This window comes from Streptomyces sp. APSN-46.1 (assembly GCF_022815725.1).
Classification (GTDB): Bacteria; Actinomycetota; Actinomycetes; order Streptomycetales; family Streptomycetaceae; genus Streptomyces.
This window is the reverse complement of sequence record NZ_JALGRF010000007.1, coordinates 225,756-283,426: the sequence shown is the minus strand read 5'-3', so window position 1 is coordinate 283,426 and position 57,671 is coordinate 225,756. Positions and strand designations below refer to the sequence as shown.

Annotated in this window: 45 protein-coding genes (2 of these 45 cut by a window edge); 27 read left to right on the top strand and 18 right to left on the bottom strand. The window is 72.7% G+C overall.

Annotated features, from left to right (window positions below):
- A protein-coding gene (locus tag MTF65_RS20915; RefSeq protein WP_243630409.1) for a glycoside hydrolase family 15 protein crosses the window boundary here: on the bottom strand, positions 1–1,693 show its 5' portion. The gene continues 113 nt to the left of window position 1, outside the view; 1,693 of the gene's 1,806 nt are visible here — the first part of the coding sequence; the start codon lies at positions 1,691–1,693; its stop codon lies off the left edge, out of view.
- A gap of 472 nt (positions 1,694–2,165) precedes the next feature.
- Between MTF65_RS20915 and MTF65_RS20910 the strand changes: the two genes are divergently transcribed.
- The 13 genes from MTF65_RS20910 to MTF65_RS20850 all read left to right on the top strand — a co-directional run bounded on the left by MTF65_RS20910 (position 2,166) and on the right by MTF65_RS20850 (position 18,555).
- Positions 2,166–3,818 (top strand): CTP synthase, encoded by a 1,653-nt coding sequence (locus MTF65_RS20910; RefSeq protein WP_243630408.1) that lies wholly within the window; start codon positions 2,166–2,168, stop codon positions 3,816–3,818.
- A gap of 89 nt (positions 3,819–3,907) precedes the next feature.
- Positions 3,908–4,537 carry an NUDIX hydrolase gene (locus MTF65_RS20905; RefSeq protein WP_243630407.1) on the top strand — a complete coding sequence of 210 codons (630 nt, stop codon included), beginning with the start codon at positions 3,908–3,910 and terminating at the stop codon, positions 4,535–4,537.
- A gap of 379 nt (positions 4,538–4,916) precedes the next feature.
- The gene (locus tag MTF65_RS20900) at positions 4,917–6,878 is read left to right on the top strand and encodes a tetratricopeptide repeat protein (protein WP_243630406.1); all 1,962 of its coding nucleotides are present in this window, start codon (positions 4,917–4,919) and stop codon (positions 6,876–6,878) included.
- A 153-nt stretch (positions 6,879–7,031) separates the two neighbouring features.
- Positions 7,032–8,147 (top strand): alanine dehydrogenase, encoded by a 1,116-nt coding sequence (ald, locus tag MTF65_RS20895; protein WP_243630405.1) that lies wholly within the window; start codon positions 7,032–7,034, stop codon positions 8,145–8,147.
- A gap of 326 nt (positions 8,148–8,473) precedes the next feature.
- Positions 8,474–9,634: a ParA family protein gene (locus tag MTF65_RS20890; RefSeq protein WP_374207265.1), complete on the top strand. Its 1,161-nt coding sequence runs from the start codon at positions 8,474–8,476 to the stop codon at positions 9,632–9,634.
- Entirely contained in the window at positions 9,619–10,119 is a 501-nt protein-coding gene (locus MTF65_RS20885; protein WP_243630403.1) for a hypothetical protein, read from the top strand. Before MTF65_RS20890 ends, MTF65_RS20885 begins: the two co-directional genes overlap by 16 nt.
- A 1,443-nt stretch (positions 10,120–11,562) precedes the next feature.
- Positions 11,563–12,867 (top strand): ScpA family protein, encoded by a 1,305-nt coding sequence (locus MTF65_RS20880; protein ID WP_243630402.1) that lies wholly within the window; start codon positions 11,563–11,565, stop codon positions 12,865–12,867.
- A gap of 29 nt (positions 12,868–12,896) precedes the next feature.
- Entirely contained in the window at positions 12,897–13,517 is a 621-nt protein-coding gene (gene scpB / locus MTF65_RS20875) for an SMC-Scp complex subunit ScpB (protein WP_243630401.1), read from the top strand.
- A complete protein-coding gene (locus MTF65_RS20870; RefSeq protein ID WP_243630400.1) occupies positions 13,517–14,902 on the top strand; it encodes a pseudouridine synthase in 1,386 nt (461 codons plus the stop codon). Before scpB ends, MTF65_RS20870 begins: the two co-directional genes overlap by 1 nt.
- A gap of 152 nt (positions 14,903–15,054) precedes the next feature.
- On the top strand, positions 15,055–15,669 hold the full coding sequence (pnuC, locus tag MTF65_RS20865; RefSeq protein WP_243630399.1) for a nicotinamide riboside transporter PnuC: 615 nt from the start codon (positions 15,055–15,057) through the stop codon (positions 15,667–15,669).
- A complete protein-coding gene (locus MTF65_RS20860) occupies positions 15,666–16,763 on the top strand; it encodes an AAA family ATPase (RefSeq protein WP_243630398.1) in 1,098 nt (365 codons plus the stop codon). Before pnuC ends, MTF65_RS20860 begins: the two co-directional genes overlap by 4 nt.
- Positions 16,760–17,515, top strand: coding sequence for an NUDIX domain-containing protein (locus tag MTF65_RS20855; RefSeq protein ID WP_243630397.1), 756 nt, complete (start codon positions 16,760–16,762; stop codon positions 17,513–17,515). Before MTF65_RS20860 ends, MTF65_RS20855 begins: the two co-directional genes overlap by 4 nt.
- Positions 17,512–18,555 (top strand): ADP-ribosylglycohydrolase family protein, encoded by a 1,044-nt coding sequence (locus MTF65_RS20850; RefSeq protein ID WP_243630396.1) that lies wholly within the window; start codon positions 17,512–17,514, stop codon positions 18,553–18,555. The genes MTF65_RS20855 and MTF65_RS20850 overlap by 4 nt, the downstream gene beginning before the upstream one ends.
- A gap of 43 nt (positions 18,556–18,598) precedes the next feature.
- Here MTF65_RS20850 and MTF65_RS20845 read toward each other — a convergent pair whose 3' ends face one another.
- The 3 genes from MTF65_RS20845 to MTF65_RS20835 form a co-directional block, all read right to left on the bottom strand.
- Positions 18,599–19,294 carry a DNA polymerase beta superfamily protein gene (locus MTF65_RS20845; protein WP_243630395.1) on the bottom strand — a complete coding sequence of 232 codons (696 nt, stop codon included), beginning with the start codon at positions 19,292–19,294 and terminating at the stop codon, positions 18,599–18,601.
- A gap of 41 nt (positions 19,295–19,335) precedes the next feature.
- Positions 19,336–19,824 carry a Rieske (2Fe-2S) protein gene (locus MTF65_RS20840; protein ID WP_243630394.1) on the bottom strand — a complete coding sequence of 163 codons (489 nt, stop codon included), beginning with the start codon at positions 19,822–19,824 and terminating at the stop codon, positions 19,336–19,338.
- Between the two features lie 81 nt (positions 19,825–19,905).
- Positions 19,906–20,250 carry a DUF952 domain-containing protein gene (locus MTF65_RS20835; protein WP_243630393.1) on the bottom strand — a complete coding sequence of 115 codons (345 nt, stop codon included), beginning with the start codon at positions 20,248–20,250 and terminating at the stop codon, positions 19,906–19,908.
- 175 nt (positions 20,251–20,425) lie between these two features.
- Between MTF65_RS20835 and MTF65_RS20830 the strand changes: the two genes are divergently transcribed.
- The 4 genes from MTF65_RS20830 to der all read left to right on the top strand — a co-directional run bounded on the left by MTF65_RS20830 (position 20,426) and on the right by der (position 24,537).
- Entirely contained in the window at positions 20,426–21,523 is a 1,098-nt protein-coding gene (locus MTF65_RS20830; RefSeq protein WP_243630392.1) for a prephenate dehydrogenase, read from the top strand.
- A 120-nt stretch (positions 21,524–21,643) separates the two neighbouring features.
- Positions 21,644–22,354, top strand: a complete 711-nt coding sequence (gene cmk, locus MTF65_RS20825) for a (d)CMP kinase (RefSeq protein ID WP_243630391.1) — start codon at positions 21,644–21,646, stop codon at positions 22,352–22,354.
- Positions 22,355–22,410: 56 nt separating this feature from the next.
- Positions 22,411–22,998, top strand: coding sequence for a 1-acyl-sn-glycerol-3-phosphate acyltransferase (locus tag MTF65_RS20820; protein ID WP_243630440.1), 588 nt, complete (start codon positions 22,411–22,413; stop codon positions 22,996–22,998).
- 75 nt (positions 22,999–23,073) lie between these two features.
- Positions 23,074–24,537 carry a ribosome biogenesis GTPase Der gene (gene der / locus MTF65_RS20815; protein WP_243630390.1) on the top strand — a complete coding sequence of 488 codons (1,464 nt, stop codon included), beginning with the start codon at positions 23,074–23,076 and terminating at the stop codon, positions 24,535–24,537.
- A gap of 29 nt (positions 24,538–24,566) precedes the next feature.
- Here der and MTF65_RS20810 read toward each other — a convergent pair whose 3' ends face one another.
- Together MTF65_RS20810 and MTF65_RS20805 are read right to left on the bottom strand one after the other, a co-directional pair.
- Entirely contained in the window at positions 24,567–25,007 is a 441-nt protein-coding gene (locus MTF65_RS20810) for a hypothetical protein (RefSeq protein WP_243630389.1), read from the bottom strand.
- Positions 25,008–25,208: 201 nt separating this feature from the next.
- Positions 25,209–26,024: a hypothetical protein gene (locus tag MTF65_RS20805; RefSeq protein WP_243630388.1), complete on the bottom strand. Its 816-nt coding sequence runs from the start codon at positions 26,022–26,024 to the stop codon at positions 25,209–25,211.
- 299 nt (positions 26,025–26,323) lie between these two features.
- Between MTF65_RS20805 and MTF65_RS20800 the strand changes: the two genes are divergently transcribed.
- Positions 26,324–27,034 (top strand): transglycosylase family protein, encoded by a 711-nt coding sequence (locus MTF65_RS20800; protein WP_243630387.1) that lies wholly within the window; start codon positions 26,324–26,326, stop codon positions 27,032–27,034.
- A gap of 86 nt (positions 27,035–27,120) precedes the next feature.
- On the top strand, positions 27,121–28,092 hold the full coding sequence (locus MTF65_RS20795) for a YafY family protein (RefSeq protein WP_243630386.1): 972 nt from the start codon (positions 27,121–27,123) through the stop codon (positions 28,090–28,092).
- 366 nt (positions 28,093–28,458) lie between these two features.
- On the opposite strand, the gene MTF65_RS20790 is transcribed toward MTF65_RS20795, so the two are convergent.
- Complete coding sequence (locus MTF65_RS20790) at positions 28,459–29,529, bottom strand: phosphatase PAP2 family protein (RefSeq protein WP_243630385.1); 1,071 nt, start codon at positions 29,527–29,529, stop codon at positions 28,459–28,461.
- A 206-nt stretch (positions 29,530–29,735) separates the two neighbouring features.
- On the bottom strand, positions 29,736–30,851 hold the full coding sequence (locus MTF65_RS20785) for a hypothetical protein (protein ID WP_243630384.1): 1,116 nt from the start codon (positions 30,849–30,851) through the stop codon (positions 29,736–29,738).
- A gap of 305 nt (positions 30,852–31,156) precedes the next feature.
- On the opposite strand from MTF65_RS20785, the gene MTF65_RS20780 reads away from it, so the two are divergent.
- The gene (locus tag MTF65_RS20780) at positions 31,157–32,833 is read left to right on the top strand and encodes an MFS transporter (RefSeq protein WP_374207264.1); all 1,677 of its coding nucleotides are present in this window, start codon (positions 31,157–31,159) and stop codon (positions 32,831–32,833) included.
- 301 nt (positions 32,834–33,134) lie between these two features.
- Positions 33,135–34,307, top strand: coding sequence for an acyl-CoA dehydrogenase family protein (locus tag MTF65_RS20775; protein WP_243630383.1), 1,173 nt, complete (start codon positions 33,135–33,137; stop codon positions 34,305–34,307).
- Between the two features lie 9 nt (positions 34,308–34,316).
- On the opposite strand, the gene MTF65_RS20770 is transcribed toward MTF65_RS20775, so the two are convergent.
- Positions 34,317–34,775, bottom strand: coding sequence for a cell division protein SepF (locus tag MTF65_RS20770; RefSeq protein WP_243630382.1), 459 nt, complete (start codon positions 34,773–34,775; stop codon positions 34,317–34,319).
- Between the two features lie 283 nt (positions 34,776–35,058).
- On the opposite strand from MTF65_RS20770, the gene MTF65_RS20765 reads away from it, so the two are divergent.
- From MTF65_RS20765 to MTF65_RS20755, 3 genes are all read left to right on the top strand, one after another.
- Positions 35,059–36,519: a DUF5685 family protein gene (locus MTF65_RS20765; protein WP_243630381.1), complete on the top strand. Its 1,461-nt coding sequence runs from the start codon at positions 35,059–35,061 to the stop codon at positions 36,517–36,519.
- Positions 36,520–37,017: 498 nt separating this feature from the next.
- Complete coding sequence (locus MTF65_RS20760; protein ID WP_243630380.1) at positions 37,018–37,914, top strand: S1 family peptidase; 897 nt, start codon at positions 37,018–37,020, stop codon at positions 37,912–37,914.
- A 138-nt stretch (positions 37,915–38,052) separates the two neighbouring features.
- Positions 38,053–38,532 (top strand): hypothetical protein, encoded by a 480-nt coding sequence (locus MTF65_RS20755; protein WP_243630379.1) that lies wholly within the window; start codon positions 38,053–38,055, stop codon positions 38,530–38,532.
- A gap of 31 nt (positions 38,533–38,563) precedes the next feature.
- Here MTF65_RS20755 and MTF65_RS20750 read toward each other — a convergent pair whose 3' ends face one another.
- From MTF65_RS20750 to MTF65_RS20720, 7 genes are all read right to left on the bottom strand, one after another.
- Positions 38,564–39,460, bottom strand: a complete 897-nt coding sequence (locus tag MTF65_RS20750; RefSeq protein ID WP_243630378.1) for a DUF4231 domain-containing protein — start codon at positions 39,458–39,460, stop codon at positions 38,564–38,566.
- 81 nt (positions 39,461–39,541) lie between these two features.
- Complete coding sequence (gene fxsT, locus MTF65_RS20745; protein WP_243630377.1) at positions 39,542–43,534, bottom strand: FxSxx-COOH system tetratricopeptide repeat protein; 3,993 nt, start codon at positions 43,532–43,534, stop codon at positions 39,542–39,544.
- The gene (locus MTF65_RS20740) at positions 43,518–44,900 is read right to left on the bottom strand and encodes a TIR-like protein FxsC (protein ID WP_243630375.1); all 1,383 of its coding nucleotides are present in this window, start codon (positions 44,898–44,900) and stop codon (positions 43,518–43,520) included. Before MTF65_RS20740 ends, fxsT begins: the two co-directional genes overlap by 17 nt.
- An 80-nt stretch (positions 44,901–44,980) precedes the next feature.
- The gene (locus tag MTF65_RS20735) at positions 44,981–45,721 is read right to left on the bottom strand and encodes an aminoglycoside N(3)-acetyltransferase (protein ID WP_243630373.1); all 741 of its coding nucleotides are present in this window, start codon (positions 45,719–45,721) and stop codon (positions 44,981–44,983) included.
- Positions 45,722–45,837: 116 nt separating this feature from the next.
- Positions 45,838–48,144, bottom strand: a complete 2,307-nt coding sequence (gene fxsBH, locus MTF65_RS20730) for a radical SAM/SPASM protein FxsBH, inactivated beta-hydroxylase extension form (RefSeq protein WP_243630372.1) — start codon at positions 48,142–48,144, stop codon at positions 45,838–45,840.
- A gap of 28 nt (positions 48,145–48,172) precedes the next feature.
- On the bottom strand, positions 48,173–48,337 hold the full coding sequence (fxsA, locus tag MTF65_RS20725) for an FxSxx-COOH cyclophane-containing RiPP peptide (RefSeq protein WP_243630370.1): 165 nt from the start codon (positions 48,335–48,337) through the stop codon (positions 48,173–48,175).
- A 388-nt stretch (positions 48,338–48,725) separates the two neighbouring features.
- Positions 48,726–49,967 carry a transposase gene (locus MTF65_RS20720; protein WP_243630368.1) on the bottom strand — a complete coding sequence of 414 codons (1,242 nt, stop codon included), beginning with the start codon at positions 49,965–49,967 and terminating at the stop codon, positions 48,726–48,728.
- A gap of 26 nt (positions 49,968–49,993) precedes the next feature.
- Here MTF65_RS20720 and tnpA point away from each other — a divergent pair, with 26 nt between their 5' ends.
- Entirely contained in the window at positions 49,994–50,422 is a 429-nt protein-coding gene (tnpA, locus tag MTF65_RS20715) for an IS200/IS605 family transposase (RefSeq protein ID WP_243630367.1), read from the top strand.
- Between the two features lie 187 nt (positions 50,423–50,609).
- Here the strand turns inward: tnpA and MTF65_RS20710 are convergent, their stop codons facing one another.
- On the bottom strand, positions 50,610–51,512 hold the full coding sequence (locus MTF65_RS20710) for an alpha/beta fold hydrolase (RefSeq protein ID WP_243630366.1): 903 nt from the start codon (positions 51,510–51,512) through the stop codon (positions 50,610–50,612).
- A 315-nt stretch (positions 51,513–51,827) separates the two neighbouring features.
- Here MTF65_RS20710 and MTF65_RS20705 point away from each other — a divergent pair, with 315 nt between their 5' ends.
- The gene (locus tag MTF65_RS20705; protein ID WP_243630364.1) at positions 51,828–53,090 is read left to right on the top strand and encodes a vanadium-dependent haloperoxidase; all 1,263 of its coding nucleotides are present in this window, start codon (positions 51,828–51,830) and stop codon (positions 53,088–53,090) included.
- 25 nt (positions 53,091–53,115) lie between these two features.
- On the opposite strand, the gene MTF65_RS20700 is transcribed toward MTF65_RS20705, so the two are convergent.
- A complete protein-coding gene (locus MTF65_RS20700; protein WP_243630362.1) occupies positions 53,116–54,213 on the bottom strand; it encodes a DUF3533 domain-containing protein in 1,098 nt (365 codons plus the stop codon).
- 177 nt (positions 54,214–54,390) lie between these two features.
- Here MTF65_RS20700 and MTF65_RS20695 point away from each other — a divergent pair, with 177 nt between their 5' ends.
- Positions 54,391–57,671, top strand: partial view of a DNA polymerase III subunit alpha gene (locus MTF65_RS20695; RefSeq protein WP_243630361.1) — the 5' portion only. The gene runs 436 nt beyond the window's last position; only the first 3,281 of its 3,717 coding nucleotides appear in the window; it begins with the start codon at positions 54,391–54,393; its stop codon lies off the right edge, out of view.

The following is a 57,671-nucleotide window of genomic DNA, read 5'->3' as shown; positions in this document are numbered from 1 at the left end:
CCTCGGCCAGCAGCCCCAGGTCGTTGCGCAGCGACAGCAGCCTCTCGAAGAGCCGGCGGGCCTCGTCCACCCGGCCGATCATCGCGAGGTCGTCGGCCATCCAGAACGAGCAGGCGAGGAAGGCCCCCTCGTCCCCCTCCAGGCCGTCCACGCCGGCCTCCGCGCCGCTCGTCGGGTACCGCAGGATGAACCCGTCGGGCGTGGACAGCTCGCGCTGGATCGCCTCGATGGTGCCGATGACCCGCTTGTCGTCCGGCGGCAGGAAGCCCATCTGCGGAATCAGCAGCAGGGAGGCGTCCAGCTCCTTCGACCCGTACGACTGGGTGAAGGTGTTGCGCTCCTTGTCGTAGCCCTTCTCGCACACGTCCTGGTGGATCTCGTCGCGCAGTTCGCGCCAGCGGTCCAGCGGGCCGTCCGCGTCCCCGCTCTCGATCAGCTTGATCGTGCGGTCCACGGCCACCCAGGCCATCACCTTCGAGTGCACGAAGTGGCGGCGCGGGCCGCGCACCTCCCAAATGCCCTCGTCCGGCTGGTCCCAGTGGGTCTCCAGGTAGCGGATCAGCTTGAGCTGGAGCAGCGCGGCGTAGTCGCTGCGGGCCAGGCCCGTCATGTGACCCAGGTGCAGGGCCTCGGTGACCTCGCCGTACACGTCGAGCTGGAGCTGGCCCGCCGCGCCGTTGCCGACGCGGACCGGCCGCGAGTTCTCGTACCCGGGCAGCCAGTCGAGTTCGGTCTCGCCGAGCTCCCGCTCGCCCGCGATCCCGTACATGATCTGGAGGTTCTCCGGGTCGCCGGCCACCGCGCGCAGCAGCCACTCGCGCCAGGCCCGGGCCTCCTCGCGGTAGCCGGTGCGCAGCAGCGAGGAGAGGGTGATCGCCGCGTCCCGCAGCCAGGTGTAGCGGTAGTCCCAGTTCCGCACGCCGCCGATCTCCTCCGGGAGGGAGGTGGTCGGGGCGGCGACGATCCCGCCCGTGGGCGCGTACGTCAGCGCCTTGAGGGTGATCAGGGAGCGGATCACCGCCTCCCGGTAGGGCCCGTGGTACGTGCACTGCTCGACCCACTCGCGCCAGAACTCGGCGGTGGCCTCCAGCGCCGACTCGGCGTCGGGGGCTTCCGGAGCGCCCTTGTGCGAGGGCTGCCAGCTGATGCAGAAGGCCCGCCGGTCGCCCGGCCCGAGGGTGAAGTCGGAGTACGTCGTCAGGTCCTTGCCGTAGGTCTGCGCGTCGGCGTCCAGCCAGACGGAGTCGGGCCCCGCCACGGCGACCGTGCGCCCGTCCACCTTGTGCACCCAGGGCACGACCCGCCCGTAGCTGAACCGCATGCGCAGCGCGGAGTGCATCCGCACGCGCCCGCTCACGCCCTCGACGATGCGGATCAGCTGCGGGGCGTGGCCCTCGCGAGGCGGCATGAAATCGATGACCCGGACCGTGCCGCGCGGCGTGTCCCACTCGGACTCCAGCACCAGCGAGTCGCCGCGGTAGCTCCGGCGGCTCGCGCGCGGGGCCTCGGCCCCGGCCGGGAACGCGGGGCCGATCCGCCAGAACCCGTGGTCCTCGGTGCCGAGGATGCCCGCGAAGATGGCATGGGAGTCGAAACGGGGCAGACACAGCCAGTCCACCGATCCGTCCCGGCAGACGAGCGCGGCTGTCTGCATGTCACCGATCAGTGCGTAATCCTCGATGCGCCCGGACACGTTGCATCTCCAGTCGAACGGCCACGTCCGCCCCGAAGGGCGCTTGCAATGCGCGGTTGCGCGGTCTCCTGTGGGAGGGACCCCCGCATCGAGCCATGATTCCGTATGTCGGCGGGGTCGCGCCGTCTGCCGGACTGCTCGGCGGGCGATGTGAAGCGATATCCGAGCAGGATATGTCGGCACCCTAGTGATCTCCGTAAGCCCGCCGACAATGAGACTGGGCCGAATGGGTGACCCTGCTTGTGACCAGGCCGGACGGTCGCGCCGCGCCGTTCGCCTGCCGCCGCGGCCGTGTGGCCGGAGGCAGACCCGTCCGGGCGCTGATAGGCTGGTACCCCGTGGACCGGTGGTCTGCCTGTGCGAATCAGGAGCCCCGAAACCGCAGCTTCGGCGCCCCCTGAGACCTTCCGGTTCGACGGTGGCCGGCGCCGGACGCACCTCACTTCGCGACCACGGGAGCCCCCTCTTGGCGATGCCGCCCAAATCAATGACGACCAAGCACATCTTCGTCACCGGGGGTGTCGCTTCGTCCCTCGGCAAGGGGCTGACGGCCTCCAGCCTGGGTGCGCTGCTGAAGGCGCGCGGCCTGCGGGTCACCATGCAGAAGCTCGACCCGTACCTGAACGTCGACCCCGGCACGATGAACCCGTTCCAGCACGGCGAGGTGTTCGTCACCAACGACGGCGCCGAGACCGACCTGGACATCGGCCACTACGAGCGCTTCCTCGACGTCGACCTCGACGGCTCGGCCAACGTCACCACCGGCCAGGTCTACTCCACGGTCATCGCCAAGGAGCGGCGCGGCGAGTACCTCGGTGACACCGTGCAGGTCATCCCGCACATCACCAACGAGATCAAGCACCGCATCCGCCGCATGGCGACCGCGGACGTCGACGTCGTCATCACCGAGGTCGGCGGCACCGTCGGCGACATCGAGTCGCTGCCGTTCCTGGAGACCGTCCGCCAGGTGCGCCACGAGGTCGGCCGCGACAACGTGTTCGTCGTGCACATCTCGCTGCTGCCCTACATCGGTCCTTCCGGCGAGCTGAAGACCAAGCCGACCCAGCACTCGGTCGCGGCCCTGCGCAACATCGGCATCCAGCCCGACGCGATCGTGCTGCGCGCCGACCGCGAGGTCCCCACCTCCATCAAGCGCAAGATCTCGCTGATGTGCGACGTGGACGAGGCGGCCGTGGTCGCGGCCATCGACGCCAAGTCGATCTACGACATCCCCAAGGTCCTGCACACCGAGGGCCTGGACGCGTACGTCGTGCGCAAGCTCGACCTGCCCTTCCGCGACGTCAACTGGACCGTCTGGGAGGACCTGCTGGACCGGGTCCACAACCCCGACCACGAGGTCAAGGTCGCGCTCGTCGGCAAGTACATCGACCTGCCCGACGCCTACCTGTCGGTGACCGAGGCGCTGCGCGCCGGCGGCTTCGCCAACAAGGCCCGCGTCCAGATCAAGTGGGTCACCTCCGACGACTGCAAGACCCCGGCGGACGCCGCGGCGCAGCTGGCCGACGTGGACGCGATCTGCGTGCCCGGCGGTTTCGGCGACCGAGGCGTCACCGGCAAGGTCGGCGCGATCACCTACGCCCGCGAGAACAAGATCCCGCTGCTCGGCCTGTGCCTGGGTCTGCAGTGCGTGGTCATCGAGGCCGCGCGCAACCTCGCGGGCATCGAGGACGCGAACTCCACCGAGTTCGACGCCTCCACCCCGCACCCGGTCATCTCGACCATGGAGGAGCAGCTGGCCTTCGTCGAGGGCGCGGGCGACCTGGGCGGCACCATGCGCCTGGGCATGTACCCGGCGAAGCTCGCCGAGGGCTCGATCGTGCGCGAGGTCTACGGCGACCAGGCGTACGTGGACGAGCGCCACCGCCACCGCTACGAGGTGAACAACGCGTACCGCGGCGAGCTGGAGAAGAAGGCGGGCATCGTCTTCTCCGGCACCTCCCCGGACAACAAGCTGGTCGAGTACGTCGAGTACCCGCGCGAGGTGCACCCGTACCTGGTGGCCACCCAAGCCCACCCGGAGCTGCGCTCGCGGCCGACGCGCCCGCACCCGCTGTTCGCGGGTCTGGTCAAGGCCGCGGTGGAGCGCCAGCAGGCGGCCAGGTGATCTGACGGCGGCCGCGTCCGCATAACGTAGACAGCCGGGGTACGGAGATCCGTACCCCGGCTGTCGCGCGTTGTGGAGGGCTTCGGGGCATGAACATCAAGGACACGTCGGAATCCTGGGAGACGCTGTCGACCCAGAGGCCGTTCCAGGGCGCGAAGACGGCGGTGAACTCCGACGAGGTCCGGATGCCCGACGGGTCCGCGGCCCGTCGCGACTACCAGGTGCACCCCGGCTCGGTGTGCGTGCTGGTGCTGGACGAGGCGGGGCGGGTGCTGGTGCTGAGCCAGTACCGGCATCCCGTGCGACGGCGGCTGTGGGAGCTGCCGGCGGGGCTGCTGGACGTATCGGGGGAGAACCCGCTGGACGCGGCGCGGCGGGAGCTGTACGAGGAGGCGCACGTCAAGGCGGAGGACTGGCGGGTGCTGGCCGACTTCTACGCGTCGCCCGGCGGCTCGGACGAGGCGATCCGGGTCTTCCTCGCCCGGGGCGTCTCGGCGGCGGACGGGGAGCGGTACGCGGAGTCCGCGTCGGAGGAGGCGGACATGGAGCTGGCGTGGGTTCCGCTGGCCGACCTGGTCCGGGGCGTTCTGGCGGGCGAGCTGGGCAACCCGGGGCTGGTGACGGGGGTGCTGGCCGTTTCCGCTGCGCTGGCTGGTGACGGCCTGACCGCGCTGCGCCCGGCCGACGCACCCTGGCCGGCCCGTCCCTACGAGGCGTAGCCGCCGGGTGCGGCGCCGCTGTCGGGGGCTCCGCCCCCGAACCCCCGCGCCTCAAACGCCGGCGAGGCTGGATCTTTCAGCCTCGCCGGCGTTTGAGGCGCGGGTCCGGGCAGAGCCCTGGGGGCACCTCCCAGCGGTAGCTGGGGGAGAAACGGTGAAAGGGCGGGGCGGGGAGCAGCTCCGCGCAGCGGCGGGCCCGCAGACGGCGGCCATGCCCCAGGACCGGCTCGGGCCCTGCCCGCGCGAGCGGTGCGTGAAAAAGAGGACCATCCGCTGATCCGATCAGGGGATTTGCCCGCCGCGCCCGACACGGGTCGTCGCTCTGTGTGAACTACGCTCGGGATCCCCGAAGGGCAGGGGCAGGGAGAGGAGCGGATCCGTGACGGATTTCGTCGGGCGGCGGCGTGAGCTCAAGGAGCTCCGCGAGGACATCGTCCGGACCGGGCTCGACACCCTCTCCGGCCGGAAGGCCAAGGCGCCCCGCGCGCGGGTGCTGCTCGTCGCCGGGCGCCCCGGCTCAGGCCGCACCGCCCTCGCAGAGGCGTTCGTCCGCGAGATCGCCGGCGACTACCCCGACGGGGTGCTCAAGGTCCGCCTCACCACCCCCGGCGGGGAGACCGTCGCCACCGAGCGGGCCCTTCGCACCCTGCTCGAAGGGCTCCGGCAGCCCACCCCGCCCGGCGCCGCCGAGGACGAGCTCAGCTCCGCCCTGCGCGCCGCCCTCGCCGACCGCCGCGCGATCCTCCTGATCGACGACGCCGCCGACCCCTTCCAGGTGGACGCCCTGCTGCCCGACACCCCCGAGTGCCTCGTCGTCGTCACCGCCGAAGGACCCCTCACCGGGATTCCGGATGTGCGCCCCTGCACCCTCGGCGGGCTGGACACCCCCTCCGCCGTGCGGATGCTCGCCCATCACATCGGCGACATCCGCGTCACCGTGGACCCGCTCGCCGCCGAGGCCCTCGCCGAGGAGTGCGGCGGCCAGCCCGCGGCCCTCCGCCTGGCCGGGGGCTGGCTCGCCGCCCGCCCCAAGGCCTCCGTCGCCGACGTGGCCAAGCAGCTCCACGAGATGCCGCCCGGCGTCAACGGCCCGCTCGGCCGCGCCTTCCGGCTCGTCTACGAGTCCCTGCCGCAGCCCGCCCAGCGCGCCCTGCGCCTGCTTCCGCTCTCACCCGCCGGCGTCATCGACTCGCACACCGTCTCCGCCCTCGCCGGCTGCTCCGTGGCCGCCGCCCAGTCGATGCTGGAGGAGTTCGCCGGGCTGGGACTCGTCCGGCACAGCCAGGACGGCCTGTTCCTGCTGCCCGGCTGCCTCACCCCGCTCCTCCAGGCCCTGCTGGAGGCCAGGGAGCGCCCCGCCGAGGTCCAGCTCGCCCGGGCGCGGATGCTGGAGCGCACCGTACGGCTGCTGCACTCCTGCCGGGCCATGGCGGCCGAGGAGGAGGGCGTACGGGAGAAGCTGGACGGGCTGCCTCGCGCGCTGCGGTTCCCCGACCGGCGGGCGGCCGCGACCTGGCTGGACACCCGGCTGCCCGCGCTGTCGGCGGCCGCCTCCCTCGCGGTGGCGGACGGTGAGCTGGACACCCTGGCCCGCCGGCTGGTGGCCGCCCTCGTACGGGCCCTCGCCGAGCACCGCGGGACCGCCGCGGCCGCCCCCGAGCTGTACGGGCTGCACCGCCTGGTCCTGGACGTCGCCGAGCGCCGGCACCTGTACCGGGAGCAGGCCGCCGCGCTGCTGAACCTGGCCGACCTCGACGCCGAGACCGGGCGGACCCAGGAGGCGCTGGAGCGCTACCGGGCCGCGCTGGACGCGGGAAAGGCGGCGAACGACCCGTACGCGACCGGCCGCGCGATGGAATCCGTAGGCGGCGCGTACCAGGAGCTGGAGGACTGGCACCGGGCCTCCGACTGGTTCGGCCGGGCCCTGTCCCAGGCCCTCGCCCGCGGGGAGCGCGCGGACGAGGCCAGGCTGTACGGACGGCTGGGCAATGTGCACACCTACGCGGGCCGGTACGGGGACGCGCTGCGCAGTTGGCGGGCGGCCGCCGCGGGCTACCGGAAACTGGCCGATGTCCCGGGCCAGGCAAAGGCGTTGAGCGAGATGGCGCGCGTCCAGGAGTACGCCGGGCGGCCCGGGGAATCCCTGCACACCTGCCGGGAGGCGGTCGAGCTCGCGCGCCGTGCCGCAGACCTGCGCCTTCAGGCCGCGCTCCAGGTGCGGCTCGCCGACACGCTCGACCGGCTGGGTGATCCCGCGGCGGCCCGGGTGCACCGCTCGATGGCTGACAGATTGCTGGGAGACGACCCCGCAGCCTGCGAAATCCGCAGTGATTCCGACTGAGATTATTTGTTTGCAAGGCTAGACAGCGCGTCGTCCTTCATTAGACTGGCTTCACCGCGGCGTCCCGTGGTGCATCCCGTTGCGCGTTCTTGTGGGCGGGTATGTATGGAAGTGCCCCGTTAAATCCCCCTGAGTCAAGGACCGTGATCGACGATGAAGGTCGGCATCCCCCGCGAGGTCAAGAACAACGAGTTCCGGGTCGCCATCACGCCCGCCGGCGTGCATGAGCTGGTCCGCAACGGCCACCAGGTCTTCATCGAGCAGAACGCCGGTGTGGGCTCCTCGATCACGGACGCCGAGTACGTCTCGGCCGGCGCCGAGATCCTCGGCACCGCCGACGAGGTGTGGGCGACCGCTGACCTGCTGCTGAAGGTCAAGGAGCCCATCGCGGAGGAGTACCACCGCCTCCGCAAGGACCAGACCCTGTTCACCTACCTGCACCTGGCGGCCTCCCGCGAGTGCACGGACGCCCTGCTGGAGTCCGGCACCACCGCCATCGCGTACGAGACGGTGGAGCTCGCCAACCGCGCGCTCCCGCTGCTCGCCCCGATGTCCGAGGTCGCGGGCCGGCTGGCCCCGCAGGTCGGCGCCTACCACCTGATGCGCTCGGCCGGCGGCCGCGGCGTGCTCCCGGGCGGTGTCCCCGGCACCCACGCCGGCGAGTGCGTGGTCATCGGCGGCGGCGTCTCCGGCTGGAACGCCGCGCAGATCGCCATCGGCATGGGCTTCCACGTGACCCTGCTCGACCGCGACATCAACAAGCTCCGCGAGGCCGACAAGATCTTCGGCACGAAGATCAAGACGATCGTCTCCAACGCCTTCGAGCTGGAGAAGGCCGTCGTCGAGGCCGACCTCGTCATCGGCGCGGTGCTGATCCCGGGTGCGAAGGCCCCGAAGCTGGTCACCAACGAGCTCGTCGCCAAGATGAAGCCCGGAAGTGTCCTTGTCGACATTGCGATCGACCAGGGCGGCTGCTTCGAGGACTCCCGTCCGACCACCCACGCCGAGCCGACCTTCCAGGTCCACAACTCGGTCTTCTACTGCGTCGCCAACATGCCGGGCGCGGTGCCGAACACCTCCACCTACGCCCTGACCAACGCGACCCTGCCGTACATCGTGCAGCTCGCGAACCTCGGCTGGGTCGAGGCGCTGCGTCGTGACCCGGCGCTCGCGCTGGGCCTCAACACCCATGACGGCCAGGTCGTTTACGGCCCGGTCGCCGAGGCCCACGGCCTCCAGACCCTTGAGCTGAGCACGCTGCTCGGCTGAAGCGTCAACGACTGACGTCAATCTCACGTCTCCGGCCGGACCTTGCCCGCAAGGTCCGGCCGGAGACGTTTGCGGGGAGCCCGGCAGCACTGCTCAACTCGCCTCGAACGTAACCCTTTAACCCTTTCGCGTACCCGCGAAACCTCGCGGCGGCGCCCCGGACGCCCTTGACAGAGTGGTGTTCGGTTGCCGACACAACGCGGCGGGTCCGGTGGATTGTGTTGCCGCTGAGCGGTGACACGCCATAGAGTCGCCAACCGTCGGCATGGTGCCACGCTGACCTATCGATAAGTGTCCTGGTCACGTCCGAGGAGGTAAGACGACTTGTGAATGAGTCGACATTTGCTCCTGGAGGTGGTCGAGCAGGGACGCCTGAGCGGGGCCAGGGCCCTGCCGGGCTCGAAGCTGTCGGCTCCGTCGCAGTACGCACCTTCGCAAACCACCAGCACATGACGACGCCCCGAAAGAGCATGGACGGCCTAGACGTGAACTCCAGGGCCGGCGACCTGAGCGGCGAAAAGCCCGTGGGTTTCGCCGACTACGACCAGGTGCCCGAGGGGCACTTCTACGACCCCGACGCGGAGTACGAGCCCGACCCCGAGTACGCGGCCACTCTCGCCCCCGACGCTGCCCGTCAGCGCCGTGAGCGGATCGGCCCGACCGGACGGCCGCTGCCGTACTTCCCGATCCCGGGTCCGCTGACCGACCACGGTCCGGCGAAGATCATCGCGATGTGCAACCAGAAGGGCGGCGTGGGCAAGACCACGTCGACCATCAACCTGGGCGCCGCACTCGCCGAGTACGGGCGCCGGGTGCTGCTCGTCGACTTCGACCCGCAGGGCGCGCTGTCCGTGGGTCTCGGCGTGAACCCGATGGAACTCGACCTGACGGTCTACAACCTGCTCATGGAGCGGGGCATGTCGGCCGACGAGGTGCTGCTCAAGACGGCGGTTCCGAACATGGACCTGCTGCCGAGCAACATCGACCTGTCCGCCGCCGAAGTGCAGTTGGTCAGTGAGGTCGCGCGCGAGTCGACGCTGCAGCGGGCGCTGAAGCCCCTGCTGCCCGACTACGACTACATCGTGATCGACTGTCAGCCCTCGCTCGGCCTGCTGACCGTGAACGCCCTGACGGCGGCTCACAAGGTCATCGTGCCGCTGGAGTGCGAGTTCTTCGCGCTGCGTGGTGTCGCGCTGCTGACCGAGACGATCGAGAAGGTGCAGGAGCGGCTCAACCCGGAGCTGGAGCTCGACGGCATCCTCGCCACGATGTACGACTCCCGTACGGTGCACAGCCGTGAGGTGCTGGCGCGCGTCGTCGAGGCCTTCGACGACCACGTCTACCACACCGTCATCGGCCGTACGGTGCGCTTCCCGGAGACCACGGTCGCCGGCGAGCCGATCACCACGTACGCCTCCAACTCCGTCGGCGCCGCCGCCTATCGCCAGCTGGCCAGGGAGGTGCTCGCCCGGTGTCCCGCCGAGTGAGTCTGCCCGGAGCCGACGAACTGTTCCGTACGACCGGGGGGATGGCGCTCCAGTCGTCCTCGCCCAGGCGGGACCAACCGCCTGCCGGGGAGCAGCACGCGGCGACGGCAGAGGGCACGGCGGGGGAGGGCCGCAGCCGGGAGGCTGAGGCCGGCGGTGCGGTGGTGGCCCCGCGGCGGTCGCAGGAAGGTTCTGCCGCCGCCTCGGACGCCGGTGGCGGCGGCGGCGGGCGTGGCGGCAAGGGGCAGGGCCGGGGCGCGAACCGGCGGCCGAGCGGGCGTGAGCGGCACGACGAGAAGATCACGGTCTATGTCTCCGCGGAGGAGCTCATGGACCTGGAGCACGCGCGGCTGGTGCTGCGCGGGGAGCACGGGCTGGCGGTGGACCGGGGCCGCATCGTCCGCGAGGCGGTGGCGGTGGTCCTGGCCGACCTGGAATCCCGCGGCGACGCCAGCATCCTCGTCCGCCGCCTCCGCGGCCGCTGACCCTACGGGCCCCGAGCCCCCTCGCCTGCCGCCTGTGGGGTCGCTGACCCTGCGGGTCCCCAGCCCCCTCGCCTGCCGCCTCTGCGGCCGCTGACCCTGCGGGCCCCCAGCCCCCTCGCCTGCCGCCTCTGCGGCCGCTGACCCTGCGGGCCCCCAGCCCCCTCGTGCGCCGCCTGGGGGGTCGCTGACCCGTCGGGGCGCCGGCATCTTCGTCTGCCGCCTCCGGGGCCCTTGACCCTCTCCAGGGCCGCCGAAACGCCGCCCGCCGCTCCTGTGGCCGCTGACTTGCGGGGCTCGCCGCGACCTGGTCCGCCCGTCCTGTGGCCCCGCCCCTGTGGCCGCTGACCCTGCGGGGGCCGCTGCGACCTGGTCCGCCGCTCCTGTGGCCGCTGACCTGCGGGGCCGCCGCGACCTGGCCCGCCTCCGCTGACCCTGCGGGGCCGCCGCGACGTGGTCCGCCGCCCCTGCAGCCGCCACAACTCGGCACGGGGCCGCTGATGCCCTCTGCCCCAATCCCGGGCCGGCCCCTGGGCTGGTGACGGCCTGTCGGGGTCGTCGTCACTCCTGACTGGCGGCGTGCGTGGCCGCTGCCCTTCGCGGTTGCTGCCGCGCCGGGCGGCCGCAGGGTCGGGGTCTCTGCCCTGGCCGTTGACGGCCCTTGGGCTGCTGCGACTCAGGAGGCCCCTTGGCCGTGGGTTGACGGCGTCCCGCGATCGTCGCAACCTTCGCGCGTGGGGCGGGGCCGTTGGCGTCCAGGGCGGTGCCTCTGCCCAGCCGCTGACGGCCTTCGGGGTCGTGTAACCCCGGTTGGCTATTCTGCGGCCGTTGGCGAGCTGTCGTATCCCACGGCTGGCGCAGTGCCGGGCCGTTGGCGGCCTCCGGGGCCGGCGCAACCCGGGTTGATGGCGCTTCGGCGTCGCCGGGTGGTCCCCTCGACCGGGCCGGCCTGCGGCCCGGTACCCCCTGGTCCCGGAAGCGCCGCTCCCAGGTACCGCGGTGATCCTGGGGCCATGCGGGTGTGCTGCCCCGGGTCCCAGGGGTGGCCGGAGCGGGTGGCGACCCGGGCTGCTCGTGGCGGCGGGGACTGGGCCCGCCCCGCCCGGGCGCGAGGGTCTGGACCCCGCTCCCGTCGTGCCGGCAGACCCGCCGACTTCCCGTACCAGCGTCCTGGGTCCCCGGGGTGGCCGGAGCGATCCGGCTCGGCCGGATCCGGCAGGGGCCGCCCCGGATGAGACGGCCCGCCTGGTTCGCGTCCGGTTGGTGTCACGCCGCGTCGTGGCCGGGACCCCGCGCGCGGGGTGGTTGTCCGCCTTGCGTGCGCCGGACCGGGTGAGCCGGGCTTTAGGCTGCTGGTGGCGGCGGGGACTGCCGTCGGCCCGCTCCACCCGGGCGCGAGGGTACGGACCCCGCTCCCGCCGACCCCCCGTACCACCCTGGACCGAGATGCCCACTCCTGCCGAACCCGGCCGCCCGGCCCGCCGCCTGCTGGGCCGTGGCCCGGGCGCGCCCGTCTCCGCCCCGGTGGAGGCCTCCCGGGGCGCGGCCGAGCAGGAGGCTCTCCCCGGTCCCGCCCCTTCCCGAGACCGGGGGGAGGCCCCCGGCCCCCCTGATGTCGGCGCGCACGAGTCAGACCTGCCCGAGGCAGAGCCGTTCCCGCCGGGGCCCGCAGCCACTTCCGAGCCCGGCGCGCGGGGCGGGGCCGGGCCGGCTGCGGCGCGCACGTCGGTGCCCGGGGCGGCACCGGTCCCGCCGGGGCCGGAGGCTCTCGCCGGGTCCGCCGGGCGCGGGTCGGTGCTGCCCGGGGCCGGGTCCGTCTTGGCGGAGCCGGATGCCGGCGTGGATGTCGGCGTGCGGGGTGAGGCCGGGGCGCGTGTGTCGGGTACGCCCGGGGTCGTGCCGGGGGTGGAGGCTCGCGCCGGGGCTGCCGTGGGTGCCGCTCGCGGAGGGGGAGGGGAGGGGCGGTTCACGTTGCGGCTCGCGAACTTCGAGGGGCCCTTCGATCTGCTGCTGCAGTTGATCTCGCGGCACAAGCTCGACGTCACCGAAGTCGCGCTGTCGAAGGTCACCGACGAGTTCATGGCGCACATCCGGGCCATGGGCCCCGACTGGGACCTCGATCAGACCACCGAGTTCCTCGTCGTCGCGGCCACGCTGCTCGACCTCAAGGCCGCCCGGCTGCTCCCCGTCGCCGAGGTCGAGGACGAGGCCGACCTCGCGCTGCTGGAGGCCCGGGACCTGCTCTTCGCGCGGCTGCTCCAGTACAAGGCGTACAAACAGATCGCCGAGATCTTCCGGAGCCGCGCCGAGAGCGAGGGCAAGCGGTACCCCCGCACCGTGGGGCTGGAGCCGCACCACGCCGAGCTGCTGCCCGAGGTGGTCATCAGCATCGGCGCCGAAGGGTTCGCCCGGCTCGCCGTGAAGGCCATGCAGCCCAGGGCCGAGCCGCAGGTCTACGTGGATCACATCCACGCGCCGCTCGTCAGCGTGCGCGAACAGGCCGGACTCGTCGTCGCCATGCTCAGGGCGCGCGGCGAGGCGACCTTCCAGGAGCTCACCGAGGGCGCCCCCGACACCCTCACCGTCGTCGCGCGCTTCCTGGCCCTTCTGGAGCTCTACCGGGAGAAGGCAGTCGTCCTGGACCAGGAGGAGGCCCTCAAGACGCTCACGGTCCGCTGGAGCGGCGGCGAGGGGGACGGGCTGCCGACCGTGACCGACGAGTTCGATCAGATCGTGGAGGCGAAGGAATGAGCAAGGAATGAGCAAGGAATGAGCAAGGAATGAGCGACGTGGCCGAGCTGGCGCTGAAGCCCGCACTGGAGGCCGTCCTCATGGTCGTGGACGAGCCCGCGACCGAGGACCACCTGGCCAAGGTGCTGGAGCGGACCCCGCGCGAGGTCGCGGACGCGCTGCGGGAGCTCGCCGACGAGTACGCCGTCCAGGGCCGCGGATTCGAGCTGCGGCTCGTCGCCGGGGGATGGCGGTTCTACAGCCGCGCCGCGTACGCCCCGGCCGTCGAGGCCTTCGTACTGGACGGGCAGCAGGCCCGGCTCACCCAGGCCGCGCTGGAGACCCTCGCGGTCGTCGCGTACCGCCAGCCGGTCAGCCGATCGAGGGTCTCGGCGGTCCGCGGAGTCAACTGCGACGGGGTCATGCGGACCCTCCTCCAGCGCGGTCTGGTGGCCGAGGCGGGCACGGAACCCGAAACAGGTGCGATCCTGTACAGGACGACGAACTACTTTCTGGAGCGGATGGGCCTGCGCGGCCTGGACGAGCTCCCGGAGCTCGCGCCCTTCCTCCCCGAGGCGGACGCGATCGAAGCCGAGACGCAAGAGGGTGTTCCGTCGTTCGATCCGGACGCACCGGATACCGATGAAGACGACAAGACGACGGAACTTTGATGCGAAGCAGCAACGGCAACGGTGGCGGCAACAGGAACAGCAGCGGCGGTGGCGGCGGACGTGGTAACTCCCGCGGCGGCAGCTCCAGCGGCGGCGGTGGCTACCGCGGTGGCGGCTCCGGCGGTGGCCGCAGTGGCTCCGGCGGCGGCAGCTCCAGCGGTGGCTACCGCTCCGGTGGCAGTGGCTCCGGCGGTGGCGCCCGTGGTGGCAGCTCCGGCGGTGGCTACCGCAGTGGCGGCAGCTCCAGCGGTGGCGGCTACCAGGGTGGTGGCTCCGACTCGCGTGACCGCGAGCAGGCACCCCGCATCCGCAACCCCCGTCCCGAGGAGCGCCGCTACGACGTGGGCCCCGAGGGCGAGCGCAACGGCCGCGGTGGCGCCAAGGCGGGCGGCGGCGGTGCCCGCGGCGCGGCCGACGGCAACCGGGGCGGCTCCGGCGGCTCGGGCGGTGCCCGCGGCGCGGCCGCGCGCGGTGGCGCCAAGGGCGGACCCAAGACCTCCAAGACCCCCGGCATCGGCGGGGCCGGCGGCCCGCGCCGCGGTCCCGGCAGCCGCAGCGGCCAGTCCCGCCCGCGTGAGCTGGACGCGCGGATCGAGGAGCGCGTGCGCGACCGGTACGCCGACAAGCCCGTGATCAAGACCCCCAAGACCTTCCCGGGCGCCGAGGAGGAGGGTGAGCGCCTGCAGAAGGTGCTCGCCCGCGCCGGCATGGGTTCGCGCCGCGCCTGCGAGGAGCTCATCGAGCAGGCCCGCGTCGAGGTCAACGGCGAGATCGTGCTGGAGCAGGGCAAGCGCGTCCAGCCGAAGGACGAGATCAAGGTGGACGGCCTGACCGTCGCCACCCAGTCGTACCTGTTCTTCGCGCTGAACAAGCCGGCCGGCGTCGTCTCCACCATGGAGGACCCGGACGGCCGCCAGTGCCTGGGCGACTACGTCACCAACCGTGAGACGCGTCTCTTCCACGTCGGCCGGCTCGACACCGAGACCGAGGGCATCATCCTGCTCACCAACCACGGTGAGCTGGCCCACCGCCTCACGCACCCGAAGTACGGCGTGAAGAAGACGTACGTCGCCGCGATCACCGGCCCGCTGCCGCGTGACATCGGCAAGCGGCTCAAGGACGGCATCGAGCTGGAGGACGGCTACGCCCGCGCCGACCATTTCCGCGTCGTCGACCAGATCGGCAAGAACTACCTGGTCGAGGTCACCCTCCACGAGGGCCGCAAGCACATCGTCCGCCGCATGATGGCGGAGGCCGGCTTCCCGGTCGAGAAGCTCGTCCGGACCTCCTTCGGTCCGATCGAGCTCGGCGACCAGAAGTCCGGCTGGCTGCGCCGCCTGACCAACACCGAGGTCGGCATGCTCATGCGCGAGGTCGGTCTGTAGTCACTGCCTGCCGGGAGTCACTTCCTTCCCGGAGCCAATGCCTTCCCGAGAACCCGCGGCGCCTTTTCGGCGCCGCGGGTTTTTTGGCTTGTCCGGGACCCCGCCTCCTGTTTATAGTCAACCCGACTATTAAAGGGAGTGGGGGGACCGGTATGAGCTGGACCGAGGTACTCGGCTTCGCCACCGGTGCCCTGTGCGTCTGGCTGGTCGCCCGGCAGCACGTCGCCAACTGGCCGATCGGCATCGCCAACAACATCTTCTTCATCGCGCTCTTCGCCCAGGCCGGCCTGTACGCCGACGCCGGGCTCCAGATCGTCTTCATCGCCCTCGCCGCGTACGGCTGGTGGTCCTGGACCCACGGGGGTGGACCAGGAACCGCCGAGGCCTTGCCGGTGCGCCGCACCACGCGCACCGAATGGGCCGCGCTGGCCGCGGCGGGGGCGGTGGGGGTGCTCGGGCTGACGCTGCTGCTGAGCCGGGCCACCGATTCCACCGTCCCGTTCTGGGACGCGCTGACCACCGGGCTCTCGCTCATGGCCACCTACGGGCAGTGCCGCAAGCTCGTCGAGTCCTGGTGGCTGTGGATCGCCGCCGACCTCGTGTACATCCCCCTCTACGCGTACAAGGGGCTCTACCTCACCTCCGTCCTGTACGCCGGCTTCCTCGCGCTGTGCGTGGTCGGGCTGCTCGGCTGGCGGCGCGCGCTGCCCGCGCCCGGCGCCGCCCGTACGGCCGAGGCCGCCGAGGCCGCGGAGGCCAGCGCATGAGGCGCTACGGGCACGGGCTGGTGCTGGGCAAGTTCTACCCGCCGCACGCCGGGCACCACCACCTCGTACGCACGGCCCAGGACCAGTGCGAGCGGCTGACCGTCCTGGTGTGCGCGGCCTCGGTGGAGTCGGTGCCGCTCGCGGACCGGGTCGCGTGGATGCGGGAGGCGCATCCCGGGGCCGAGGTGGTCGGCGCGGTGGACGACATCCCCGTTGACCTGCACGACCCGGCGATCTGGGAGGCGCACATGGCGATCTTCCGGGGCGCGGTCGGCGGGCGCGTGGACGCCGTGTTCACCTCGGAGGAGTACGGGAGCGAACTCGCCCGCCGGTTCGGGGCCGAGGAGGTCCTCGTGGACCGGAAGCGGACCCTGTTCCCCGTCTCCGGTACGGCGGTACGGAAGGACCCCGTCGGCTCCTGGGAGTTCCTCGGGCCCGGCGTACGGGCCGCCCTGACCCGGCGGATCGTCGTACTCGGCGCCGAGTCGACGGGCACCACCACGCTGTCGCGGGCGCTGGCCGAGCACTACCGGCGGCGCGGCGGCGTCTGGGCGAAGACGGGCTGGGTCGCCGAGTACGGGCGCCGGTACAGCGAGGAGAAGCTGGCGGCGGCCCGCGCGGCGGACCCGGCGGCCTCCTGGGCGGACGTGTCCTTCGCGTCGGAGGAGTTCCCGGTCATCGCGCGCCGGCAGGACGCGGAGGAGGAGCGGGCGGCCCGGCTGGGCTCGCCGGTGCTGTTCTGCGACACCGACTCCTTCGCGACCGGGATCTGGCACGAGCGGTACCTGGGCGCCCGGAACCCGGAGGTCGAGAGGATCGCCGGGCTGACCCGGCGGGACCTCTACCTCCTGACGGACCACGCGGACGTGCCGTTCGAGGACGACGGGCTGCGGGACGGGCCCCAGCTGCGGCCCTGGATGACCGGGAGGTTCCGGGAGGAACTCGAACGCACCGGGAGACGTTTCCTGGTCGTGGGCGGGGACCGGAAGGCCCGGCTGGAGCAGGCGGTGGCGGCGGTCGAGGCGCTGCTCGCCGAGGGCTGGCACTTCGCGGACCCCCTGCCCGAGAACGACGTACGGCCGGAGGACCGGTGAGCGGGGCGCGGGAGGTCGGCTATGACCCCTACGCCTTCGAGCCGTTCGCGGTGACCGTGGACCTCGCGGTGTTCACCGTGCGCGCCGGGGCCCTGCACGTGCTGCTGATCCGGCGCGGGCAGGAGCCGTACGCGGGAGCCTGGGCGCTCCCCGGCGGGTTCGTGCTGCCCCGGGAGTCCGCCGAGACCGCCGCCCGGCGCGAACTGGCCGAGGAGACCGGGCTGTCGGAAGCGGTGGTCGCCGCCCTGCACCTGGAGCAGCTGCGCACCTACAGCGAACCGGACCGCGATCCGCGGATGCGGGTGGTCTCGGTGGCGTTCACCGCGCTGGTCCCGGACCTGCCGGAGCCGGCGGCGGAGGGCGGCGGCGACGCGGACCGGGCCCGCTGGGTGCCGGTGGGGGAGGCCGCGGCGCCCGGCGCCGCCCTGGCCTTCGACCACGCGGTGATCCTGGCGGACGCGCGGGAGCGGGTGGGCGCGAAGCTGGAGTACACCTGCCTGGCGACCGCGTTCTGCCCGCCCGAATTCACCCTGGGGGAACTCCAGTCCGTCTACGAGACCGTCTGGGACACCGTCCTCGACCGCCCCAACTTCCGCCGCAAGGTCCTGGCCACGCCGGGTTTCGTCGAGCCCGTACCGGGAGCCGCCCGGCTGACCGGCGGGCGCGGCAAACCGGCCGCGCTGTACCGGCCGGGACCGGCCACGACATTGCACCCGCCCCTGCTCCGCCCCTCGGAAGGACCGACAGCATGACGACGACAGCCAATCCGACTGCGATGACGAAGACGAAGCGGGCCGCGACGGGCGCGCTGATCGGCCTGGCCCTGGGCGACGCCCTCGGCTTCCCGACGGAGTTCAACGACGTGCCGTCGATCCTGGCCAAGACCGGGCCCTGGCGGGAGATGAACCTGCCCCGCCCGGCGATGGTCACGGACGACACCCAGATGACGCTCGCCCTGGCGCGCGGCATGCGGACGGCGGCGGACCGCGGCCCGGTGGGCCCGCTCACCCTCGCGGGCCCGGTCCGGGAGGAGTTCGTCGACTGGTACCACTCCCCGGAGAACAACCGGGCCCCCGGCAACACCTGCCTGCGGGCCTGCGGGCTGCTGGACCAGCCGGAGCGGGACTGGCGGGACGCCAGCCAGGTCGGCTCCAAGGGCTGCGGCGCGAACATGCGGGTGGCCCCGGTGGGCCTGGTCCCCGGGTGGACGGAGGAGGAGCGGGCCGGCGCGGCCCAGCTCCAGTCGGCCCTCACCCACGGCCACCCGACGGCGCTCGCCGCCTCCGATCTGACGGCCCGGGCGGTGTACCTGCTGGCCCAGGGCACGGAGGTGACGGGCCTGGTCGGACGGCTGCGCTCGTACGCCCTGGAGAACCGCACCCGCTACCACGAGCGGTGGCTCGGCGACCTCTGGATGCGCACGGCCGCGGACGCCACCTCGGAGTCCTTCATCGCGCGGGGCTGGGACGAGTGCCTGGCCGTTCTGGACCGCCTCGCGGCGGCCCTGCGCACCCCGTCCCCGGAGACGGACCCCTGCCTGACCACCGGCGACGGCTGGATCGCGGAGGAGGCCTTCGCCACGGCCCTGCAGTGCTTCCTCCTCTTTCCGGAGGACCCCCTCCTCGCCCTGCGCCGGGCCGCCTGCACGCGGGGCGACTCGGACTCCCTCGCCTGCCTGGCCGGTGCCTTCGCGGGCGCCCACCTCGGCGCGGACGTCTGGCCCCGCGACTGGGAGGGCCGCATCGAGTACCGCGACGAACTCCTCACCTTCGGCAGGCTCTGGGACGCGTGAGCGGACGCCTGAGCGGACGCGTGAGCCGCACCCCGGACGCGCGCTAGCCGGCCGACGCGCGGCGGGCGCGGTGGAGGAAGTCCGACACGCGGGCGTGGTCCGGGGACTCCGGGAGGGGGGTGGTGGTGAGGGCGGCGTCGGACTCCTTCGTGAGGCGGGCCATCCAGGCGTCCACCTCGTCCCAGGCGAGTTCCCCGCGCCGGACCGCGAGAAGGCGGTCGCGGTGCGGGCCCGCGTCGATGGTCAGGCGGCCCGTGCGCAGCAGGTCGCGGCAGGACAGGAGCAGCCGCAGCAGGTGCATGGCGTGCTTCCAGCGCGGGGCGCCGTGGATACGGACGTCCGCGACGAGTTTGCCGTGCTGCGAGGCCGCGTACCGGCTGAAGCTGGTGTGGGCCCGGCGGGAGAGGAACGCCGCGCGGAGGGAGAGGAGTTCCTCGCCCACCGGGGTCACCCGCTCCACGAGGGGGGAGTGCAGGCACTCCAGGATGTTCGGGTTGGCGCGCAGGGCGAGTTCGCAGAAGCGTTCCAGCTCCCAGGAGAACTCCTCGTCCCGCGGCCCCTCCACATGGGTGGGCGGCTTGTCGAACCGCCAGAACAGTGGAGTCGGGGCGAGGTAGACACCGCGCCGGTCGGTGTCGCTCGCCTCCGTCGCCAGGCCGAACGCCCGCGAGCCCATCACGCACGCGTAGACCGTGTGGTCGCGTACCAGTTCCAGGGATTCGGGCGTCAGCTCGTTCATCAGCGGAGCGTAGGCGGACCGCGGCCCGCCATGCGAGGGGATTACGCGAGCTCGATCTCCCCGCCCGGGGTCACCTTGATCTTCTTCTCCGCCAGGGGGCGGGTCGCCGGGCCCTTGGCCACCGCGCCGTCCGTGGCCTGGAACGTGCTGCCGTGGCAGGGGCAGTCGATGGTGCCGTTCTCTACCTTGTTCACCAGGCAGCCCTGGTGCGTGCACACCGCCGTGAAGCAGCGGTACGAGCCGGCCGTCGGCTGGGTGACCACCAGCTTCTGCTCCTTGAGGACGGTGCCCCCGCCGACCGGGACGTCCGCGGCCTTCAGCAGCGCCTGCCCGGCGGTCGGGGCGGAGGCCTGCGGGCTCCCGGGCGGCTGCGCGGCCGGTGCGCTCGACGTGTCGGCGGGCGCCGTCCCGGCCGTGTCCTCGCCGCCGCACGCGGTGAGGGCGCCACCCGCCAACGCGGCCGCTCCCGCCGCCAGTACCGAACGCCGGGCCGTGCGGTGGGGGTCGCTCATACGGCTTGTCTCAGTCATCGAGGCTCCTCGCTCGTCGCCGGGATGGCGGGGCGCATCCCGGGCAAGTGGCGGGCTCCATCAGAAGCCCGCCACACCGTTTCATGCTCCCGGCCGCCACGGGGACAGATGCGCCGCGGCGCCGCCGGGAGTTCGTACCACCTCCCACACGCGCACCACCGCCTCCCGGTTCAACGGACCGTGGACGTGCGGGTAGCGGCCGCCCGATTCACCCTCCCGGCGGACCTCCGCGGTCAGGGCCGCCTCGTCGAGCTCCACGGCCAGCAGGGTTCCCGGCGTGCCGCGGTAGTGGGCCTCGGCGATCGCGAGCACGGTCGCGGGGTCCGCCGAACAGTGCGCGAAACCCTCGGTGTCGAGCGAGGGCGGGGCGTACGGGAGGTCGGGCTCGGCGGTCCAGTCGGAGAGCGGGACGATGTGGAAGATCATGCCGAGTGTTCTACCCCGAGACCGCTCAGCTCGTCGCGCGGCCCGCGCCACGGGGCGGCCGCCGGGCCCTCGGGGCGTCCGGGCTGGCTACCCTGAGTCGGGCGGGGCCGTCCCACCGCCCGGCTGACCGCAACCCGCAACCCGCAACTCGTAACCCGCAACCCTGGAGCGCCCCGTGAGAACCGCCGTCGTCATCGGAACCGGACTGATCGGCACCTCCGCGGCGCTCGCCCTGACCGCCCGCGGGATCACCGTCCACCTCGCCGACCACGACCCCGCCCAGGCCCGGACCGCCGCCGCCCTCGGCGCGGGTACGGACGAGCCGCTGGACTCCGTACAGGGCAAGGTGGACCTCGCGATCGTCGCCGTACCGCCGGCGCACGTGGCGGCGGCGCTGGCCGACGCGATCGGGCGGGACCTGGCGCGGGCGTACGTGGACGTGGCGAGCGTCAAGGGCGGCCCGCGGCGGGAGCTCGCGGCGCTGGGCGTGGACGTGGCGGCGTACATCGGGACGCACCCGATGGCCGGCAAGGAGCGCTCGGGGCCGCTGGCGGCGACGGCGGACCTGTTCGAGGGCCGGCCGTGGGTGCTGACGCCGACCCGGGACACCGACCACGAGGTGCTGAACCTGGCCCTGGAGCTGGTGGCACTCTGCAAGGCCGTGCCGGTGGTGATGGACGCGGACGCGCATGACCGGGCGGTGGCGCTGGTGTCGCACACCCCGCAGCTGGTGTCGAGCATGGTCGCGGCGCGGCTGGAGGACGCCGACGAGACGGCGGTCCGGCTGTGCGGGCAGGGGATCCGGGACGTGACGCGGATCGCGGCCTCCGATCCGCGGATGTGGGTGGAGATCCTGTCGGCGAACCCGGGTCCGGTGGCGGACGTCCTGGCCGGGATCGCGGCCGATCTGGCGGAGACGGTGGAGGCGCTGCGCGGGCTCCAGTCCTCGGACGAGGAGAAGCGGCGGGGCGGGGCGGCCGGCATCGAGGACGTGCTCAAGCGGGGGAACGCGGGCCGGGTGCGGGTGCCGGGCAAGCACGGCGCGGCGCCGATCACGTACGAGACGGTGGGCGTGTTCATCAGCGACCGGCCGGGGGAGCTGGCCCGGATCTTCGCCGACGCGGGACGGGCCGGGGTGAACATCGAGGACGTGCGGATCGAGCACGCGACGGGGCAGCAGGCGGGCCTCGTGCAGCTGATGGTCGAGCCGAGGGCGGTGCCGGTCCTGGAGGCCGAGCTGCGGGACCGGGGCTGGTCCCTGCGCCAGCAGTAGCACGCCCGGCCCGGGCCGAATCGGGCGGCGGGTCGGGGAGTGGCGCGGGGCCGGTAACCTTGGGGAGGGGCGCTTTGGCGCGCCCGGACACGTACGCGCAACCAGGAAGGTGCCCGCACCGTGGAAACCGCAGCTCCGTCCGCCGTGATCGTCGCCATCGACGGTCCCTCCGGCACGGGCAAGTCCAGCACCTCCAAGGCCGTGGCCGCCAAGCTCGGGCTGCGCTACCTGGACACCGGTGCCCAGTACCGGGCCATCACCTGGTGGATGATCACCAACGGCGTCGACACCGACGACCCGCACGCCATCGCGGTCGCGGCGGGCAAGCCCGCCATCGTCTCCGGGACCGACCCCTGCGCGCCCACCATCACCGTGGACGGGCTGGACGCCGCCGGGCCGATCCGGACCCAGGAGGTCACCTCCAAGGTCAGCGCCGTCAGCGCCGTCCCCGAGGTGCGCAGCCGGATCACCGAACTGCAGCGCTCCATCGCCGCCGAGGCCGAGGACGGGATCGTCGTCGAGGGGCGGGACATCGGTACCACCGTCCTGCCCGACGCGGACCTCAAGATCTTCCTGACGGCGTCCCCCGAGGCCCGCGCCGCCCGCCGCAACGGCGAGCTCAAGGGCAAGGAGGCCGCCGACCTGGCCGCCACCAAGGAAGCCCTGATCAAGCGGGACGCGGCCGACTCCGGGCGCAAGGCCTCCCCGCTGGCCAAGGCCGACGACGCCGTCGAGGTGGACACCACCGACCTCACGCTCGACCAGGTGATCGAGTGCGTCGTCACGCTCGTCGAAGAGCGCCGCACCGGGAAGCGGGCGGGCGGCAAGTGAGCGAAACGCCCTCCCTCAAGGGTGCGGCGGTCGGCCGGCGGATCGGGATCGGCCTCATGTACGGGCTGTGGAAGCCACGCGTGCTGGGGGCCTGGAAGGTGCCGGCCGCCGGACCTGTCATCCTGGCTGTGAACCACGCGCACAACATCGACGGCCCCATGCTCATGGGTACGGCCCCCCGGCCGCTGCACTTCCTGATCAAGAAGGAAGCCTTCATAGGCCCCCTCGGTCCCTTCCTGGAGGGGATCGGGCAGGTGAAGGTGGATCGTTCCGGCGCCGACCGGACCGCGATCACGCGGGCGCTGGGCGTACTGGAGCAGGGCGGGGCCCTGGGGATCTTCCCCGAGGGCACCCGGGGCGAGGGCGACTTCGCCTCGCTCCGCGCCGGGCTCGCGTACTTCGCGGTCCGCGGCGGCGCGCCCATAGTGCCGGTGGCGGTCCTGGGCAGCACCGACCGGCGCGGGCGGCTGGTCAAGGGCCTGCCGCCGCTGCGGAGCCGGGTCGACGTCGTCTTCGGCGACGCCTTCGACGCGGGGGACGGCAGTGGCCGCCGTACCCGTACCGCGCTGGACGAGGCCACCGTACGCATCCAGGACCGGCTGACCGCCCACCTGGCCGAAGCCAAGCGCCTCACCGGGCGCTGAGCGAGACTTGACCTAGTAGTGGAACCGCGCTGCGCGGGTGCCACCGATCACCACGAACGACGAGGAACGGACTTCATGAACGACCAGCACGACCACGGAGCACTTGGCGACGCCGAGTACGCGGAGTTCATGGAGCTCGCCGCGGAGGAAGGCTTCGACCTCGACGACGTCGAAGGCGCGATCTCGGAGGCCGGCCACGGGCCGCTGCCCGTCCTCGCCGTCGTCGGCCGCCCGAACGTCGGCAAGTCGACCCTGGTGAACCGGATCATCGGCCGCCGCGAGGCCGTCGTCGAGGACAAGCCGGGCGTCACCCGCGACCGCGTCACGTACGAGGCCGAGTGGGCCGGCCGCCGCTTCAAGGTCGTGGACACGGGCGGCTGGGAGCAGGACGTCCTCGGCATCGACGCCTCCGTCGCCGCCCAGGCCGAGTACGCCATCGAGGCCGCCGACGCGGTCGTCTTCGTCGTCGACGCCAAGGTCGGCGCCACCGACACCGACGAGGCCGTCGTGCGCCTGCTGCGCAGGGCCGGCAAGCCCGTCGTGCTGTGCGCCAACAAGGTCGACGGCCAGAGCGGCGAGGCCGACGCGGCCACCCTGTGGTCGCTGGGCCTCGGCCTGCCGCACCCGGTCTCCTCGCTGCACGGCCGCGGTACGGGCGACATGCTCGACGCCGTCCTCGAAGCGCTCCCGGAGGCCCCCGAGCAGACCTTCGGCGATGCCCCGCTCGGCGGCCCCCGCCGGATCGCCCTGATCGGCCGCCCGAACGTCGGCAAGTCCTCGCTGCTGAACAAGGTCGCGAAGGAGGACCGTGTCGTCGTCAACGAGCTGGCCGGTACCACCCGCGACCCGGTCGACGAGCTGATCCAGCTCGGCGGCGTCACCTGGAAGTTCGTCGACACCGCCGGCATCCGCAAGAAGGTCCACCTCCAGCAGGGCGCCGACTACTACGCCTCGCTGCGCACCGCCGCCGCCGTCGAGAAGGCGGAGGTCGCGGTCATCCTGATCGACTCGACCGAGAACATCAGCGTCCAGGACCAGCGCATCATCACCATGGCGGTCGAGTCGGGCCGTGCGATCGTGATCGCGTACAACAAGTGGGACGAGCTCGACGAGGAGCGCCGCTACTACCTCGAGCGCGAGATCGAGACCGAGATGCAGCAGGTCTCGTGGGCGCCCCGGGTGAACGTCTCGGCGCTCACCGGCCGCCACATGGAGAAGCTGGTCCCGGCGATCGAGACCGCCCTCGCGGGCTGGGAGACGCGCGTCCCCACCGGTCGGCTGAACGCCTTCCTCGGTGAGGTCGTCGCCGCCCACCCGCACCCGATCCGCGGTGGCAAGCAGCCCCGCATCCTGTTCGGTACCCAGGCGGGAAGCAAGCCGCCGCGGTTCGTCCTCTTCGCCTCCGGCTTCCTGGAGCACGGCTACCGGCGCTTCATCGAGCGCCGCCTGCGCGAGGAGTTCGGCTTCGACGGGACCCCGATCCACATCTCGGTGCGGGTCCGTGAGAAGCGCGGCGCCCAGCACAAGAAGAAGAAGTAGGGGCCAAGAAGAAGTGGCACGGCCCGGGGTCAGTAGCCCCGGCGCGGAGCGGGCGGCAGGGCCGCCGGGATGTGATACGTCCCGGTCTGGTACTGCCGCCCGTTGCCGTATGCGGCCGCCGACGTACTGATCACGGAGCCCGAGGCCGCGTACTGCGGGGTGCTCTGGCCCGCGTACGAGTACGCCGGCTGCCAGGAGTCCGTCTGCTGCACGGGCCATGCGGAACCGTTCCAGCCGCCGCTCGCGCCGCTGCCGCTTCCGCCACCGTGTGAGAAGGCCGTGAAGCCGAGGTTCTCCTCGCCGCTGCGGTCGCCCGGCAGTGCCCGGAAGGCGCGCAGGTACTCCGAGTACAGGGTGTCGAAGATCGGGGTGTGCGAGGCGGCCGGAGCGCTCTCCCGGTCCCGTGCGGGGCGCAGCGGGGAGATGGTGCTCGGGTAGTACGGGGCGCGGGGTGGGTCGTATGGATGCACGTATCAGCCAACGAAACCGGCGCCCTGCGGATGCGGGCGCCGGGGGAGAAAACGCAGATCGCCGGGGGTCGCGCGGGACGGACCGCGCAACCCCCGGCGCGCACACCGCCCGGCCCCCTGGGCGGGGGCCGGACGGCCGTTCGGGGTGGAGCAGGAGGGGAGGGGAGGGAGCGGGAGGGAGAGGGAGGGCCGGGAGCGGGATCAGGCGCCCGGCGTACCGGCCAGGGGCATCGAGGCGGCCACCAGCTTGCCGTCGGCGGCGGCCTTGTCGAGCGCGTCGCGCAGCAGGTCCTCGCGGGGCTGCTGGCCGATGGAGCCGACGGGGGCGGCGTAGATCAGCACGCGCTGGGTCTTGTTGACGGCCGCCCGCCAGCCGTCGGTGACCGACAGGGCCTGGTGCGCCTGCCACCACGCGACCTGGCCTCCGCCCTCGGCGCCGGGCTGCAGTACGGCGTGCAGCTGGCCTGCGGCGAGCAGGACGGACCAGCCGCTCAGGGGCGAGGGGAGCTGGGCGGTGTCGGTGACCGGGATGAAGCCCTGCTCGATCAGGAGCGGCAGGAAGTCGTCGCCGGGGCCGGTGGTGCCGGGGCGGGCGATCGGCGCGGTCGGCTCGACCACGAGGGCGGGGTGCAGCTCGCCGCTGATCAGGACCAGGCCGCTGGTGATGCCGAGGACGGCCTGGCCGCCGGGCACGCTCTGCGGGGCATCGGGGTCGCCGCCGGCCGCGGCGGGGGCCGGGCTGTCACCGGTGATGCTCGCGACGGCGCCCTGCAGCTGCTCCTCGGAGACGGAGACGACCTGGGAGGGGATGCAGGTGGCGTGGGCGAACGCGAGGACGGCGGTCTCCTCGCCGACGAACAGCACCGTGCTGGTGGGGTCGTTCTCCGGGTCCCCGGGGGTACGGCAGGAGGTGCAGTCGTAACTGCCCGGCGCGTCGGGGCCGACGAGCAGCCTGTCGGCTTCTTCGTCACCGATCTCGGCACGTACCTCATCACTGACGTCGAGCATGCGCGGCACGGGGTGGCTCCTCGGACTAGGCGTGCGGGGGCCGGGGTTTCCCGGCTCGCCGGATTCAACGGGGGAGCGGTGGGTGGGGTCACGCCGTTTGAGGGAACGGAATCGAACCGGGCACCCGGAGGAGTGAACGGTCCGACTGCGGCTTCGTTTTCCTGTCAAGTGTTGTTTGGTTGTGCACAGTTGGTGGCCGGTGCTGGCCGTGTTGGGGTGGGGTGGCGGGTCGGCCGTCCGGGTGGGGCGAAAGGGGCGCGCCGCGTGGCGGGCCGGGCGGGCCCCGGGGGCCTGCGTAGCGTGACGCGGTGCCCGATCTCCGCCTCCGCCTCCGTGTCGGTGTCCGTCTCCGGCGGGCCGTGCCGGCGGCCGCGGCCGTGCTGGTCTTCGTATTCTGCGGGCTCCCGGGGGTTCCGGCCGTGGCGGCGGCCGCGGGCGCTCCGCCGCCACCGGCGCCCGGGCCCGCGGCGGCGCACCCCGGCTCGCCGGGGGTGATCGGGACCGGGCCCGGGGACTGCGGGCCCGGCGGGGAGTGGCCCTGGGACTGCGTGGCCGACTGCGAGAGCAGCGGGCGGTGGGCGGTCAACACCGGGAACGGGTTCTACGGGGGGCTGCAGTTCTGGCAGCCGACCTGGGAGGAGTACGGGGGGCTGGCCTTCGCGGCGCGGGCGGATCTGGCGAGCCGGGAGCAGCAGATCCGGGTGGGGGAGGAGCTCGTGGGCACGCAGGGGTGGGACGCGTGGCCGGTGTGCTCGAAGCGGTACGGGCTGGCGGGGCGGATGCATGTGGTGCGGGCGGGGGACTCGCTGGATTCGATCGCGCGGCGCCGCCGGGTGCGGGGCGGGTGGCGGGCGCTGTACGAGGCGAACCGGGGGGTGATCGGGGAGCGGCCGCAGGCGATCGCGGTCGGCACGCTGCTGGCCCTGCCGGCCGCGGAGCCGGACCCGGTCCCCGCTCCGGCGGGGCCCGCCGCTCCGGCCGTTCCGCCGGCCCCTGCGGGGCCCGCCCCGGTTCCCTGACGGGGATTCCGGTCCGCCGGGGTGGGCCGGTGCCCGGGGGTGGGGTGATGCGGGAAGGCGGCTGGGGTAGCGGCAGACTGCTCGGCATGTTGGAGACCTCCGCACGACTGCTGCGCCTGCTGTCCCTGTTGCAGGCCCACCGCGAATGGACCGGGGCCGATCTCGCGGCGCGGCTCGGTGTCACCCCGCGCACGGTGCGCCGAGACGTGGACCGGCTGCGGGAGCTCGGCTACCCGGTGAACGCCAGTCCCGGCACCGGCGGCGGGTACCAGCTGGGCGCGGGGGCCGAGCTGCCGCCGCTGCTGCTGGACGACGACGAGGCCGTGGCCGTCGCGGTGGGGCTGCGGACGGCCGCCGGGAACGGGGTCGAGGGGATCGGGGAGGCCTCCGTACGGGCCCTGGCCAAGTTGGAGCAGGTGCTGCCGGGGCGGCTGCGGGGGCGGGTCTCGGCGCTCAACGAGTTCACCGTGCCGATGCTGCGCGGGCCGCAGCGGTCCACCGTCGACGCGTCCGTGCTGACCGAGCTCGCCTCTGTCTGCCGGGACAGCGAGCTGCTCCGCTTCGGGTACCGCGACCACGAGGGCGCCGTCACCCGCCGCACGGTGGAGCCGCACCGGCTGGTGTGCACCGAGCGGCGCTGGTACCTGGTCGCCTGGGACCTGGAGAGGGAGGACTGGCGGACCTTCCGCGCCGACCGGATCGAGCCCAGACCGCCGCACGGCCCGCGTTTCGTCCCGCGTCCCGCGCCCGCCGAGGACCTCGCCGCGTACGTCTCGCGGGGCGTGGCGCAGCGCGCGTACGCGGCGCAGGCGGTGGTGCGGCTGAGGGTGTCGGCGGAGGCGGCCCGGCGGACCATCGGGCCGGTGCAGGGCGCCCTGGAGGAGATCGACGCGGACAGCTGTCTGCTGCGCACCGGGGCGGTGAGCCTCGATGTGCTGGTGATCCACCTGATGCTGCTCGGCTGTGAGTTCGAGGTGGTCGAGCCGCCGGAGCTGACCGACCGGATCAGGGACGCCCGGGACCGGCTGGGACGGGCCGTGGCGGTGAAGGAAACGTAAGGAATGTGAGGGGGAATCACATGGTCCGCATCAGCGGTCGGCAATCCCTCTACAGGAATTCGTTGACTCTCCGCTGGAATTCGGGAGAACCTCTCCGGCGGGTGTGTCGCGCGCGGCAAAATAACGGCCCGTGCGCGCTTTTCGGGCCCACTCGGGCGAACGCGTGTCTGTCAAAGAACTGTCGACATTCCGTGACCCAAGCGTGACCCGGGATGGGCGAACGTCCCGGCGCGTTGCTGACGCCTTGGGCAAATGGACGACCCCGCCCCAAATGCCCGCGGCGGGCCGGAGGGTGACCGGCCCGCCGCGAGGGTGGGTGCGTGCCGCGGGGGGAGTCGTGCGTACCGCCCCCGCGGGCCGGGCGGCTCAGCCGCCGACGACCGGATGGGCCGAGGTCCCGCGCGCGCCGGCCCCCGCCCGCTCGGTGTGTGCCGGGCGGCGGCTGCCGGCCGGAGTGACCGGGGTGCGCTCGGAGCGGATCACGTGGGGCCGGCCGGGCAGGTGCGCGGCGGGCCGGACGGTGACCGGCGAGTGCCCCGACGGGGCGGCGGCCGGCGCGGGCCGCGCCGCCGGGGACACGGGCACCGCAGGTCGTCGGCGCGGGCGCTGCCACTTCCCGCCCGCGGAGAGCAGCGGGGTGAGCGCGACCGCGACCGGCTCGGGCACCCCTCCCGCCTCCAGGCGGCGGCGCATCCGCTCGCGGATTTCGAAGACGTAGGCCTCGATCCGGGCGATCAGCGGCTCGAACCAGGGCAGCGCCAGCAGGATCAACAGGCCTGCGGACCAGCCGAGAAGCACGTCGCTGACCCAGTGGGTGCCGAGGTACACGGTCGTGGCGCCGACGCTCAGCGAGACGACCGCGGACACCACGGACAGCACCCGCCGGGTGATCGCGGTCGAGGCCAGATAGGCCAGGATTCCCCAGGTCACGACGGCGTTGGCGGTGTGGCCGGAGGGGAATATATCGCCGCCGGCGAAGAGCTCGGCGGAGCCGATCGTGGTGGCGTAGTGCGGGCCGAGCCGGCCGAGGCCGAGCTTGACGGCGCCCACGGTGATGTTGAGGAGCAGCAGCGCCACGCCGAGGGTGATCAGCGGGCGCAGGGTGTGCTGGCGCCAGGAGCGCCAGCCGAGCCAGGCCGCGACCATGACCGCGGTGGGTCCGCGCTGGCCGAGTACGACGAGGTAGTCGAGGAAGGCGTGCAGCTGCGGCCACTGCTCGTAGGGCCGGAAGAACATGATCTGCCAGTCCAGCCGGACCAGCCAGGAGGTGGTCAGCACGGCCACCACCATGGCGAGGTAGAAGGCCAGGGTCGAGGCCAGGAGCACGACGCGGTGCCGGCTCATCCGCGGCGTTTGCAGATGAGCCGGTCGCTCTGGTTCCCGGTCGAGCCGGGCGAACGCCCGGTCCAGACGGGTCAGGAAATGTTCGGTACGCACTGAATCGACGTTACCGCGCGACGCTGCTCAGCCCGGTCGAATCACGGGGTTTGTGATGACCATGTGATGTGGAGTTGGTCTCACGCGGTACTTAATTCCCTTTGTCGTGGCATTGGTTGGAGCCGCGGTGATTCACCGTCCGGCTATTGTTTCCCGCGCTTACCCGAACCTTATTCCGGCAGGTCGAATTCCTTTCGGCGCCCTCCTTACGGCGGCCCCGACCCGTTCAGCCAGAACGCCCCGTACACCGCCGAGGCCGCGGCCGCCGCCCCCAGCGCCGCGGCCGCCCGCCCGGTCCGCCACCGGGCCAGCGCCACCGCCACCGGGAACATCAGGGGGAACGCCGGCAGCAGCAGCCGGGGCTTGGAGCCGAAGTACCCCGACGCGCACAGGGCGAGGGCCACCACGATCCCGCAGTACACGAGCAGCGCGGCCGGCTGCCGCTGCCGTACGCACAGCGCGTACAGCCACAGCACCAGCGCGACGCCCGCGATCAGCCCGACGCCCGCGAGGAAGGCGGAGGAGGCCAGCCGCGCGCCGATGAAACGGGCGAAGGCCCAGCCGCCGTCGAAGCCGTTGCCCCAGCCGCCCTGTACGTCCAGGTACCCGAGCAGTCCGCCGCCGGTGCGCGCCCCGACCCACAGCACGTACGCCGCCGCCCCCAGCGGGGCCAGCAGCACCCCGGCCGCCATCCGCCAGGACCGCTCCCCCCGCCGCAGGGCGAGCACGGCGGCCACCCACACGGCCGCCACGACCGCGGCGCCGACCGGGCGGGTCAGCCCGGCCCCGGCCGCGAGGAGGCCCGCCGTGAGCCACCGCGCGCGCAGCGCCCCGTACACCGCCCAGGCGGCGAGCGCGGTGAACAGCGCCTCGCTGTACGCCATGGACAGCACGATGCCGACGGGCAGCGCCGCCCAGGCCGCCACGGCGAGGACCCCGGCGCGGCGGCCGTGGAGGAGGTCGGCGACCGCGAAGATCCCCCAGGCCGCGGCCGGCCCGGCGACCGCCGAGACCACCAGGCCCGCGGAGCCGTGGGACAGCCCGGTCGGCGCCGCCACCAGTCGCTCCAGCCAGGGCAGCAGCGGGAAGAAGGCCAGGTTCGAGTGGACGGCCCCGTTCGGGAGGACCACCTCGTACCCGTATCCCTCGGCGGCGATCCGGGCGTACCAGAGGGAGTCCCAGCGCGCCGACAGCAGCGTGTGCGGGCTGCTTCCGGCCGCCGCTCCCCACACGCCGAGCACGGTCAGCCCGAGCAGGCGGACCGCCGCGAAGACGGCCAGCGCGGGCGCGGCCCGGCGAAATCCAAGATCTTTCACAGGCATGATTATCGGTGGCACCGCAGGGGCGGGACGGTCGGAACCACGGGCCGTGAGCAGCCGTGTACGCGGGGGAAGGGCGAGGTGAGGGGTCCTGGGCGAGGGCCCGGGCGAGAGTGGCGCACACCACACGGCGACCGCCGCCGGGATGAGAGCTTGACCACGTGTGGGACCAGCGAACTCGCGTACGCTGACCGTTCACTCGCACGTCGATGCCGGACCCCGTAGGACGCCGCACTGCGCACCACACCCCAGCGGCTCCGCCAGACGCTGGTCCGCCGAGTGTGAGGGCTCACCTGGGAGGTACATGGATGTCGGGGACGAACGCGGCCGACCGCAGGTCCGCCGGCTGCGCCGGTGACCACCCGGCTCCCTCCCTCCGGCAGCGGATGCACGCGGTGTCCGGCGGGGCCAACCGCTGGCTCGTCCTCGCCGTCCTCTGCGTCAGCCTGGTCCTCGTCGCGCTCGACGCGACGATCCTGCACGTGGCCGTCCCGTCCCTCACCGAGGACCTGCGCCCCGGCCCGATCGAACTCCTCTGGATCGTCGACGCCTACCCCCTGGTCTGCGCCGCGCTGCTGATCCTCTTCGGCACCCTCGGCGACCGGGTCGGCCGCCGCCGGATATTGCTCCTCGGCTACGGACTCTTCGGCGTCGCCTCGGCGATCGCCGCCCTGGCCGACAACGCGCACGTCCTCATCGCCGCCCGCGCCCTGCTCGGCATCGGCGGCGCGATGATCATGCCCGCCACGCTGTCGATCCTGCGCCAGGTCTTCCCCGACCGGCGCGAGCGGGCCCTCGCCATCGGCATCTGGACGGCCGTCGCCGCGATCGGGGCGGCCGGCGGGCCCGTACTCGGCGGCTTCCTCGTCGAGCACTTCTGGTGGGGCTCGGTCTTCCTCATCAACATCCCGCTCATGGCGCTGATCCTGCCGCTCGGCCGCTGGCTGCTGCCGGAGTCGAAGGGCTCCTCCGACGGGCCGTGGGACGTGCTCGGCGCGCTGATGGCCGCCGCCGGTGTGCTCGGCGCGGTCCTCGGGGTCAAGCGGATCGGCGCGGAGCGGCACCTGGCCGACGCCGGGTCGCTGGTCCCGCTGCTGCTCGGGGTGGCGCTGCTAGTGCTGTTCGTCCGGCGGCAGAAGCGGCGGGCGCACCCGCTGATCGACATGCGGATGTTCTCGCGGGCCGCCTTCTCCACGTCCGTCGGCTGCATCGTGCTCGCCATGCTGGCGCTGGTCGGCCTGGAGCTGATCGCCGTGCAGTACCTCCAGCTGGTGCTGCACCTCAGCCCGCTGGAGACGGGGCTGCGGCTGCTGCCGCTCACCTTCGCCGCCATGGCCGCCGGCGCCACCGGGTCCTACACCCTGGCCCGGATCGGGCCGCGCACGATGGTGTCCTCGGGCTTCCTGCTGACCGCCTTCGCGGTGCTGCTGCTGACGCTGATGGGGCAGCAGGACCGGCCGGTGCTGCTCACGGTGGGGTTCATCCTGCTCGGCTTCGGGCTGCAGACCACGCTGTTCGCCGCGTACGAGTCCATGCTGAGCGAGGCGCCGGTGGCCACGGCGGGCGGCGCCGCCTCGATCGGCGAGACCTCGTACCAGCTGGGCGCGGGGATGGGCATCGCCCTGCTCGGCAGCGTCATGAACGCGGCGTACGCGCCGGGGCTCGCGCGGGTGCCGGGGGTTCCGGCGGCGGACTCGGCGGGCGCGGCGAACTCTCTGGGCGAGGCCTACCAGATCGCCGCGCACCTCGGGGGGCCGGCGGGGGCCTCGCTGTACGCCGCGGCGCGGCACTCCTTCGTGCACGGGCTGCACGTGACGCTGCTGGTGAGCGCGGGGCTGCTGCTCGCGGGCGCGGTGATGGCGCTGAAGCTGCCGCGGGCCATGGAATGCGGGGCGGTGGAGGGTATGGCGCCGCCCGAGCCGGTGCGGCTGCCCGCGCAGGCGACGGGTGAGGCGCGGCCGTCCCCGGTCGAGCACGCGGGCTGACCGCCGGGTCCTCCGGAGCGGCGCCGCCGCCGGGGCGCTGCCCCGGACCCCGCGCCTCAATCGCCGGCGAGGCTGAAACTGCGGCGGAGCCGGTTGGCGCGGACCCCGCGCCTCGGTCGGCGGCGGGGCGGAGACTGCGGCGGAGCCGGTTGGCTGCGGGCGGGGAGCCTCAAACGCCGGCGGGGCTGAAAGTGCGGGGCTGAGACTTCGGGGCTGGATTTGCTCGGCGGAGGCGCATAGCGTCGGCGGAGCGTGAAAACTTGCGCTGCTAGGTTCCGTATTCAGGCCGCCGGGAGGCCCAGTGTCCGCGTTCCTGCCCCATGATCCGCTCGGGCTCGACGAGCTCCTCGGGCCCGAGGACCTCGCCGTCCGGGACACCGTCCGCGGCTGGGCCGCCGACCGGGTCCTGCCGCACATCGCCGAGTGGTACGAGAGCGGCGAGCTGCCCGCGATCCGGGAACTGGCCCGGGAGCTCGGCGCCATCGGCGCGCTCGGGATGTCCCTCCAGGGATACGGCTGCGCCGGCGCCAGCGCCGTCCAGTACGGCCTGGCCTGCCTGGAGCTGGAGGCCGCCGACTCCGGGATCCGCTCGCTGGTCTCCGTACAGGGCTCGCTGGCCATGTACGCGATCTGGAAGTACGGCTCCGAGGAGCAGAAGCAGCGCTGGCTCCCCGGCATGGCGGCCGGCGAGCTGATCGGCTGCTTCGGGCTGACCGAGCCCGACGTGGGCTCCGACCCCGCCGCGATGCGTACGTACGCCAAGCGCGACGGCGCCGACTGGGTGCTGAACGGCCGCAAGATGTGGATCACCAACGGCAGCGTCGCGGCGGTGGCCGTCGTGTGGGCGCAGACCGACGAGGGGATCCGCGGGTTCGCCGTGCCCACCGACAGCGCAGGCTTCTCCGCACCGGAGATCAAGCACAAGTGGTCGCTGCGCGCCTCGGTGACGAGCGAGCTGGTGATGGACGACGTACGGCTGCCCGCCGACGCGGTGCTCCCCGGTGTCACCGGGCTCAAGGGACCGCTCGGCTGCCTCAGCCACGCGCGGTACGGGATCATCTGGGGATCGATGGGCGCGGCGCGCGCCAGTTTCGAGTCCGCGCTCGACTACGCGAAGACGCGGGAGCAGTTCGGGAAGCCGATCGGCGGCTTCCAGCTCACCCAGGCCAAGCTGGCGGACATGGCCCTCGAACTCCACAAGGGGATCCTGCTCGCCCACCACCTGGGGCGGCGGATGGACGCGGGCACTGTGCGGCCCGAGCAGATCAGTTTCGGCAAGCTCAACAACGTCCGCGAGGCCATCGAGATCTGCCGCACGGCGCGGACCATCCTCGGGGCCAACGGGATCTCGCTCGAATACCCCGTCATGCGACACGCCACCAACCTCGAATCGGTCCTCACCTACGAGGGCACCGTCGAGATGCACCAATTGGTGCTGGGCAAGGCGCTCACCGGGCTCGACGCCTTCCGGTGAGGGCCCTGCTCAGCTCTGGTTGAAGAAGTCGCGCGAGCGGCCGGCGGGCTCGCCGCTCACGATCTGGGTGTCGGCCGGGGTCAGCAGGAAGACCCTGGTCGCCACCCGCTCGATCGAACCGCGGAGCCCGAAGGTCAGGCCGGCCGCGAAGTCGACGACACGCTTCGCGTCGCCCGGGTCCATGGACGACAGGTTCACGATCACCGGGATACCCTCGCGGAACAGCTCGCCGATGCCGCGCGCGTCACGGAAGCCGTCCGGGGTGACGGTCGCGATCCGCCGGCCCTGGTCCACGGCCGACTCCGAGGCCACCTGGACCCGGGGGTCGGTGACCCACTGGTCGCCGGGGCCGGAGACCGAGCCGTGCTGCCGCTCCACCGCCTCCGCGTAGTCGTCGTCGTAGTACCGCTCGTCGTCGCTGTCCTCCACGAGACCCAACCAGGCACTCGCCTTGCGCACCGAACCCATGGACGCCTCCTTTCACCGCGATCAGTCTGTCTTCTTCTCCGCGTCCCTATGGTCGTCCATGATGCTGACAACGCGCCAAGTGGATAGCCGCCGCGCAGGGGTTTCGTGACGGTACTGGTGCAGAACATCCGTTGCACGGTCAAGGTTCCTGACAGCTACCACTGCTGACTGAGTGAAAATACGACTGCCGCTGCCGCGTGGGTGAGCGGTGGTGGCGTACGGGTGAACGAACTGGCTGGATACGATGCCCGTCACGTACGCGTATGACACACGGGGGAACGCATTGTTCGGCATCGTCAGGCCCTGTACGCACCGCCTGGGCGAACGTTTCAAGACGGAGTGGATGGCCCATCTCTGCGGACTCTGCCTGGCACTTCGCGGTGACCACGGCCAATTCGCCCGGATCGTCACCAACTACGACGGGCTGCTCGTCTCCGTTCTGACGGAGGCTCAGTCCGGTCCGGCGCCCGGCACCCGGCGCACCGCCGGTCCCTGTCCGCTGCGAGGGATGCGCACCGCCCCCGTGGCCAACGGCGAGGGGGCCCGCCTCGCGGCCGCCGTCTCGCTCGTACTGGCCTCCGCGAAGGTACGGGACCACGTGGCCGACCGGGACGGGCTGTTGGCGCGGGCCCCGATCGCCGCCGCCGCGCGCACGGTGGCCAGGGGCTGGGACCGGGCCGGAGCGCGCACCGGGGCCTCGCTCGGCTTCGACACCGCGGTGCTGGTGGACGCCGTGGACCGGCAGGGCGGCATCGAGGCCCTGGCCGGGCTCGGCACGCCCGTGCTGGTGGTGACAGAGCCGACGGAGACCGCGACCGCGGCCGCCTTCGCGCATACCGCGATCCTCGCGGGACGGCCAGGCAACACCGCCGCGCTCGCCGAGGCGGGCCGGTACTTCGGGCGGCTCGCGCACCTGCTGGACGCCGTCGAGGACCAGGCCGCCGACGCCGCCGCGGGCGCCTGGAACCCGCTCACGGCCACCGGGACCTCCCTCACCGAGGCGCGGCGGCTGTGCGACGACGCCCTTGAGGGGATCCGGCTGGCGCTGCGCGAGGTGGAGTTCGCGGACGCGGGTCTGGCGCACCGGCTGCTGGTGCACGAGCTGCGGACCTCGGTGGACCGGGCCTTCGGGCTCGGCACCTGTCGGCACGGGGTGGTGAACGCGGCCGGCCAGGGGGGATACGGACAGCCGCAGGGCCCCGGCCAGGGACAGGGCCCCGGCGACCCGTACGCGGGCGGGCCGTACGGCGGCGGCGCGAACCCGTACGCCGGTGCCCCGTACGGCGGCGCCCCGTACGGCGGCGCCCCGTACGGCGGCGCCCCGTACGCCGGTGCCCCGTACGGCGGCGCGAACCCGTACGGGCAGCCCGCCCCCGGCGGCCCCGGGGCGCCGCCGCCCATGGGCCCGGGAGGGCCGTGGGGTCCGGGCGGCGGCGGTCACGGCGGTCCGGGCGGCCACGGCGGGCCTCCCGGGCGCAAGCCGCGCCGCGGACTACTGGCCGGCTGCGCGGTGGCCATCGGGCTGTTCTGCACCTGCCGGCTGTGCTGCTCCGAGCACGAGGGCCCGTGGTCACGCAAGAAGCGCGACCCGTGGTGCGACGCCTGCGAGTGCTGCGAGTGCTGCGACGGCAGCCCCACCAACGCTGCTCCCAGCGACGGCGGCGGCGGCGGTGGCAGCGATGGCGGTGGCGGTGGCGGTGGTGGTGGATGCTGCGACTGTGACTGCTGCGGCTGCGACTGCTGAGACCACGTCAGTATCCACAGGCCCGGACGGCGTACCCCGTGGTTCCCGTCCGGGCGGGCGTGGAAGGGCTGAGCGGCATGAACGACGACGCAGACGATCCGCACGCCGCCCGGCGGACATGGCACCCGGAAGGGCGAATTCCAGCCGTTCCGGGAAACCGGCGCACCGTCGGTGACGGGGTGGAGCTGTCCGCCGCCCCCGGTGACGGCATCCACCTCGACGGGGAGCCCTTCGTGCGGCGAGGTCGTACTCGCCGCCGACCAGAACGCCGACGGGCGGGCGCGCGGGGGCGCGCGACGGCTGAAAGGCGCCCTTGCGACCGGTAACTGACGCCACGACACTCCCGACAGTGCTGGTCGCAGGCTGGTCAGGAATTTGTCAGGGGCGCGTCAAATGCACGAATCGAGCCCTTGCGCCCGCCGTGCCCGCGACCGCGCCTCACGGGCACCGGCACCCCCACGTTCGCCGGGCCCCCGATCCCTTCCGGGAGGACGAGAAGTGAGGATCAAGAGCATCACCCGTACCAGGCTGCTCGCGGTGGCCACCGGCCTGGCCGCCGTCGCAGCGCTCGCCGCACCCAGCGCGGCGAGCGCGGACACTCCTCGGGACGACAAGGACACCGGCTTCAGCGCCGCCCGGCTCGCCTCGGCCGACGCCTCGGTCCTGCGCGCCGACGTCGGTGGCACCGCCTGGCACACCGACCCCGCCACCGGGACCCTCATGGTCACCGCCGACTCCACCGTCACCGCCGCCGACCTCGCCAAGATCAAGCGCGAGGCCGGAGCCGACGCGGCGGCCCTGCGCATCGAGCGCGTCCCCGGCAAGCTGACCAAGCTCGTCTCCGGCGGAGACGCCATCTACGCCAGCAGCTGGCGCTGCTCGCTCGGCTTCAACGTGCGCAGCGGCAGCACGTACTACGCACTGACCGCCGGTCACTGCACCGACGGCGCGGGCACCTGGTGGAGCAACTCCGCCCGCACCACCGTCGTCGGCAGCACCGTCGGATCCAGCTTCCCGACCAATGACTACGGCCTCATCAAATACGCCAGCAACTCGCCGGTCCCGCCCGGGACCGTCGGCAGCCAGGACATCAGCAGCGCGGTGAACGCCACCGTCGGCATGGCCGTGAAGCGGCGCGGCTCCACGACCGGCACCCACAGCGGGTCGGTCACCGGCCTCAACGCCACCGTCAACTACGGCGGCGGCGACATCGTCTACGGCATGATCCGCACCAACGTCTGCGCCGAACCCGGCGACAGCGGCGGCCCCCTCTACTCAGGCACCCGCGCGGTCGGCCTCACCTCGGGCGGCAGCGGCAACTGCTCCTCCGGCGGGACCACCTTCTTCCAGCCCGTGGTGGAAGCCCTGGGCGCCTACGGAGTCAGCGTCTACTGACCGGGAACGGCGCGGACACCGCTCCGGACGGAGCTCCGGACACCGCTCCGTGCGCCCCCGTCACACCCCTGGACGTCCTCCCGCCTTCTGGGAGGATGTCCAGGGCGTACGTGTCCCCGGGGGGAGGCAGGTTTCCGCATGAAACGAATCGGCGTGACCGGGCACCGGTCGATTCCCGGCGAGGTGCTCGGCCATGTGAAGGACCGCCTGCGGGCCGTACTGCGGGACCACGAGGGGCCGTTGGAGGCCCTGTCCAGCCTCGCCGAGGGAGCGGACCAGCTGTTCGCCGCCATCGCGCTGGAATGCGGCGCCGACCTCACCGTGGTCATCCCCAGCGGGGACTACGAGGAGGCCTTCGAGGACGCCGAGGCCCTGGCCCGCTACCTGCGGCTCAAGGGGCGGGCCACCCAGGAGATCCGGATGGACTTCGCCCGCTCCACCGACGCGGCCTACTACGCCGCCGGCACCTACATCGCCGAATCGTGCGACCGGCTCGTCGCCGTCTGGGACGGCCTGCCCGCCCGCGGGCACGGCGGCACCGGCGAGATCGTCGCCTACGCGCGGGCCCTCGGGAAGCCGGTCACCGTCATCTGGCGCGAGGGCGTGACCCGGGACTAGGGAGCAGTCCCAGGAGCACGCCCCGGCGGCGTCAGCTGCTGTGCCTGGCCAGCCAGTCCGTGTGCTGCGGCGAGACGTAGCGCTCGGTCTCGTAGACCGCGGACGGCCACTGCGACTCGGTGATGGTCGTCTGCATCACGACCATCATCGCCGCCAGGTCCTGCTCGATCAGGGTGTGCGCCTCGATCAGCGGGTGGTGGCGCCGCACCTCGTTCCAGGCGACGGCGGCCGCGGCGGCCGAGCTCAACAGCCCCGTCGGCCCCGCCACCGAACCCGAACCGAACGCCCCGAACAGGGCGAACAGCAGACCCAGGCAGGTCAGCAGCACGATCGTCCACGACCACAGCGAGGTGGCCCGCCGCGACACCTCCGTCTTGCGCCGGTACCAGTTGCGCTGTTCGATGAGCCGGTCCCGTACGTACGTCTCCCGCCGCGTCTGGTAGCCCATCCCGCGCAGCCGGTGCATCGCGCCGGTGATCTCCCCGCCCTCCGGCACCAGGCCCGCCGTCCGCGGATCCTCCCAGCCCATCTTGCGGAGTTCGTCCAGCCCCTTCTCCAGACGCGTCCGGTACACCGCCTCCGTGCCGTCCGCCTCGCCGCCGAACGGCGCCCCGTGCACGGCGTACCGCCAGGCCAGGGACTTGATGAACTCGGCCGCGCTGCGGTTGAGCTGCCACTGCGGGCGCGCCCGGCGCCTGGTCGCCCGTACGCCCACGGCCAGCACCCCCGCGTACGCGAGCACGCTCAGCGCCCCGAACACGTGCAGCGAGGCCACCGTCGGCGCCGCGGGCAGGGCGGCGGCCCCGGCGGCCGCGACGAGCAGCAACAGCTGGGCGCGCGTGGCCTGGGTGGATTCCCGCTGCCGGGAGATCGCCGCCTGGTCGGTGTGGTGGAAGAGGGCCGGCAGGTCCTCGTTTCGAAAGGTCATGCTGTCGGTCACAGCGAACCCCCCAGTCTGCTGTCGGGTGGGGGCGGCGGGGACCCGAGGTCCCCGCCGCCCACCGTCGGATCACACCGCCAGCGGCTCCAGGTCGCGGTGGACCCGTCGCTCGTCGCGGGCGTAGCGGGTCAGTCCGTGGTCCTCGCCGAGCAGCCGCGTCAGCTCGGAGATCGCATCGGCCCGGACCCGGGCCGCCTCCTCCTTGCGGCCCATCGAGTCCAGGCTGACCGCCATGTTGGAGGCGCTCGCCAGGGTCTCCGGGTGATGCGCCCCGAGCGCCTCGCGCAGCCGCCCCACCGCCGTCCGCTCCAGCTCCAGGGAGCCCTCGGGATCGCCCTGGTCGGCGCGGGCGTTGGCCAGGTTGAGGTGGGCGAAGATGGTGTGCGGGTGGTTGTCGCCCAGTACCTCGCGCATGGACCGGATCGTCTGCCGCAGTATCGTCTCGGCGGTCTCCGCCGCACCCGTACCCCAGTGGAAGACCGCCAGATTGTTCAACGCGGCCAGGGTGTACGGGTGCCGCTCGCCCGGCACCTTCATGTACTCGTCCACCACCTCCTGGGCCAGATCCCGCGCCCCGCCCGGGTCACCGGTCGCGAACATGTCGGCGGCCAGGTTCAGTTCGCAGGCCAGCAGGTCCGGGTTGACCGAGGTGTACTTGGCCCGGTAGCGGTTGCGGGTCGCGGTGGTCAGTCGCAGCGCGTCCTCCACGTCGCCGGCCCGCCGCAGCGAGACCGCCAGGTTCTTCGCCGCCGACAGGGTGCCGGGGAAGGCCCGGCCCAGCTGCCGCTTGTAGATCTCGTACGTCCGGCTCAGCAGCTGCACCGAATCCTCGTACCGGCCGACCTCGCGCAGGTCGCGCGCCAGGTTCTGCGCCGAGGACAGGGTGTACGGGTGGTCCGTGCCCAGCACCTCGGTACGCCGGTCGAAGACCTCCTGGTCGATCTCCCTGGCCCGCGCGTACTGCCCGACCATGCGCAGGTTCAGCGCCAGGTTGTTCGCGGCGGCCAGGGTGCGCGGGTGCGCCTCGTGGAAGATCTGGCCGAAACCCTCGTGCGCGGCCCTCGCCAGGTCCATCGCCTCGCCGTAGCGGCCGAGCGCGCCCAGGTCCATCGCCAGACCACTGGTGGTCATGTACGTGTGCGGGTGCGAGGGGCCGAGCGCCGCCCGCTGCCGCTCCAGGGTGACCTCGTCCAGCTCCTTCGCCTCCACGAACCGGCCCTGCGAGCGAAGGATGTTGGAGAGGTGGAAACGCAGGTACAGGTACTGGAGGTCGTCGTTGCCGAGGGTCTCCTTCCAGGTCTCGCGCAGCTCCTCGCCCAGCGCGTACGCGGCCTTGAAGTCACCGCGCTTCCACAGGTAGCGGACCCGGTCGATCATCAGCCGGCGGGTCTCCGGCTCCCGGCAGAACCGGGCCTCCGACGGGGACAGGTGCGGCCAGATCGTGTTGAACCGCGGCCAGGTCTCCGGGTTGTCTATCGGCTCGTCGTCGTCCGGCCGGGCACCGGCCAGGATCCGGTGCACCGCGTGCCGGGCCTCGCGCTGCTCCTCCTCCGAGAGCTGCGCCCGGATCACGGCCTGCACCAGGCGGTGCACCTGGATGCTGTTGCTGACCTGGTCGACCTTGGCCATCGCGAACCGGCCGATCTCCCGGATCACCCGGCCCAGCACCAGCTTCTCCTGGAGCGAGGAGTCGTACGGCTTCAGCGCGTCGATCATCTCCTTGCTGTAGAGGAGGTTCGCCGAGATCGGCTCCGGCGCGAAGAAGGCGCACAGCTGCAACAGCCGTACGGCGGCGGGGGAACGTGACTGCAACCGCTCGATGGACACGTTCCAGGTGGCGGCCACCGGCTCCGGGTAGCCGGGGGGCTGGTTCAGCCCCAGCACGCGGGCGGCCTGCTCCGCCAGCTGCTCCAGGTACGCGGACACCGGCGTCGCGGTCTCCGCGATCCACGCGCCCGCCTGCTCGACCGCGAGGGGCAGGTCGCCCACCGCGACGGCCACCTGCTCGGCGTCGTCCTTGGTCAGCCCGGGGGCCCGGCGCTGGAGGTGCTCGATGGACTCCTCGCGCAGGAACACGTCCACCGGGAGCGCGTCCCCGTACTGCGACCAGGACTGGTTGCGGGAGGTCACCAGCACGTGGCCCGGACCGCCCGGCGGGAAGAACCGCTTGAGCGTCTCGGGATCGTCGGCGTTGTCGAAGACCAGCAGCCACCGCGAGGTGGGAACCCCGCGCCGCAGCAGGTCGATCGCCTCCTGCGAGGCGGCCGACATGTCCTCGCCGGTCTGCGCGCCCAGCCGTACGGCCAGCTCCGCCAGGGCCGCGACCACGTCGTCGGTCTGTTCCGAGGAGATCCACCAGACCAGGTCGTAGTCCGCCATGAACCGGTGGACGTACTCCAGCGCCACCTGCGTCTTGCCGACGCCGCCGAGCCCGTACAGGGTCTGCGGCTGCGGCAGCACCACGGCCATGCCGCCGCCGAGCTGGTCGCGCATCCGCTCCAGCACGATGCTGCGGCCGGTGAACCCGGGGTTGCGGGGCGGCGCGTTCCAGATCTTCGGCACCGTCCCGGGGAACCGGGGGCCGGGCTGGGAGGCGCTGGCGACGCTGTCGGGCAGCGCCATCGGGCGCTCGACCGCGCGCAGCAGGGCGGTGGTGGCGTGCACCTCGTCGAGCCGGAAGAGGTCCACCGGGTTCCGGTCGATGTACGGCGTGGACAGGCGTACGTCGCCCACCCGCAGCGGCACCAGCTGCCGCCGGCCCCCGGTCGGGTCCTCGGCGGCCGCCCGCTCCCAGACCTCGACCGCCCGGGCGGACTTGAGGTAGGCGCTGGAGAGCAGCACCACGGTCCGGGCGGCGGTGTCGATGCTGATGCCCGCGCCCAGCGTGTCGCCGTGGGCGCCCCCGACGGACGCGGCCGGGGCGCGCTCCGCGGAGACGTCCCTGGGGACCACCCGGAAGCCGGCCCGGGTGAGCACCGACTCGATCCAGTCGGCCCACATCCGGTTCTCGGCGACGTAGGAGAGGAACAGGTCGGCGGGCAGCGCGGGGCGCCGCCGGGTGAAGGCGTCGCGGATCCGCAGCCGGACCTCCTCGCCGATCGCCGGCATGGAGGTGATCTCGCCCTCGGTGACCACGGCGGTGAGCCGCTCGAAGGCGGAGAGCAGGGAGTTGGTGAGGCCGGCCTCGTCGCCGAAGGTGGCCAGGGTCTCCTCGTACGCGTAGTACGGGCGGTACGGGATCTCCACCGCGCCCCAGTAGGAGGTGAGCTCGTCCCCGACGAGGCCGTTGGGGAAGCGGTCGAACTTGATCCGGGCGAGTGCGCGGCCCGCGTCGGCCTTCTCCTTCTCGCCCTCGTCGATGCGCATCGGGACCGGGTAGATCTTGATGCCGCGGTCGTTGAACCGCTCGTCGATCTGCCGGGCGACGGAGGCGGCGCCGTCGATGGACTGGTCGGAGAGGGTGAAGCAGTCGACGAGGACGTCCGGGAGGTGCACCGTGCAGATGTCGGCGATGTCCGAGAGGCCCGTGCGGCTGTCGATCAGGACGTAGTCGTAGTTGCGCTTCATGTCCGCGCGTAAGGCGTCAAAGAAGAGGCCGCCGCCGAGCCGGTCGTAGAAGTTGTCCCAGTCGAAGGTGGAGACGGTCGCGGAGTACTCGCGGTTCTGCCGGCCCGCCGAGACGAAGTCGAGGGTGCCGCCGTCGGGGAACTCCCAGCCCAGGGTCTCGGGGGTGAGGGACACGGCGTGCGGCTGTATCCGCGCGTAGTCCTTGTGCCAGTCGTCGGCGCGCTGCGCCGGGCTGGTCGCGGCCCAGGCGTACTCGCTGATCAGGTCGATGACCCCGGTGGTGGCCCCGAGCGTGGAGGGGTCCAGGAAGGGGTGGAAGAACCGGTGCAGGCCGGGCGCCTCCAGGTCCCAGTCCACCGCGAGCACCCGCTTGCCGTTGGCGGCGAGGATCCAGGCGGTGTTGGCCAGTGCCATGGTGCGGCCCGTACCGCCCTTGTACGAGTAGAAGGTGACGATGCGTCCGTCACGGCTGCTGCTCTCACGACTCGCTGTCATCCGTGTCCCCCCGGTCGGTCTCGGTTTCGGCTGTGGCATCGCGCTCGTGGCGGCTCCGGCGGCTCTGGCCGTCGTGGCGGTCGCGGTCGGCGTCCGGTGGGAAGGGGGCGCGCGGCGGTGCGGGCGGCCCGCTCATCCCCATCGGGCCGAGCAGCCGCGGGCGTTCGGTGGGGGTGCCGCCGGCCGGTGGGTACACCTGCGCGTGTCTGAGGAACTGCTGGGCGGCGGCCTCGACCACCTGCGGCAGGATCTGCCCGAGGGTCTCCATGTTGGCCACACCGTTGGCGGCGGCCCGGCAGGCGGCCCGGCCCTGGCTCATCTTGACGGGCATGGTGTCCTCCAGCTGGTGCGCCAGCTCGTTCTCCCGGGCGCGGCTCTGGTGGTCGTAGCGGTTCCACGGGACCACCACGTTGATCCACGGCCGGGACTCCTGGTCGAAGGCGGCCAGCCGCCGGCGGCGCTGCTCGTCGTCCACCGCCCACCGGTCGATGATCAGGATCTCGGGCCGGGTCGGCGGCTGTTTGCTGTCGAAGTGCCCGGCCTCGTCGTCGAAGGAGCTCATGGTGGTCCGGTAGTTGAGGTTGCGCACCAGGTCCTCTGCCACGTAGGCGATGGGGCGCTGGGAGGCCGGGTGGTACGGATTCCATTCCAGCGCGCTGTCCCCGTAGTACTCGGGGCTGCGGCCCTCCGGCAGATCGTGGCGGGACGCGGCCGCCACGGTGACGTGGAGGGTACGGGCGGGGCTGCTGGGAGATCCGAAGGCGCTCGGCACCACCCGGTAGTCCACCGGGCGGACGGATTCGAGGCGGACGGTCTCGGCGACCCGGACGATGCGCTTGGCGAGTTCGTACACGGCCCTCTCGTACTGCTCGGCGTATCCGCGCAGTTTGATCAGCCCGTACAGCCCGTCGGTGACGTAGCGCTCGCCGAAGGTGTTGTGGTTGAACTGCAACCGCTCGGCGGGGCCGGGCAGTTGGGACGGCGGCACCGGAACCCACAGCGCGGGCACGATGGCCTCGGCCGGCTGGTTGCTGATCGCGCCGTGCTGAATGGCGCGCTGCGCGAAGGCGAACCACTCCTTCCCGCACATCTCGCTGGCGAAATACCGCGGCGAGAAGAGGGGGACGAAGACCCGGCAGGTGGCGAGCGCCATCCCGAGCCGTTCCGACCAGCCCTCGCCGCTGCGTATCTCCCGGTCCATGAAACCCGCTTCGGATCCGGCGGGCAGATCCGTCAGCGCCATGACGTGGCTACAGAGATCGCGATAGAGGCGCTCGACCCACATGTCGGGGTCGGGCCCCCCGGCCCCGAATCTCGGCGTATGCGCGTAACTGAGAAAAAAATACGGCTGCACTGATGCGGGCACACGACCCCCGTCCCGAAGATGTGGAGCGAAGAAACATCATTCCGGAGCTGCTTCGCCACATCCCCTCATGGTTCAGTCAATCAGCGTCTGTTTTCGGTCATCCAGTCGCATGCGTGATCAACGGCATCCGGGAGGGAGAAGAGCATGGCCGATGCCCCTCCCACCCGCCCCCTGCGCACCCGGGAATCCGGGAACGACCTGCCGATCTCCGCGAAATCGCTGTCATCCAGCGCGACGTCCTCGAACGCGGTCCATGCTCCCCCTTGCTCACGCCCTTGCTCACGTCCTTGCCGAGCTCCCGGAAGGTTCACCTTCACCACACACTCGTACATGCGCAAGGGGGGCTTCGGAATTCGATACTCCGCGAGATGGAAAGCGGTACAGGCCGAAAAACCCACATTGATCATGAGTACCTGGCCGCCCTCCCAGCACATCTTTCCCAAGGGTGACTCCTCACCCAGATGGCTTTCGATCCGGTGCCCCTCGCACAGCCGTTCCGCGTCCTTGCCGAGCGCCGCGAAAGAGGTCTGGGGATGCCCGCTGCGCACGGCGCCGCGGGCGGTACGGACGGCCTCGGCGAAGGCGCCCATGCCCTGACTCGGGGTGCGCTCGGGGTCGAACGCGGGCATCCGGTCGCGGAACGCCCGCACCTCGGGCTCCGTCAGGCCGGCGATCCGGGCCAGGTGAGCGTGCGAGGTGGTGGAGTTCTCCGGGGTGAACGCCGGGACCACCAGGGTGCCGTGCGGGCCGAGGACCCCGGTCAGGGCGTCGCGCAGGGTATCGGCGCGCAGGCCGGTGCCGCCGAGGGAGGCGTGCACCATGAGCCGGGTCCGGGGGCGCACCCCGAGCAGGCGCAGCTGGACGGCGAGGGCGAGGACCCCGGGGGCGGGGCGGGTCCCGGCTGGGCCGGCTGGGTCCGCTGGGCCGGGCGGGGGAGTCACGCGCCGGCCTCCTTCAGCTCCCAGCGCAGCTGTTCCACCAGCCGTTTTCCGGTGCTGGTCAGCTCCGCCGCCCCGGACAGCCGGTCCAGGGCCCGGTGGATCCGGTCCGCCCCGCCCGGCTCCGGGAGCGCCGCGGCCCGCCGGTACGCCTCCACCGCCACCCGCTCGTGTACGTCGGCCAGCAGCCGGGACACCGGAACCGGCCGCTCCCGCCACGGCGAGGGGTGCTGCCACTCCCCGTCCAGCGCGTACAGGTCCGTCACCTCGGTCAGCGCCCGCAGCCGGGTCCGGCGCCGCCCGGTCAGCAGCGCGAGCGCGGTCTCCCGTACCCCCGCCGCGTACGGCACCCCGAGCGCCCCGGGCCCGTGCCGTCCGGCCTCGCCCCAGCCGCCCGCCCGGGGGCCGCCCGCGAGCGGGGTCAGCGTGGTCAGCCCCGCGCCGGCGGCCCGGGCGAACTCCGGCACCGTGTCGTGCAGCAGCGCCCACGCCTGGTCCAGCCGGGCCCGCCACTCCCCGGCCTCGCCGGCCCCGAGCCGCAGCCGGGGCGGCCGGGCGAAGCAGTTGCGGTACGGATCGAGGTCCTCCAGCGCCACCGGCGCCGCGTCCGGCCCGGGCGACCAGGTCCGTACGGGCAGCCAGCGCGGATCCCCCGCCCCGGGCCCGAAGCGGTGCTCGGCGCGGTGGTCCCGTACGGCGTACCCGTCCTCGGTGGCGCGCAGCACGGCCGGCCCGTCGGCGCCGGGCTCCCCGCGCCGCAGCAGCCCCAGCGTCGGCAGATACACCTCGCCGTCCCGGTACGTCACCTCGGCGGGCAGCTCCAGCCCGCCCCGCAGCACGGCGGCGGCGGTCAGCGCGGCCAGCCTGCGCGCCGCCTCCCGGGCGGGGGCCCCGCCGTCTCCGGGCGCACCGTCTCCGTGCCCGCTGCCCACGGGCCGTTCCCGGACCGCGTCGAGGGCCGCCAGCACCCAGGTCCGGGTGAACGGGTGGTCCACCACGGCGTCCACCGCGTCCGCGCCCGCATCCCCGGCCCGCTCCACCTCGGCCAGCAGCTCCCAGGCCCGCGCCCAGTCGGGGTGGCCCGCCAGATCCTCGTGCAGCCGGGCCAGCAGGATCCGGGTCAGGTCCTCCTGGGCCCGGGCGAGTTCGGCGGGGTCGGCGAGCTGCGGCGCGCTCTCGCGGGGAGCGGTCCTGGCCTCGACCCCGTCGACCAGTTCGCGCAGGTCGGCGCAGTACACGGAGGGGTTGTCGAAGCCCCCGCCGGTGTCGCCGTCGGCCTTGTAGCGGTGCGTGTAGAGGCCGCCGCCGCACGAGCGTACGACGGGGCACCGGCGGCACGCGTCGCTGACGCCGGCCAGGCCCAGCTGCCGGGCCCGCACCCCCGGATGGGCCGCGACCTGGTCGAACGTGTGGTCGAAGACGTTGAATCCGGTGGCCGCGGCCCCCTCGAAGGCGCTCTTGAGGGAGTCCACCTGCTCCAGGGTCCCGTCCGTCTCGACCACGACGAGGTCGGTCGGGGCGAGGCCCAGGGACTCGGTCAGGCTGGGCCCGCCGCGCAGGGTGGAGAGCAGGGACTCGAAGAGCCGTACGGGCACGGGCCGTTCGCGCCGCTCCCAGTGGTCGAAGACCCTCAGCAGCCAGCGCGCGTAGGCGTCGGGGGCGCCGTCGGGGCGGGGCGGCGGGGTCTCCCAGGTGGCGTGCGGGAGGAGGAAGTCCACCCGGGGCGGCTCCAGTTCGACGAGGGCGTCCAGGACGGCGACGGGGTCGTTGGCCACGTCCACCGTGCAGAGCAGGCCCTGGTAGAGGTGGCGGTAGGGCTCCGAACGGAGCAGTTCGACGGCGGCCAGGACCAGGGGGTGGCTGGTGCGGCCGTCCGCGAAGCGGCGGTGCCGGTCGTTGGCGGCACGGTCTCCGTCGAGGGAGACGCCGACCCGGACGCCGTATGCGGCGAAGAGGTCGAGGTAACGGGTGCTGAGCTGGAGCCCGTTGGTGTGGACGCGCAGATCGAGTTCCGCGATTCCGGCGAGCGCGCGGGTGAACTCCTCGCATACGAACCGGAGCCGGGCGGTCCCCGCCAACAGGGGTTCCCCTCCGTGGAGAATCACCGTGACGGAGGGGAGCGCATGGTCACGGGCATGCTCGGCGAGTCGTGACGCGGTGTGGGTGACGACCTCGGGGGAGATCACTTTCGGCCGGCCTCGCCAGCTCTGATCTGCGTGTTCGTAGACATAGCAATGATCACAAGCAAGATCGCATCTGCTGTGAACTTTCAGGACGATCTCGCGAAATGCGATCAGGCCGGTCATTCCACCAGTCTAGAGCCGTACTTCCGTGTCAGAGCGCGGAGTTGAAGATCGGCGCCTGGACCGGGCGGCGGGATTCCGCCGGCAGTACGCGGCCGAGCGTGGCGGTGGCGAAAGCGCTGCGGACGTCGATCCGGGCGAGCGGGACCCGGCGGGCCTTGACCGTGCTGGTCGGGGGGGTTGCGGAAGTGTTCACGACACCGTCCTCGGGGAAGCCATGTGGAATGGGCATGTGAATGACACCAGCGACGTGCTGGTGTCAAGCGTGGACTTTACTCGTCCGCACCCCATTGGCAACTGAGGCATGACGCCTGGTCAAGCGTTCTACGGGAAGCCCCCGCTATTTCCCGGGGTCCCGTATTCGGCCGTTCGCCTGACGGCAAGATCGAATTCCCCTTTCCGGGTGCGGGGCCGCGCCGACCCGGTGTCAGCCGGGGCCGTCCCCCACGGTTTTGATCATGCTCCCCGTTGTCGTTGGCATGTGCACGCCATCCCTACGCGCGAGCAGGCTCCTCGTCGGCGAGAACATCGCCGTGGAGACCAATAACCCCAGCGTCCGGTTCGGCCGCTGCAGTTCCTCTACGTCAACTTGATCCGGTCCTGAAGGACCGGGCTTGGAGGTAGGGCCCGACTGGCTGCCGGATTGTCTCCTCCGTCCAGACCACCTGCAGGGTGGTTGGGACGCGTGACTCACGCCCCGCGGTCCACACGTCTTCGGCCTTGCGGTCGATGTTGTGGGATGCGTTGTCGTCCGCGTGCATGGTGACGCCGCAGGCGCGGCACGCGAACGTTGCTTGATCGACTCGGTTCTTCCGGTCGATGTGGCCGCACTCGGAGCATTGCTGGCTGGTGTATGCCGGATCGACGTACACCAGCGGCACCCCGGCCCGCAGCGCCTTGTAGGCGATGAACCGGCCGAGCTGGTGGAAGCTCCACGAATGCAGTTGTGCCCGCTGGTCCTTGCGGAGCCGTACCCGGTCGCGGATGCCCGTGAGGTCTTCCAGGGCGATTCCACGTCCGGTGCGTTCAGCGGTGGTGACGATCTTCTTCGAGATGATGTGATTGATGTTCGCGGCGTGCCGCGCCTCTTTGCGGCTGCGGTGCTTGAGCCGGCGTTTGGCGGACTGGGTGCCCTTGGCCTGGAGCTTGCGGCGTAGTTCGAGCTGCCGCTTGCGGTGCCGGTTCAGACCGCGCCCGGCGGCCCGGTAGCCGGTGGATGTGGTGGCGATGTTGACGATGCCGAGGTCCACACCGATGAACCCGGACGGGTTCTCGTTGACCTGGGCCTCGGGGACCTCACACACCGCGATCAGATAGAACACGCCGTCGCGTTCGATCAGGTCCGACTCGCCCTTGCGGTACTCGCGGAGCATCTTGAGTGCGCCGACGGAGCAGGCGAAACGGACGTTCCTGAGCCGCCCCGCCGTGGTCCAGATACTGACGGTCCGCACGTCGTACTGCCAGGACAGACACCGGTCGTCGTACGGCTGTGCCGCCTCCGGCCGGAAGGTGATCGGCTTCGACTCCGCTTTGACCCTGCGTTTCGATCCGGGCCTGCCGAGGTTCCCCGCCCGGATGTTCGCCTTCAACGTGGTGTAGGCGTCGCGGGTCTTCTTGATCACGTGTTGGGCTGCCTGCGCCCCAAGACCGGAAGCCTTCAGCCCGGCATAGGTGTGCTTGCGCAGTTCGTACTCACGCGGCACGCCATGCTCGAACGCCACGGCGGACACCAAGTTGGCCCGCTCGTTGACCGTGCGCAGGGTTGCACCGATGGCCGGTGCCTGTACGGCATCCGGCATCAGCTTCACCTGCACGACGAGCTTCATACGGGATACCCTACTACCATTGATCTATGTCACCACGCTGGGAGCCAAACGCCAATATTCGCAGGGGTCGTACGGTCGTCTACACCCTCCATGCCCACTTGGTCTTCACACCCAAGTACCGGCGCGGACCGTTCACTGACGAGATCCTTCGGCGCTGCGAGGAGGTCATGCGGTCCGTCTGCGCCGACTTCGAAACCGAGCTGGTCGAGTTCAACGGCGAACGCGACCACGTTCACCTGCTGGTGCACTACCCGCCGAAAGTTTCCATCTCCAAACTGGTCGGCTCTCTCAAGGGCGTCTCCGCCCGCAGGCTCCGCCAGGAGTACCCCGAGCACATCCGCAAGTACCTGTGGGGCGCACACTTCTGGTCACCCTCATACTTCGCAGCTTCTTGCGGCGGAGCGCCGCTGTCCATCATCAAGGAGTACATCGAGCAGCAAAAACATCCGATGTGACCTGCACGTCAGAGCAGTCCAGAGAAGCGATTCCTCCCGGGCCTGAAGGCCCGGGGTTCCTCGCTAGATCACGCTGAACTGCATGCCCGGCTTCTCCGCCCCGAGCGGGTACCGGCTGGAGCGGTCGAAGATCGAGGGCTGTGTCCTGACCAACTACGACCCCGACCACCCGCTCGGGTAACACCCCTCAAACGGGCTGCTGTTCGCCGAGCGGCGACGCCGGCAGCGCCTTGAGCAGCCAGGTCAGTACGTCGGGCAGCGCGCGCAGCGCCGCGAAGTGCGCGGCGGTCGGGTCGATGGTGGTGGTGGCCCCCGGGATCCGGCGGGCCAGCCAGCGGGAATGGCCCACGGGGGAGAACACGTCCAGCTCCCCGTGCCAGATGAGGACCGGGCTGCGGATGTCGGCCGGGTCGAAGCCCCAGGGTCTGCTGAAGGCGAGCGCGTCGTCGATCCAGCCCCAGGCCGAGGTGCGCAGCCCCTCGCGGTAGTTCCGCAGCAGCATCGACCGCAGGCCCGCGTCCGAGACGATCATGCGGTCGTTCGCGGTCAGCTCCCGGCGCAGCTCGTCGAGCAGCCGGCCGGGGTCCTTGCGGATGCCGTCGGCGCGCGGGATCAGCCGGGCCGCCAGCTCCTCGGGGTCGGTGGAGGCCGTGCTGTACTCCCGTACGTTCGAGGCGGCCATCCCGGCGAACCAGTCGAGGTCCTCCGCGTCCCGGGGGGCGAGGGGGACCAGGGCCGCGGTCCGGGTGACCCGCTCGGGGAGCAGGGCGGCACAGGCCAGGGCGCCGGGGGCGCCGCCGGAGCGGCCCGCCACGGCGAAGGTGTCCAGGCCGAGGGCGTCGGCGACGGAGGCCACGTCCTGGGCCACGTCGGCGACGGTACGGCCCGGATGGCGGTCCGAGCCGCCGTAGCCGGGCCGGTCGTAGGCGATGAGCTGCATCCGGCGCTGGTAGAGGACCATGCCCCGGGGGGCGGGTCCGAGCCGGCTGCCGGGCGTGCCGTGGAGCAGAAAGACCGGTCTGCCGTCCGGATCACCCCAGCGCTCCACCATCAGAGCGCGTCCGTCCGCGGCGCGCACCTGATTGCGCACGCGTTTCCCTCCCGCCGTAGACGCGAGTCGTCCCGGTGATTGTGCGCGCTGGGGGAGGAGCGCGGTAGGGCGCACTCTTGGCGCACTTGTCGTGAAGGCTTTCACATGCGACAGGTCTGTTTCCGAACTGCCTGGCCGAGAACGGGCGTTGCGGGGCGGGGTCGATCATGGCTAGCTTCGGGCGCATGGCGAGCCTGTCCGTTCTGACCAAGCGGCGCGCGGTCGACTTCAGACGAGTCTCCGGCGCGCTCCGCCGGTGACTCCTCTTCCCTCCCGCTTCCCTCCCGCCCGGTCGCCCTTCTTCCTGGAGAGTCCGTGAAGCCGTACCGCTCCGCCCTGATCACCCTCGGGTCCACCCTGGCCCTGTCCGCCTCGATCACCGTTCCGTCCGCCCTGGCCACTGCCGCGCCGCCGTACCCGGGCGCCGACCGGGGAGCCGTCGTACGCGACTGGTACGACACCACCGCCCAGACCGTCGCCGCCGCCGGCGCGCCCACCCAGGTCACCAACAGTCGTACCTGGGCCATCAGTTGGCTCGCCGCCGCGCGCGCCACCCGGGAGGCGCCCGGCGGCCGCGACCGGGCCGCCTTCCAGGACGCGGCGGTCGCCTCCGCCGTCCACGACTCCCTCGTGGCCCTCGCGCCCGCCCGTGCCCCCGAGCTCGACGCCGCGCTCGCCACCACCCTCGGCCGGATCCCCGACGGCCGCGCCGAGGACGGGGGCGTCGCCGCCGGTGCCCGGCAGGCGCGCCTCGCGCTCGCCGCCCGCCAGGGCGACGGCCTCGACCCGGCGTCCGTGAACGCCCCCTTCACCCCGGCGCCCGCCGCGCCCGGCGTGTGGCAGCCGACGCCCGACGGCTACGCCCCCGCCGCGCAGTACGGCAACCGCGTGGCCGAGCCGTTCCTGCTCGACTCCCCGGCCCAGTACCGTCTCGGCCCGCCGCCCGCGCTCGACTCGCGCCGGTACCGGGCCGACCTGGCCGAGGTCCGGGCGTACGGGCAGGCCGACAGCGCGGTCCGCACCGCACGGCAGACCGAGACCGCCGCCTTCTGGTACGGCGCCTCGCTCCCCCTCTACACCGAGCCGCTGCGCGTGGCCGTGACCCGCTCGCCCGGCTCGGCCGCCGAGCGGGCGGGACTGGTCGCGCTGTTCCACGCCGCGCTGGTCGACACGCAGATCGCGACCTCCGACAGCAAGTACGCGTACACGCGCTGGCGCCCGGTGACGGCGATCCGGACCGGCTCGATCGGCACCGACCCGGCCTGGTCCCCGCTGCACACCACCCCGTCCCACCCGGACTACCCCAGCGGCCACACCACGTACGCCGGGGCGGCCGAGGTGGTCCTGGACGCGCTCGCCGGGTCCCGTACGGCGCCGTTCACCCTCACGAGCCCGACGGCGCCCGGGGTCGAGCGGACGTACACCGGCTGGGAGCAGCTGACCCGAGAGAACGTCGACGCGCGCGTCTTCTCCGGGATCCACACCCGGTCCGCCGACGAGGCGGGTGTCACGCTCGGCAAGGCGGTCGGCCTGCACGCCCTGCGCAACGCCGGCCGGCTCCTCGCGCCGCTGCGGTAAGGGGGGCGCGGCAGCGGGCTCTGTCTCACCGGTCGTTCGCGGTGCCCCCGGCGGCCACCGCGTCCGCGTCGGGGAGCCCGCTGCCCACCGGCGGCCCGGCCTTGCCCCGGTGGACGGCGGCGCAGGCCACGGTGACGGCCGCGCCGAGGACCGCCCAGGCGGCCAGGACGAGCATGGCCCCGGCCGCGTCGTTGCCCTTGAAGTACGCGATCGAGCGCGCGGCGTACGTCCCGGCGCCCGGCGGCAGGGCCGGCCCGATGGCCCTCCAGAACGGCGGCAGCAGCGGGTACGGGTAGGCGCCGCCCGCGCTCGGGTTGCCGAGGACGACCACCAGCAGGATCGCCAGGCCGATGCCGACCACGCCCGCCAGACCCTGGAAGGCCAGGGTGATCGCGCCGACCGCGAAGACGACCAGGGTGCCGAGCCCCCACAGGGCCGTGATGCCGCCGGGCAGCGCGCCGAGGACCGGTCCCGCGATCACCGTGCCGAGCAGTCCGGCGACGATCGCGTACGCGAGCAGCGCACCGAGCCGGATGACGGCGCGGGCGGAGTTCGCGGGCCGGGCGCCGGCGCTGATCGCGAGGATCGCGGCGCACAGGTAGCCGCCCACGCACCAGCCGACGACCAGGTAGAAGGAGCTCAGCGCGCGTGCGTCGCGTGCGGCCGTCGGGGCCACGTCGGTGACCCGGAGGGTGCGGCCCTGGGCGGCCTCGGCCCGGGTGACGACCGCTTCGAGGGCCTGCGAGAGCGAGGCCCCGCCGCCGCTCGCGACCAGCAGCCGGTCGGTCCTTCCGGCCGGGTCGATGATCAGCGCGCCGTCCACGTCCCGGTTCCTGATCCGCGCGAGCGCCGCCGCCTCGTCCGTGACCGCGCGGGGGGCGAGCGGCTCGCCGGGGAGGGCGCCGAGCTGTTTCACGGAGCGCGCGGTGACCGGCTCGGCCGGTGAGGTGACGGCGAGCGGGATCTCGCTCGGCTTCGGGTGGTGGAAGGCCCCGATGTACGAGGTGATGAAGGCGAGCTGGAGTGCCAGTACGCCCAGGACCAGCAGGGCTGCCCGGGTGGTCACGGCGTCCTTGACCTCGGCGAGGAATCCGGCGGGCGCGGCGTTGGTGGGCTGGGTCATGTCTCACACGCTCGGCGTACCGGGGGCGGGACGCAGCAGGGAAGGGCCGAATGGATGACGGCCGGGCGCGCACCGGTAGTCGAACATTTGTTTCGCACGGATATTCGATTTGCTCTATGGTGGAGAGGGGGAGACAGAAGGAGTGTCGGGGGAATCGAGCGGAGCAGGAGGCGGCGGGTGCCTGGTTTTACGCATCTGCACACCGTTTCGGGGTTCTCCGTGCGCTACGGATGCTCACACCCGGAACGTCTGGCGGAGCGTGCCGCCGAGCGGGGCATGGACGCCCTCGCCCTGACCGACCGGGACACCCTCGCGGGCGCGGTGCGGTTCGCGAAGGCGTGCGGGGCGGCCGGGATCCGGCCGTTGTTCGGCGTGGACCTGGCCGTGTCGCCTGCCGGGTCGCCTGCGGCGGGCTCGGCGGGTTCGGGCGGGCCCGGAACCGGTGCGGCCTCCTCCCGGCGGCGGACCCCCGTCAGGGGCGGGGCCTTCATCGACGAATCCGCCCCCCGCGCCGTGTTCCTCGCCCGGGACGGGGCGGCCGGATGGGCCGAGCTGTGCCGGATGGTCACCGCCGCCCACGCGGGCACCGGCGGCGGCCCGCCCTCCCTCGGGGAGGCCGCCTGGCCCGACGCCCCGGCGGGGGCCGGGGCCGATGCCCCGGCCGGTGCCTGTGCCGGAGCCCCGGGGGGCCGTCGGGCTGATGCTTCGGGGGGCCGCTGGGGCGACGCCTCGGCGGGTGCCTGGGCTGGAGCTCCGGGGGGTCGCCGGGCCGACGCCCCGGGGGGCCGTTGGGGCGACGCTTCGGCGGGGGCCGGGGTGTACGTACTGCTCGGGCCCGACTCCGAGGTGGGGCGGGCGCTCGCCGCCGGGCGGCCCGACCGGGCGGCGCGGCTGCTCGCGCCCTGGCGGGAGATCTACGGCGACGCCCTGCGCCTGGAGGCCGTCCACCACGGCCGCACCGGCACCGGCCCCGGCTCGCTGCGCCTGGCCGCCCGTACCGTCGGCTTCGCCGCCGAACAGGGTGTCCCGGCCGTGCTGACCAACGCCGTCCGGTATGCCGACCCCGGCCAGGGCCCGGTCGCCGACGTCCTCGACGCCGCCCGCCGGCTGGTCCCCATCGACCCCCGCAAGGGCCTGGGCAGCGGGGAGCGCTGGCTCAAGGACCCGGCCGCCATGGCCGAGGCCGCCGACCGGATCACCCAGGCGGCCGGCCTGCGCCCCGCCGACGCCCGCCGGCTGCTCGCGGAGACCCGGCGTACCGCCGAGGCCTGCGCGGTCGATCCCGAGGACGACCTCGGCATCGGCTCCGTGTACTTCCCCGAGGCCCACCTCGTCGGCGCCGCGCACCGCACCGCCCAGCGCGTGCTGGCCTCCCGCGCCTCCGCCGGCATGGTGCTGCGCGGCTACGGCGACGACCGCCGGTACTGGGAGCGGATGCACCAGGAGCTCGACGTCATCGCCTACCACGGATTCGCCTCGTACTTCCTGACGGTCGCTCAAGTGGTGGACGACATACGGGCGATGGGCATCCGGGTGGCCGCCCGCGGCTCCGGTGCCGGCTCGCTCGTCAACCACCTGCTCGGCATCGCCCACGCCGACCCCGTCGCGAACGGCCTGCTGATGGAGCGCTTCCTCTCCAAGCGCCGCCACGTGCTGCCCGACATCGACATCGACGTGGAGTCCGCCCGCAGGCTGGAGGTCTACCGGCGGATCATCGCCCGGTTCGGCCCCGAGCGCGTCGCCACCGTCTCCATGCCCGAGACCTACCGCGTCCGGCACGCCATCCGCGACGTGGGCGCCGCCCTGTCCATGGATCCGGCCGAGATCGACCGCCTCGCCAAGGCCTTCCCGCACATCCGGGCCCGCGACGCCCGCGCGGCACTGGAGGAGCTCCCCGAACTGCGCGACGTACGCGGGGAGGAGCACGGGCGGTTGTGGGAGCTCGTCGAGGCGCTGGACGGGCTCCCGCGCGGGACCGCCATGCATCCGTGCGGGGTGCTGCTCTCCGACGCCTCGCTGCTCGCCCGCACCCCCGTGGTGCCCACCAGCGGCGAGGGCTTCCCGATGTCCCAGTTCGACAAGGACGACGTGGAGGACCTCGGGCTGCTCAAACTCGACGTGCTGGGCGTACGGATGCAGTCCGCGATGGCGCACGCGGTCGCCGAACTCCGGCGGGCGACGGGCGAGAAGCTCGACCTCGACGACCCGGGGCAGGTGCCTCCGGACGACGAGGCCACGTACGAACTGATCCGCTCGGCCGAGACGCTGGGCTGCTTCCAGATCGAGTCCCCGGGCCAGCGCGACCTGGTGGGGCGGCTCCAGCCGGCCACCTTCCACGACCTGGTCGTCGACATCTCGCTGTTCCGGCCGGGGCCGGTGGCCGCCGACATGGTGCGGCCCTTCATCGAGGCCCGGCACGGGCGGGCCCCGGTCCGCTTCCCGCACCCGGACCTGGCGGAGGCGCTGCGCGAGACGTACGGGGTGGTGGTCTTCCACGAGCAGATCATCGAGATCGTGCACATCATGACCGACTGCGGCCGGGACGAGGCGGACCGGGTGCGGCGCGGCCTGTCCGACCCGGAGTCGCAGGGGCGGATCAAGGCCTGGTTCGCGGCGAGGGCGGCCGAACGCGGCTACCCGCCCGAGGTGATCGGCCGTACCTGGGAGATCGTGGAGGCCTTCGGCTCGTACGGATTCTGCAAGGCGCACGCGGTGGCCTTCGCCGTGCCCACCTACCAGTCGGCCTGGCTGAAGGCCCATCATCCGGCGGCCTTCTACGCCGGGCTGCTCACCCACGACCCGGGGATGTACCCCAAGCGGCTGCTGCTGGCGGACGCCCGGCGGCGGGGTGTGCCGGTGCTGCCGCTGGACGTGAACCGGTCGGCGGTCGCCCACCGCATCGAACTGGTGTCCGATCTACCTCCGGTGTGGGGGCTGCGGCTCGCCCTGGCCGACATCCACGGGATCAGCGAGGCGGAGGCGGGCCGGATCGAGGCCGGGCAGCCGTACGCCTCCCTGCGCGACTTCTGGGACCGGGCGCACCCGGGGCGGCCGGTCGCCGAACGCCTCGCCCAGGTGGGCGCGTTGGACGCGTTCGGCACCAACCGGCGTGACCTGCTGCTCCACTTGTCCGAGCTGCACGGCGCCCAGCGGGCGGCCGGCACCCGGGGGAGCGTCCAACTCCCGCTGGGCGGCGGGACGTCCACGGCCGCCGTCGGGCTGCCCGACCTGACCGACGCCGAGCGGCTCAGCGCCGAGCTCGGCGTCCTCGGCATGGACGCCTCGCGGCACCTGATGGGCGAGCACCACGCCTTCCTGGCCGAGCTGGGCGTGATCCCGGCGCGGCGGCTGCGGGATGCCGCGCACGGGCAGACGGTGCTGGTCGCGGGCGCCAAGGCGGCCACCCAGACCCCGCCGATCCGGTCCGGGAGGCGGGTCATCTTCACCACCCTGGACGA

Excerpts from the sequence above, each read along its gene's own strand:
- der (WP_243630390.1), top strand. The coding sequence starts at position 23,074 with ATGAACGACCAGCACGACCACGGAGCACTTGGCGACGCCGAGTACGCG.
- MTF65_RS20860 (WP_243630398.1), top strand. The coding sequence starts at position 15,666 with ATGAGGCGCTACGGGCACGGGCTGGTGCTGGGCAAGTTCTACCCGCCG.
- MTF65_RS20820 (WP_243630440.1), top strand. The coding sequence starts at position 22,411 with ATGTACGGGCTGTGGAAGCCACGCGTGCTGGGGGCCTGGAAGGTGCCG.
- MTF65_RS20835 (WP_243630393.1), bottom strand. The coding sequence starts at position 20,250 with ATGATCTTCCACATCGTCCCGCTCTCCGACTGGACCGCCGAGCCCGAC.
- MTF65_RS20880 (WP_243630402.1), top strand. The coding sequence starts at position 11,563 with ATGCCCACTCCTGCCGAACCCGGCCGCCCGGCCCGCCGCCTGCTGGGC.
- ald (WP_243630405.1), top strand. The coding sequence starts at position 7,032 with ATGAAGGTCGGCATCCCCCGCGAGGTCAAGAACAACGAGTTCCGGGTC.
- MTF65_RS20905 (WP_243630407.1), top strand. The coding sequence starts at position 3,908 with ATGAACATCAAGGACACGTCGGAATCCTGGGAGACGCTGTCGACCCAG.
- MTF65_RS20720 (WP_243630368.1), bottom strand. The coding sequence starts at position 49,967 with ATGAAGCTCGTCGTGCAGGTGAAGCTGATGCCGGATGCCGTACAGGCA.
- pnuC (WP_243630399.1), top strand. The coding sequence starts at position 15,055 with ATGAGCTGGACCGAGGTACTCGGCTTCGCCACCGGTGCCCTGTGCGTC.
- fxsBH (WP_243630372.1), bottom strand. The coding sequence starts at position 48,144 with ATGACCGGCCTGATCGCATTTCGCGAGATCGTCCTGAAAGTTCACAGC.
- MTF65_RS20785 (WP_243630384.1), bottom strand. The coding sequence starts at position 30,851 with ATGCCTGTGAAAGATCTTGGATTTCGCCGGGCCGCGCCCGCGCTGGCC.
- fxsT (WP_243630377.1), bottom strand. The coding sequence starts at position 43,534 with ATGACAGCGAGTCGTGAGAGCAGCAGCCGTGACGGACGCATCGTCACC.
- scpB (WP_243630401.1), top strand. The coding sequence starts at position 12,897 with ATGAGCGACGTGGCCGAGCTGGCGCTGAAGCCCGCACTGGAGGCCGTC.
- MTF65_RS20700 (WP_243630362.1), bottom strand. The coding sequence starts at position 54,213 with ATGACCCAGCCCACCAACGCCGCGCCCGCCGGATTCCTCGCCGAGGTC.
- MTF65_RS20845 (WP_243630395.1), bottom strand. The coding sequence starts at position 19,294 with ATGAACGAGCTGACGCCCGAATCCCTGGAACTGGTACGCGACCACACG.
- tnpA (WP_243630367.1), top strand. The coding sequence starts at position 49,994 with ATGTCACCACGCTGGGAGCCAAACGCCAATATTCGCAGGGGTCGTACG.
- MTF65_RS20840 (WP_243630394.1), bottom strand. The coding sequence starts at position 19,824 with ATGACTGAGACAAGCCGTATGAGCGACCCCCACCGCACGGCCCGGCGT.
- MTF65_RS20850 (WP_243630396.1), top strand. The coding sequence starts at position 17,512 with ATGACGACGACAGCCAATCCGACTGCGATGACGAAGACGAAGCGGGCC.
- MTF65_RS20795 (WP_243630386.1), top strand. The coding sequence starts at position 27,121 with ATGTTGGAGACCTCCGCACGACTGCTGCGCCTGCTGTCCCTGTTGCAG.
- MTF65_RS20780 (WP_374207264.1), top strand. The coding sequence starts at position 31,157 with ATGTCGGGGACGAACGCGGCCGACCGCAGGTCCGCCGGCTGCGCCGGT.
- MTF65_RS20755 (WP_243630379.1), top strand. The coding sequence starts at position 38,053 with ATGAAACGAATCGGCGTGACCGGGCACCGGTCGATTCCCGGCGAGGTG.
- MTF65_RS20910 (WP_243630408.1), top strand. The coding sequence starts at position 2,166 with ATGCCGCCCAAATCAATGACGACCAAGCACATCTTCGTCACCGGGGGT.
- MTF65_RS20770 (WP_243630382.1), bottom strand. The coding sequence starts at position 34,775 with ATGGGTTCGGTGCGCAAGGCGAGTGCCTGGTTGGGTCTCGTGGAGGAC.
- MTF65_RS20870 (WP_243630400.1), top strand. The coding sequence starts at position 13,517 with ATGCGAAGCAGCAACGGCAACGGTGGCGGCAACAGGAACAGCAGCGGC.
- MTF65_RS20750 (WP_243630378.1), bottom strand. The coding sequence starts at position 39,460 with ATGACCTTTCGAAACGAGGACCTGCCGGCCCTCTTCCACCACACCGAC.
- MTF65_RS20735 (WP_243630373.1), bottom strand. The coding sequence starts at position 45,721 with ATGGTGCACGCCTCCCTCGGCGGCACCGGCCTGCGCGCCGATACCCTG.